Origin of the sequence: Caloranaerobacter longqiensis (assembly GCF_050286925.1) — a bacterium.
Taxonomy (GTDB): domain Bacteria; phylum Bacillota; class Clostridia; order Tissierellales; family Thermohalobacteraceae; genus Caloranaerobacter.
Map to the genome: position 1 here is coordinate 115,344 of NZ_JBFWFX010000003.1, position 57,671 is coordinate 173,014.

Consider the following 57,671-nt stretch of genomic DNA (forward strand, 5'->3'; position numbering starts at 1 on the left):
TCAGTTAAAATTAGATTCGATAAATAAAGAGAGATTTGGAGTTATAATAGGTTCTGGTGTTGGTGGATTAGCTACGCTTGAAGAGCAACATGAAAAATTATTAAAAAAAGGTCCTAAACGAATAAGTCCTTTTTTTATACCTATGATGATTAGTAATATGGCAGCTGGGCAAATAGCTATTTTATTAGGTGCAAAAGGGCCAAATGAAACAGTTGTTTCTGCATGTGCTTCTTCGACAAATGCTATAGGTGATAGTTTCAAGATAATTCAGCGAGGAGATGCAGATATAATTATTACAGGTGGTGCCGAAGCTGCAATTACACCATTGGCTTTAGCTGGTTTTTCTTCTATGAAAGCATTATCAACTAATAATGATAATCCTAAACTAGCTAGTAGACCATTTGATAAGAATAGAGATGGTTTTGTAATGGGAGAAGGTTCAGCAATTCTTATTTTAGAAGAATTAAATCATGCTTTAAATAGAGGAGCTAAAATATATGGAGAAATTGTAGGATATGGTATGACATGTGATGCTTATCATATAACTGCACCAGCAGAAAATGGAGAAGGAGCAGCTAGAGCTATGAAATTAGCTTTAGATGACGCAGGTATAAAACCAAATGTGATAGATTATATAAATGCTCATGGAACATCTACGCCATATAATGATAAGTTTGAGACTGCTGCTATTAAAGAAGTTTTTAAAGATCATGCTTACAAACTAAAAGTAAGTTCTACTAAATCAATGACTGGGCACTTATTAGGTGCTGCTGGTGGGCTTGAAGGAGCAGTGTGTGCTTTAACAGTATATCATGATTTTATACCACCTACAATTAATTATAATACAAAAGATGAAGAATGTGATTTAGATTATGTGCCTAATAAAGGAATAGAACAAAAAGTAATCTATGCAATGTCAAATTCTCTAGGCTTTGGTGGTCATAACGCTTCTATTATAATAAAAAAATATGTTTAGTAAAAAAGACTAGGTTTTTGCCTAGTCTTTTTTACTGAATTATCACTTTACAATTTTTAAAATAGCAAATAACTGATTAGATTTAAAAACCATTTGCATGTAAATAATAGTATGTAGTAAACTATTAATGAGATAAAGGCAAATTGTTTTAAATCAGTTTGGAGGTAGATTATGTCTTTAGATAATGAACGAATGAAATTATTAGATGAATTACAGAATAAAATTGGATATAGATTTCATAATATAAATCTTCTTAATAGAGCGTTAACACATAGTTCATATGCTAATGAGCATAGAAGATTGAAAATTAAATATAATGAAAGATTAGAGTTTCTCGGCGATTCGGTATTAAGTTTAGTTGTAAGCGATTATATATTTGAAAAGTATCCTAAATTTCCTGAAGGAGAACTGACAAAATTAAGAGCTGTCATTGTATGTGAAACGTCTTTATCAACAGTAGCGAAGAAATTGAATTTGGGCAAGTATCTTTTGTTAGGAAAAGGAGAAGAAGCTACTGGTGGAAGAGAAAGAATATCTATTTTAGCAGATACACTAGAAGCTTTGATAGGTTCGATATATTTAGATGGTGGGCTTGGAGAAGCTAGAAAATTTATATTAAATGTATTGAAAAATATAATTGAAGATGCTGTAGAAGGAAAGATTTTGATTGACTATAAGACTCAATTACAAGAAATAATTCAAAAAAGTAGTAAATCAGGTGTTTGTTATAATGTAATGAATGAATATGGTCCAGATCATAATAAAATTTTTCAAGTTAAAGTTTCTTTAAACAATCAAGTATTAGGTGAGGGGGTTGGCCGTAGTAAAAAAGATGCTGAACAATGTGCGGCTAAAAATGCTCTAATAAGGTTAGGTGTTTTAAATGGGGACTAGAAAAAAAATAATACCCATTTTTGTACCGCATAAAGGATGTCCACATGATTGTGTTTTTTGTAATCAGAAGAAAATAGCAGGGCAAATCAAAGATATAACGGCTATTGAAATAGAAGAAACGATTGATAAATTTTTAAAGACTATTCCTCTTAGTACAAAAGAAATAGAAGTGGCCTTCTTTGGTGGAAGTTTTACTGGGATTGATATTGAGCAACAAGAAGAGTTTTTAAATATAGTGTATAATTATAAAAAGAGGGGATTAATAGACAAAATTAGATTGTCGACAAGACCTGATTATATAAATGATTCTATCCTTACATTATTGAAAAAGTATGATGTAGATATTATTGAGTTAGGAGTTCAATCATTAGATGAAGAAGTTTTAATAAAGAGTAATAGAGGACATACTGTTAATGATGTAATTGATGCAGTTAATTTAATAAAAAGTTGGAATTTTGAATTGGGATTGCAATTTATGATAGGTTTACCAGGTGATACTAAAGAAAAAGCAATTAATACTGCTTTAAATATTATTAATCTTAAACCAGATTTTGTTAGATTGTATCCAACATTAGTAATTAAGGATACTTATTTAGAATATATGTACTCTTTAGGTAAATACAAACCATTGACTTTAGAGGAAGCCGTTGATATTTGTACAGACATATTAATTTTATTTAATTACTACAAAATACCAGTTATTAGAATAGGATTGCAACCGACAGAAAACATTTCTTTAGGAGGAGATGTTTTAGCAGGTCCATATCACCCTTCAATTAGGCAGTTAGTTGAATCAAATATATATAAAATAATTTTAGAAGAATTTATAAATGAAAATGAAATTAAAAATGTTTCAATATTAATTGAAATTAATAGTAAATTAGTATCAAACTTAGTTGGACAAAAATCAAGTAATGTTAAATATTTTAAAGATAGATATAATATAATTATTAAACTAAAAAAATCAGAGTTACCTTTAGAAATATTAAAGATATATGTTAACGAAATATGTTATGAAGTAGCTGTTAGAAGATATATGGAAAAATATCTTAAAAGGAAGGGTTTTATTCTACTTGAGTAGAATATATCTGTGTATTAGTGAAAACAGATATAATTATATGGGTTTCCGAATTTCTTGGAAACCTTTTATTTCTTATGCAGTTTAACTTTAGCAAACTAAATAAAAGAGGTGTTAAACTTGTTTTTAAAGAGGATAGAAATACAAGGTTTTAAGTCATTTGCAGATAAAACTGAGATTGAACTTAATGGAGGGATTACCTGTGTAGTTGGGCCTAATGGTAGTGGTAAGAGTAATATATCTGATGCTATTAGATGGGTTTTAGGAGAACAGAGTGCTAAAACATTAAGAGGTAGTAAAATGGAAGATGTCATTTTTTCAGGAACTTCTAAGAGGAGACCACTCGGTTTTGCTGAAGTTACTTTAGTATTCGATAATAAGGATGGGAGTTTACCTATAGACTATTCAGAAGTATGTATAACTAGAAGATTATTTCGTTCAGGAGAAAGTGAATATTATATAAATAAAAATTCATGTAGATTAAAAGATATTAAGGAACTTTTTATGGATACTGGTATAGGAAAAGATGGATATTCGATAATTGGACAAGGCAGGATTGATGAAATACTAAGTTCTAAGTCAGAAGATAGAAGAAATATTTTTGAAGAGGCAGCAGGGATAGTTAAATTCAAAACAAGAAAAGAAGAAGCAGAGAAAAAGCTTAAAAGAACTAAAGAGAATATTACACGAATTAATGATATATTAAATGAGATTGAAGGTCAGTTATCTCCATTAAAAATACAAGCGGAAAAGGCTAAAAAATATCTTGAACTTGCAGAAACATTAAAAGATTTAGAAGTTAATTTATATTTAAGAGAAATAGATAGGTTGAAAGGGCAGATAGATCATATAGAAAAACAGAAAAATGTAATTCAAGAACAATTAAAATATAATGAGGAAAGACGGGAAATATTAGAAAGCAAGTATAACAAAGTAAAAAATGAAATTGAAAAAATGGAGAAAAATATAGAAATCATACAAAATAATAGGTATGATGTTCAAAATAAAATTGAGAAAATTGATGGTGAGATAAGATTATGCGATGAAAAAACAGAAATTTTGAAAAAAGAACAAAACAAGATAAGTAATAATATAGAGAAATTAGTAAAACGGCAAAACGAGATTGAAACAGAAAAACTTAAACTTGTCAATAGCAAAGAAAAGTTAAGTGAGAAGATTAGCAGCTTAAGATCTGAACTAAATGAACGTTTGAATAAATTGGACAAACTAGATGATGAAATAAAGAGTAAAGAAAGAGGAATAGAAAATAAAAAGGATGCTGTTATCCAATTATTAAATAATATTACTGAAATTAAAAGTAAGATAAATAGTATTAAGACTTTTATTATAAATATTGATAAGAGAATTAAACAGATTGATAAAGAAATTGATGAATTAGTTTATAAAAAAAGTGATGCTGAAGCTAAAATTGAAAATATTGATTCGGAAATACAACTGCTTAATTACAAATTAAATAAAATAACTGATTTGAAACATTCATTAATGAATGATAAGGAAAAGCTAGAAGAAAAATTTAGAAATATTAATATGCAATTGGAACAAATAAAGGGTGAAATCCAAGCTAAAGTATCTAAATATAACCTTTTAAAAGAAATGAAAGAAAGTTATGATGGATTTTATAAAAGTGTGAAGAATGTACTTAAAGCAATTAAAAAAGATAGGCAATTAGGAGAAGGAGTAAGAGGGGTAGTTGCTGAATTATTAAGGGTTGATAAGAAATATGAAGTAGCAATTGAAATAGCGCTTGGTTCAGCATTACAAAATATTGTTACTGATTCAGAAAACGAAGCTAAGAGGATTATAAAATATTTAAAAGAAAATAAGTTAGGTAGAGTCACTTTTTTACCAATGACATCTATCAGAGGTAAGGGATTAAAGTCTGATGAAGAAGAGATAATAAAAACAAATGGAGTTATAGGTATCGCTTCAAAGCTAATAGAAATTGATGAAGAGTATAGAGAAATCTTTGAATATCTACTTGGAAGAGTAGTTATTGTAGAAACAATTGATGATGGCATCAGAATTTCTAAAAAATTAAAGTATTCAATGAAGGTAGTTTCATTAGATGGAGAAGTTATAAACCCAGGAGGTTCAATTACTGGGGGAAGCTTAAGTTCTAAGAATGTAAGATTATTAAGCAGAGAAAGAGAGCTTAATGATTTAGGTAAACAAATAATAGAGCTTAAAGAAGTATATAAGAGTTTAGAGATAAAATCTAAAAATATAAATGATGAATTATTTAAGTTAAATTCTGAGTTAGAAAAGAGTGAAAAGGATATCAACAGGTTAAATTTAGATATTTCAAATTTCGAGAATAGCAAACTTCAGAAGGAGAGAGAAAGACAAAATTTAATTGATTTAATAGAAAAATATAATAATGAGAAAAAACAATTATTAAGCGAAATGATGGAGTTGAATAAAGAAATTGAGAATTTGAGTTTAGATTTGAAAAACAGTGAAAGTAGATATAACTTAAGTAAAACAGAAATTGATAATTTAGTAAATAATTTTGAAAAAAATAAATTAGAACGAGATGATTTATCAAAATATTTAACTGATATTAAAGTAAATTTGGCTTCTTGCGAACAAGAAATGAAAGGGATTGACGAGTCATTTTTGAAACTTGATGAGGAGTATAAAAGAATTGCTAATGATATAGAAAATTTTGAAAGTGAATCAGAAAAAATTAGAGAAAATATTAAGAAGTTACAAGATCAAAGGACAATGCTTATTGTTAAAAAGAATGAGCTATCTCAAGAACTTTTAGAATATGATATTAGACTCAAAGAGATAAAAAGTGATAAAAATAATTTTATGCAGTCATTTTATAATGAACAAGAAAAGATAAAAGAAATGAATAAGAAGATAAATGAGTTACAGTCAAGTAAAAATACTCTAGATATTAAACTTGCACGATATAATATGCAACTTGAAAATTATACTAATAAGTTATGGGATGATTATGAACTTTCATATCAAATGGCTTTAAATTATAAAAAGGAATTAGAAAATGTAACTAAAGTTCAAAATGAAATTAGAGATTTAAAAAGAAAAATAAAATCTTTAGGAGAAATAAATGTTAGCTCTATTGAAGAATTTGAAAGAGTAAATGATAGATTTAAATTTCTTACTGAACAAAAAAATGATTTAATAAAAGCAGAACAGTCTTTAAATAAAGTTATCAAAGATATGGAAAGAAAAATGATAGAGCAATTTAGTATTAATTTTGAAAAGATTAGGAAGAATTTTAGTGAGGTTTTTGAAAAGCTATTTGGCGGAGGAAAAGCTGATATATATTTAGAAGATAAAGAAAATGTCTTGACAAGTGGAATAGAAATTATAGCACAACCTCCAGGTAAGAAATTGCAAAGTTTATCACTGCTATCTGGAGGAGAAAAAGCTTTAACAGCTATTGCTTTACTTTTTGCTATATTAAAGACTAAACCAACACCTTTCTGTATTTTAGATGAGATTGAAGCTGCTTTAGATGAAGCAAATGTGTTTAGATTTGCTGATTATTTAAAAGACTTTTCAGAAAACACTCAATTTATTGTCATAACTCATAGAAAGGGTACTATGGAAGCAGCAGATTCTTTATATGGTGTTACAATGGAAGAGGAAGGTGTTACTAAACTAGTATCAGTTAAATTATCGGAAAAAATTAACGAAAAAGCTAGCTAAGGAGGTTTTAAAATGTTAAAGAAATTTTTTAAAAAGATTAAAAAAGAAAATAGTTTAGAACAAAAAGAAAACAACTTGCAAGAAAAGGAAATAATAACAGAGAACAAGATTGAAGATGTAAATAATGAAGAGAAACCAAAATTGGGTTTATTTAGTAGATTAAAACAAGGTCTAGAAAAGACAAGAAAAGGTATTACTGAAAAAGTTGACTTTATATTAAAATCTTATCAAAAAATTGATGAAGAGTTATTTGAAGAATTAGAAGAAGTATTGATAACTGCAGATATGGGAGTAAATACAACGATGAGGATAATTGAGGATTTAAAAGATAAAGTAAAGGAGAGAAAAATAAAGGAAGTTTTTGAAATTAAAGAGTTACTTAAAGAAGAATTAAAAGAAATTCTAACTGATATTGAAAGTAATAATAAAATTAATATAGAGCCGTCACCAGCAATTATATTAGTTGTTGGGGTAAATGGAGTTGGTAAAACTACAACTATAGGGAAATTAGCTTATAGATTAAAAAATGAAGGTAAAAAAGTCTTAATTGCAGCAGGTGATACTTTTAGAGCAGCTGCTATTGATCAATTACAAGAATGGGCTAATAGAGCAGGAGTTGAGATAATAGCTCATAAAGAGGGTTCTGACCCTGCAGCGGTTATTTTCGATGGTATACAAGCAGCAAAAGCTCGTAAAGCTGATGTGTTGATTTGTGATACAGCAGGTAGACTTCATAACAAGAAGAATCTAATGAATGAGCTTAATAAGATTTTCAGAATAGTAGAAAGGGAGTTTTCTGAAGCTACTAGGGAGGTTTTATTAGTAGTTGACGCTACAACAGGACAGAATGCAATTATGCAAGCTAAAGTGTTTAAAGAAGCTTGTGATATAACTGGAATAGTATTAACTAAACTAGATGGAACTGCTAAGGGTGGTGTAGTTTTAGCTGTTCAATCAGAGCTAAATGTACCAGTAAAATTAGTTGGTGTAGGTGAAAAGATAGAAGATTTACAAGATTTTGATCCTCAGAATTTTGTTGAGGCGATTTTTACAGAATAAACTTGACAAATAAGCATATGTATTATAAAATACAATCTGTCAAGTTTATGGCTTTACATTTTATTGATATGGTGATTTATATGTTTGAAAAGGCAGTAAAAATGGGGTTGTTATTTGACTTTTATGGAAAACTGCTTAGTGATAGACAATATACAATAATTGAGATGTATTATATACATGATTTGTCATTGAGTGAAATTGGAGAGCAACTAAACATTAGTAGACAAGGTGTTCATGATATATTAAAAAGGGCAGAGAAAAGATTATTAGATTATGAAGAGAAATTAGGATTAGTTAAGAAATTTTTAGAGGATAAGGATAAAATAAAAATTATTCTTAAACGATTGAACTTGATAAAGGATGATTTAAAACTAGGACGTTTAGAAGATATTAATTCTCATGTGATAGATATTGAGAATATCGCTTTAGATATTTTAGATAATGATCAGGAGGTCAAATAATGATTTTTGAAAGTTTAGCTGAGAAGCTTCAGAAAACTCTGGGTAAGTTAAAAGGTAAAGGAAAACTTTCAGAAAAAGATGTTAATGATGCAATGCGAGAAGTAAAACTTGCATTGCTTGAGGCAGATGTTAACTTTAGAGTTGTTAAAAAATTTATTAATAATGTAAAAGAAAGAGCTGTTGGGCATGAAGTAATGGAGAGTCTTACTCCAGGGCAACAGGTAATAAAAATAGTAAATGACGAGTTAACTAAGTTGATGGGAGAAACCCAGAGTAAAATAGAGTTTGCATCTAATCCACCTACGATTATAATGTTATGTGGTCTTCAAGGTGCGGGTAAAACGACTACATCAGGTAAATTAGCTGGTTTACTCAAGAAAAATGGAAAATCACCTTTATTAGTGGCTTGTGATATTTACAGACCAGCTGCTATTAAACAGTTACAAGTAGTTGGAAGTAGTATTGGAGTACCAGTTTTTTCAATGGGAGATAAGCAAAATCCAGTTAATATAGCTAAGGCTGCGATTGAATATGGCAAAAAAAATGGAAATGATGTTATTATTATAGATACAGCTGGTAGGCTTCATATTGACGAAGATTTAATGAACGAACTAGAAAATATAAAAGATGAAGTAAAGCCGCATGAGATTTTACTTGTTGTAGATGCAATGACAGGACAGGATGCAGTAACAGTAGCTAAGACTTTTGATGATAGATTAGGTATTAATGGTGTTATTTTGACCAAACTTGATGGAGATGCAAGAGGTGGTGCGGCTTTATCGATTAGAGCTGTTACTCAAAAACCTATAAAGTTTGTTTGCATGGGTGAGAAGTTAGAGCAGATAGAGCCTTTCCATCCTGATAGAATGGCTTCAAGAATTTTAGGGATGGGGGATGTTCTGAGTCTTATCGAAAAAGCTCAAGCTAGTCTAGATGCTAAAAAGGCAATTGAATTAGAAAAGAAATTAAGAAGTCAACAGTTTACACTCGAGGATTTTCTTGAGCAATTACAGCAGATGAAAAATTTAGGACCTTTAGATCAGATATTAGAAATGATACCAGGCATAGGTTCTAAACAATTAAAAAATTTAAAAGTCGATGAAAAAGAGTTAGTTAAGATTGAGGCTATAATACAATCAATGACAAAGGAAGAAAGACAAAATCCATCTATTATAGATGGAAGCAGGAGAAAAAGGATTGCTAAAGGTAGTGGTACATCGATTCAAGATGTAAATAGACTTTTAAAGCAATTTAAAGAAACTAAAAAAATGCTTAAGAAGATGGGTGAAATGGAAAAAGCTATGAAAAAGGGTAAGTTTAAAATTCCATTTTTTAGATAGATAAAATTTCAGAAGGAGGTGAAAGCATGGCAGTAAAAATCAGACTAACAAGAATGGGATCTAAAAAGAAGCCTTTCTACAGAATAGTAGTAGCTGATTCACGTGCTCCTAGAGATGGAAAATACATTGAGCAGGTTGGATACTATAACCCTGTTTCAAATCCAAAAGAGATTAAAATAGATGCTGAAAAAGCAATTAAATGGTTAAGAAATGGAGCTAAACCTACAGATACAGTTAATGATTTATTTAAGAAGAATGGTATTTATGAGAAATTAGAAGAGATTAAGAATGCTTAATTCGATCTTGGGGGGTGTAGAAAAATGGGTGAGTTAGTTGAAGTAATAGCTAAAGCTCTTGTAGACAGACCAGAAGAAGTACAAGTGAATGAAGTAGAAGGTACACAGTCAGTGATTATCGAGTTGAAAGTAGCCCCAGAAGATATGGGAAAAGTTATTGGGAAACAGGGTAGAATAGCAAAAGCTATAAGAACTGTCGTAAAGGCAGCAGCTACTAAGGAAAATAAAAGGGTTGTAGTTGAAATTATACAGTAAAGGGATTAGTTCGTCTAATCCCTTTATTTCAATTTTAGAATGAAAATATTTTTAAATGGATAGACTAAATTAAAACATTCAAAGGGGTATTGCCTATGATGATAGATTTTATTAAAGTAGGTAAGATAATAAATACTCATGGTATTAAAGGAGAATTAAAAATATTTCCATTAACAGATGACATGACTAGATTTGAGGAACTAGAATATGTTTATATAGAAAAACGAAAAATTGAAATAGAGGATGTTTGGTATAAGAAAAACTTTGTTATGTTGAAATTTAAAGGCTTTGATAATATCAATGATGTTTTGTGCTTTAAAGGTAAGTATGTATATATAGATAAAGAAAATGCTATAGAATTACCAGAGGATACGTATTTTATATTTCAGATTATTGGTTTAAATGTTTATCTCAAAGACGGCAAATTTCTAGGTAAAATTAAAGATATTATACAGACAGGTAGTAATGATGTTTATGTGGTTAGAGATAACAGTAGAGAGTATCTTATACCAGCTATAAAAGAAGTTATTAAAGAGATAAATCTTGATGATAAAAAGATGATCATAGACCCACTAGAAGGAATGATAGAATGAAAATAGATATTTTAACATTGTTTCCAACTATGTTAGAGGAAGTTTTTAGTTATAGCATAATAGGTAGGGCAATAAAAAACAAATTAATAGAACTAAATTACATTAACATAAGAGATTTTTCTGAAGATAAACATAAACGTGTTGATGATTATCCTTTTGGTGGTGGCCCTGGAATGGTTATGAAACCTGAGCCGATTTATAAAGCTATTGAGAGTGTGAGAAAGACTAATTCGAGGGTTATTTATCTTACACCAAAAGGAAAAGTATATAATCAAAATTTAGCAAAAGAGCTTTCAAAAGAACAACACTTAATATTGCTTTGTGGTCATTATGAAGGAATTGATAATAGGATAGTAGAAAATTATATAGATGATGAAATTTCAATTGGAGATTATGTACTAACTGGTGGAGAAATACCAGCTATGGTCGTAGTTGATTCAGTAGTAAGATTAATTCCAGGAGTTTTAAGTAGTGAAGAATCATTTGAAGAGGAATCACATTATAATGGACTCTTAGAATATCCTCAATACACAAGACCAAGAGTATTTAGAGGACATGAGGTACCTGATGTTCTTTTGTCTGGGGACCATAAAAAGATAGAAGAATGGCGACTATATCAGTCATTAAAGCTTACTTATTTAAGAAGACCAGATTTAATTGACAAGGTAAAATTGACTGAAAAACAAAAAGAAATATTAAATAAAATAAAGGAAGAAATAAATATATAGAAATAAGTTGTATTTTATATATATTTATGCTATAATTACATGTGGCAAAACGGGCGGTCCTCTGCTTAAAATAGCATGAACGTCTAGGAAGAAGGGAGGGGAAAACATGGACGTAATTAAACTAATAGAACAGGAACAAATAAGAGATGATATCCCTCAATTTAACGTTGGGGACACAGTTCAAGTACACTATAAAGTAAAAGAAGGAAACAGAGAAAGAATTCAAGTTTTTGAAGGTATTGTACTTAAAAGACAAGGTGGAGGTTCAAGAGAAACTTTTACTGTAAGAAGAGTATCTTATGGTGTAGGTGTACAAAGAACATTCCCTGTTCATTCTCCAAGAATTGAGAAAATTGTTGTAACTAGAAAAGGTAAAGTAAGAAGAGCTAAACTAAATTATTTAATAGGTAAGGCTGGTAAAGCTGCAAGAGTTAAAGAAAAAAGAGAGTATTAATTCGGGACTGATTTTCAGTCCCTATATTTATTTCAATAGATTATGAATACTAGATAAAAATTGAGTGATAATAGTTAACAAGTAGTTTTAAAGAGGGCGATGATGTATGAATATAAATTGGTATCCAGGTCATATGAAAAAGACAAGAGAATTATTAAAAGCGAACTTAAAGCTTGTTGATATAGTTTTTGAATTACTAGATGCTAGAATACCTATTAGTAGTAAAAATCCTGATATTGAAAAGATTATTGGGAATAAACCTAGGGTTGTGATATTAAACAAATGTGATTTAGCAGATGATATAGCAAATGAAAAATGGATTGATTATTATAGAAAAAAAAATATAACAGCTATTTTGATAAATGCAGCAAGAAATGTTGGGACTGAAAAAATTATTGAAGAAGCAAATAAAATATTAAAAGAAAAATTGCAAAAACTAAGAGCTAAAGGTATAAAACAAAAACCTGTAAGAGCTATGATTGTAGGTATACCTAATGTTGGGAAATCTACTCTAATAAATTCGTTATCTGGTAGAAAAAGTGCTAAGACAGGTAATCGTCCAGGAGTAACTAGAGGTAAACAATGGATAAAATTAAAAGGTAATCTAGAACTACTAGATACTCCTGGTATATTATGGCCAAAGTTTGAAGATCAAAACGTGGGACTTAATTTAGCTTTTACAGGAGCAATTAAAGATGAGATTATGGATATTGAAACTTTAGCATTGAGACTAATAGAAAGACTTATTGGTGTAGCACCAGATAAGTTAATAAACAGATATGAAATTAAATTAGAAGGAAAAATGCCATTACAAGTAATGGAAGAAATAGCATTGAAAAGAGGTTGTATTTTAAAAGGTAGAGATATAGATTATTCAAGAGTTGCTCATTTAATTTTAGATGAGTTTAGGAAAGGAACTATTGGCAAAATAACATTGGAATATCCGGAAAAATAGCCTTCCATAGAGGAAGGTTTATTTTTTAGAATCTTTATAAGTATAGTGAAGGATTTAGATAGGATGGATAGAATTTAAATATTATGGAGGGGTAATATGTTGACTATTGAAAGAGAACTATGGGAAAAAGGTTATGAGTATATTGCTTGTGTTGATGAAGTCGGAAGAGGATGTCTTGCTGGTGATGTAGTAGCTTGTGCAATAATTATGCCTAAAGATTTAGTTATTGAGGGTGTAAATGACTCTAAAAAGCTTTCTGCTAAAAAAAGGGAAAAACTATATGATATTATACTTGACAAAGCAATAGCAGTTGGAATTGGAGAAGTAGATTCTAAAACAATTGATAAAATAAATATAAAAAAGAGTGCTCAGTTGGCAATGAAAAAAGCGGTGATGTCATTAAGAGATAAAAATAACAATATTATAAAGCCAGATTTTATTCTGATAGATGCAGAAAAAATAGATGTTGACATACCTCAGATGAGTATAATAAAAGGAGATGCAAGATGTCATGGAATAGCAGCTGCTTCGATAGTTGCAAAAGTTTATAGAGATAGGAAATGTATAGAATGGGCCGAAAAATATGAAGGCTATGGATTTGAGCAACATAAAGGGTATGCAACTAAAAAACATAGGGAAGCAATAAGAATACTAGGGCCTTCACCAATACATAGGTTAAGTTTTCTTAAAAATATTTTAGAAAAAGAAAAGCAACTTGATTTATTTGGTGATATCTATGAGAATAGATAAACAGATGCAAATTTTTATAAATACGAAACTTAATAGTAAATTATATAAAGACAGTATTATCAGAGGTAGAATAATAGATATATCAGAAGACATTGTATCTATTGATTTGGGTAATGGTGATATTATTAAAGCGAGTACTTTGATCTCTTTAGAACAGTATAAAAATAAAATTCTAAATTTTTTTGTTAAAGACTTAACAGATAGTAATATAGTATTAACTCCATTAGAAAGGGAAGATATTTTTATAAATGATAAGGAAACATTTATTAAGGCATTACTAGAAAGCAATAATTTAAGTATGAACAAGGAAAATATAGAAATTATTGAGAATCTAATTAAATTTAAAATGCCGTTAAATAAAGAAACGATAGAAAAAGTTATAAAAATACTAAATAAAATAAGGAATTTGATAAATACTGAAGAAAATGAAAAGATTAAGTATTTAGGCACTAATAAGCACATGATGTCAGATAATATACTTAGATTCTTAAAGGAAAGTATTAAAACTGAAAAAGTATCATATGAGAATGATATTTCTAAAAGCGATATAATAACTGACAAAATTCGCGATGAATTAATAAATATCCTAAAAGGAAGTAAAATTACACCAGATATTGTTAAAAAAGTAGTTTTTCTTTTAAAATCAGAAATTGAAATTAGTTTAAATAATTTAAAGTTTTTGAATGAGTTAATTAATAATGGTAGTTTTATTGAAAGAGATTTAGAAGAGTTTTTAGTTACTTTACATGAAAAAAATATTATTAGTGATAAAGAATTTAAAAATTTAAAAATTAGTTTAAATAATCTGGTTATTAAATTTAATGAAAAAGATAAAAAATTACTAAAAACTTATTATAGAAATTTGAGACAATTGTTTAAAAAGTTAGAATTAATATTACATGAAAGAGATAAAGTATCAGATGAAGTTCTTGATAAATTTCAAATTCTGAAAGACAAGATTATTTTCTTAAATAAACTTAATGAAAATGCTACTTTTATATATTATCCATTCTATTTTACAGATAAAAGTGAATTGATAAATAAATTTTATATTTTAGATAAAAGAAAATTTAAAGGCAAAAGAGAAAATTTGAATATAATGATTTCTTTACAAACTAATAGATTTGATAAAATAAAAATATTAGCCAATATAGTTAGAGATAGTATTACAATTAGTTTTTATATGAATAAGAGTAGTTATATAAAGATTTTTGAAAAAAATGAATATAAGTTGAAAGATGCTCTAATTGAATGTGGTTATAACAAAGTATTTATAAATTATATAAATGGAGAAGATGTTGACCCTCTTGATGTTCTATCTGATAAAGATGTTAAGAATTATTTATTAGATATAAGGGTGTGATATATTTGAAAAATAAAAATAAAAAAATTGCAGTCGCACTTAAATATGATAAGAATGATATTGCACCTAGAGTTATTGCTAAAGGCAAGGGAGAAATTGCTGAAAAAATTATCCAAAAAGCAGAAAAAGAGGGTATTAAGACAATTGAAAATGAAAATTTAGTTGAAGATTTAATCAGTTTAGAAATAGGGCAAGCTATACCAGAGAAGTTATATATGGCTGTAGCAGAAATACTAGCTTTTGTATATGAATTAGATAAGAAAAAAGGTGAGAAGTTTGAAAAATAAAATTACTGGAATTATAGGAGAAAAATTAGCTGTTAATTATTTAATTAAAAATAATTATAAGATAATAGATAGAAATTTTAAATGCAAGTTAGGAGAAATCGATATAATTGCTGCTATAGATGATATGATAGTATTCATAGAGGTTAAAACTAGAAAGAGTTCTAGTTATGGTTATCCATATGAAGCAGTTACAGTAAATAAACAACAGAAAATAATAAAAACTGCTTATTCATACATAAAACTGAAAAAAATAATGAATAAACAATATAGATTTGATATTATAGAAATATTTTTAGATAAAAATATTAGGATAAATCATATACAAAATGCTTTTTGGATATAAATGCACAATTTGTTGTGCATTTTTTCTTTATAGTATTATTTGCTACTTATTGTTGTTATTTATGTATTACCCAGGTAATAATTATTGAATTAAAATTTTCAATAATATATCATAATTAATCTTATCATAAATGATAAAAACCAACTTTACCAACATTTTTATAAAAAACACATTTGTCAAGAGTATAAAGAAAAAAAGAAGGAAATTCAATTCATTTATTGAAGTATATAAACGTAAGAAAATAAAGGGGAGATTGGAAATAATGTTATCAAAAGTTAAAACTTGTGTATTACAGGGGTTGAACGGCTATATTGTTGAAGTAGAAACTGATATTTCCAGAGGAATGCCAGTTTTTAACATCGTAGGTCTTCCAGATACTTCTATAAGAGAGTCAAAAGAAAGGGTAAGAACTGCGATAAAAAATTCTGGATTTGAATTTCCTTTAAATAGAATTACTATTAATCTTGCACCTGCTAGTCTTAAAAAAGAAGGTTCACAGCTTGATTTATCAATCGCTGTGGGAATATTATTAGCAACTGGAGTTATAAAAGATAAAGATTTAAGCAAAGTGTCTTTTATAGGAGAATTATCTTTAGATGGTAATATAAATAAGATAGATGGTGCTCTTCCATTAGTTATATCGCTTAGAGATAAAGGTATTGAAAAGATTATAGTGCCTTATGAAAATAAAGATGAGTGTAGTATAGTAGAAAATATAGATATAATTCCAGTAAAAAATTTATATGAGCTTGTAATGTATTTAAATGGTGAGATAAACATAAAACCTTGGAAAATTGATATATCAAGTTTATTTAAAAATAGTAATGAATTATATGATGATTTTAGTGATATTAAGGGACAAGAATCATTAAAAAGGGCAATGGAAGTTGCTGCAGCTGGAGGACATAACGTTTTGATTATAGGGCCACCCGGTTCTGGTAAGACAATGATTGCTAGAAGATTACCTTCTATATTACCTGAATTAACATTTGATGAATCATTGGAAATTACTAAAATATATAGTGTAGCAGGTTTATTAAAAGATAATTCTTTAATTACAAAACGGCCTTTTAGAGCACCTCATCATACAATATCTAGTGCATCTTTGGTAGGAGGAGGTAGAATACCAAAACCTGGAGAAGTATCATTAGCACATTATGGAGTACTTTTTTTAGATGAGTTACCTGAATTTCAAAAAAGCGTTTTAGAAGTTCTTCGCCAACCAATGGAAGATGGCCATGTAACAATCTCAAGAGTTAATGCTTCTCTTACATATCCAGCTAAATTTATGTTTATAGCAAGTATGAACCCTTGTCCGTGTGGGCATTATGGCGATCCGACACACGAGTGTACTTGTAGTGAGAGAGAAATAAATAGATACTTAGGTAAAATTAGCGGGCCATTATTAGATAGAATTGATATACACATAGAGGTTACACCTATAAATTATAAAGAATTGGGTAGAAATATTGTGTCGGAAACTTCAGAAAGTATCAGAAAAAGGGTAAATGAGGCGAGAAAAATTCAAATTAATAGGTATTCTAAAGAAAAAATATTTTGTAATGCACAATTGACATCAAAAGATATAAATAAATACTGTAAATTAGATAATGAATGTGTTAAATTGATGGAAGAAGCATTTGATAATTTAGGTTTAAGTGCTAGAGCTTATAATAAGATTTTAAAACTAGCTAGGACTATTGCCGATTTAGATAAAAAAGAATCAATAGAAGTACAACATTTAGCTGAAGCTATTCAATACAGGAGTTTAGATAGAAAGTTTTGGCGTTAATCGATAATAGAATATGAAAGTAGGTAATACTATGAATAGTAGAGATATTTTAATTTGGTTAAATAGTCTTAATATAAATAGTAATACAATTGAAAAATTAGAAGAGTATTTTGGCGATTTTTATTCATTATGGGAAGCGTCAGCAGATGTTATTAATAAAATAAGTTTCTTAAGTGAGTATTCGAAATCTATTTTAGTTAAATATAAGGATATATATTATTATGAAGATTATATATCTAGAGTTCAAAAAATCGGGGCAAAAATAACGACAATTTTTGATATCGATTATCCTAAACATTTGAGGAATATTTATAATCCACCAAAAGTAATTTACATTAAAGGTAGTTTAGAGACCAAAGATGAAATTTCTATAGCTATAGTAGGTTCTAGAAAAGCTACTGCATATGGTAAATGGGTTGCAGAAAAGTTTGCAAAAGAACTAGCCAGCTTAGGAATCACTATAGTAAGTGGCTTAGCTCGTGGAATAGATACTAAAGCTCATGAAGGAGCACTTGCAACTAAAGGGAGAACTGTTGCTGTTTTAGGCAACGGAATAGATGTGATATATCCTAAAGTTAATAAGATGTTATTTGAAAAAATACAAAATAATGGAGCAATTATTACCGAATATCCTTTAGGAGTTCAGCCATTACCATATAATTTCCCAATGAGAAACAGAATAATCAGTGGACTTTCTTTAGGTGTTTTAGTTGTTGAAGCTAGTGAGAAAAGTGGTTCCTTGATTACAGCACAAATAGCTTTAGAACAAGGAAGAGAAGTTTTTGCGATACCAGGGAATATTAATAGTATCTATAGTAAAGGTACAAACTTGCTCATAAAAGATGGGGCAAAGATTGTTATGGATGTTGATGACATTATTGAAGAAATTACTTTGCTTAAAGATAGAATTAGAGCAAAAAGAGTTGAAGAAATTTCTTGTTTAAATTTGGGAAAAGATGAAATTAAAATAGTTGAATGTATAAAAGAATATCCTAAATACTGTGATGAAATATCTTACCAAACAGGATTGGATATAAAAAAAGTGAATAGTATATTAACAATTTTAGAATTAAAGGGAATTGTAAAACAATTACCAGGGAAGACTTTTCAATTAACTAATCTTTAAAAGTAGACTTAATATATAGTTTTTGATATAATAACAAACATTACGAAAGTTGGAGGTGTATGACTTGGCAAAATTCCTTGTTATAGTAGAGTCACCTGCAAAGGCTAAAACTATAGGTAAATTCTTAGGCAGTAATTATAAAGTAAAAGCATCTGTAGGGCATGTTAGAGATTTACCCAAAAGTAAATTGGGTATTAAAATAGAAGAAAACTTTGAACCTGAATATATAACAATAAGAGGGAAGGGGCCTATAATAAATGAGATAAAAAAAGAAGCAAAAAAAGCTGACAAGATTTATTTAGCGACAGACCCTGATAGAGAAGGAGAAGCAATTTCATGGCATTTATCGCACATATTAGGTCTTTCAAAAGATGATAAAGTTAGAATAGAATTTAATGAAATTACTAAAAACGCTATTAAAACTGCAATTAAGAAACCTAGACAAATCAATCAGAATTTAGTAGATGCTCAACAGGCTAGAAGAATATTAGATAGGCTTGTCGGATATAAAATTAGCCCTCTTTTATGGAGAAAAGTAAAAAGAGGTTTAAGTGCTGGTAGGGTACAGTCTGTTGCAACAAAACTTATTTGTGATAGAGAGAAAGAGATTGAAAATTTTAAACCTACTGAATATTGGACTATAGATGTTTTTCTTGAAAAAAATAGTCAAGTGTTCAAAGCTAATTTTTATGGTGTTAAAGAAGAAGGGAAAGAAAAGAAGTTAGAATTAAAAAGTAAAAATGATGTTGAAACTATTATTAAAGGAATTAAAACAAGTACTTTTATTATTGATGAAATTAAAAGAGGAAATAGAAAACGTAATCCTAGCCCTCCTTTTACTACAAGTACTTTGCAACAAGAGGCATCTAAACGTTTAGGTTTTTCAACTAAGAAGACAATGATGGTAGCTCAACAATTATATGAAGGTATTGATATTAAAGGAGAAGGAACCGTTGGTCTTATTACTTATATAAGAACTGATTCAGTCAGAATATCCGATGAAGCATTAAAGAAAGCTAAAGATTTTATAACAGAAGTTTATGGAGAAAAATATACAACAGGGATTAGAAAATTTAAATCAAAAAGAAAAAACGATATTCAAGATGCCCATGAGGCGATTAGACCTACTTTAGTAGATAGAACGCCAGAGAAAATAAAAGAATCTTTAAGTACTGATCAGTATAAATTGTATAAACTTATTTGGGAAAGGTTTATTGCAAGTCAAATGAGTCCTGCATTATATGAAACTTTATCAGTTAAGATTCGTGCAGGAAATTATATTTTTAAAGCTTCTGGTTCTAAAATTGTATTTGATGGTTATTTAAAAATACTTAAAGATGACAAACAGGAAAAAGAAATAGAAATTCCGAATCTTAATGAAGGTGAAACTGTAAATATTAAAGATATACAGTCTGAACAACACTTTACACAGCCACCAGCGAGATATACTGAATCTACTTTGGTTAAAACTTTAGAAGAGTTAGGAATAGGTAGACCTAGTACATATGCACCTACAATTAGTACTATTTTGAGTAGAGGTTATGTAGTTTTGGAAAATAAATATTTTAAGCCAACAGATTTGGGTATTTTAGTAACAGAGTTACTTTTGGAATATTTTACAGATATTATAAATGAAGAGTTTACTGCAGATATGGAAAATAAATTGGATAAAATCGAAGAAGGTTTGCTAAATTGGAAAGATGTAATAAACGAGTTTTATCAAGAATTTAAAGTAAGTCTTGAAAAAGCAGAAAAAGAGATAAATAAGATAGAAATTCAAAATGAAGTTACTGATATAAAATGTGAAAAATGTGGAAGATTTATGGTGGTTAAACATGGTAGGTTCGGAAAATTTTTGGCTTGTCCAGGATATCCAGAATGCAAAAATACGAAACCGATTGTGAAGGAGTTAGGTGTAAAATGTCCTGAATGTGGGGGAGAGTTGATAGAAAGACATACTAAAAGAGGTAGGAAATTTTATGGATGTAGCAATTATCCCGAATGTTCATTTGTTTCTTGGGATATGCCAACTGGAGACAAATGTCCCGAGTGTGGGGGAATATTAGTAAAGAAAAAAAATAAAAAAGGTACTTATATAAAATGTTCTAATAAGGAATGCAAGTATAAAAAAGAAACTAAAGAGGAGTAAAGGGTGATATTATGCGAAAAGAAGTAATAGTTATTGGCGGAGGATTAGCAGGATGTGAAGCAAGCTGGCAGTTAGCTAATAGAGGAATTAAAGTTAAACTATTTGAAATGAGACCTATTAAGAATACAGAAGCACATCATACAGATAAATTAGCTGAATTAGTGTGTAGTAATTCATTAAAGTCAGATAGTTTAGAGAATGCTGTAGGATTACTTAAAGCTGAAATGCGAATGTTAAATTCATTAATTATTAAAGCTGCTGATAATAATAAAGTACCTGCAGGAGGTGCTCTTGCAGTTGATAGAGAAAAATTTTCAGAAGAGATAACTAATAAGATTTGTAATCATCCTAATATAGAACTTATAAGAAAGGAAATAACTGAAATACCAACTGATAGTTTTGTAATTATAGCTACGGGACCATTAACATCTGAAGGTTTAACACATAATATTTCTAAATTAACTAAAGCTGAATACTTATATTTTTACGATGCAGCGGCTCCAATTGTAACTTATGAATCAATTAATATGAAAAAAGCATTTAAAGGCTCGAGATACAATAAAGGAGAAGCTGATTATATAAATTGTCCTATGAATAAAGAAGAATATGAACGTTTTTATGAAGAACTTATTAAAGCAGAAGTTCATCCATTGAAAAATTTTGAAAAACAGATTGTTTTCGAAGCTTGTATGCCAATAGAAACAATGGCAAAAAGAGGTAAGGAAACCTTGTTGTATGGCCCATTAAAACCTGTTGGTTTAGAAAATCCGATTACAAAAGAAAAATATCATGCGGTTGTTCAGTTAAGGCAAGATAATAAAGAAGGAACTTTATACAATATAGTTGGTTTTCAAACTAATTTAAAATGGGGCGAACAAAAGAGAGTATTTAGTTTAATTCCTGCTTTAGAAAATGCAGAATTTGTCAGATATGGTGTGATGCATCGCAATACTTATATTGATTCACCAAAGGTTTTAAAACCAACTTATCAATTAAAAGAACATAAGAATATAATGTTTGCAGGTCAAATAACAGGTGTTGAAGGATATGTTGAGTCAGCTGCTTCTGGATTAGTGGCAGGTATAAATATGTCTAGGATATTATTAGATAAAGAGCCAGTAATATTTCCAATAGAGACAGCACTTGGTTCTTTAAGTAATTATATTTCCGATGGAAGTATAAGTGATTTTCAACCTATGCATATAAATTTTGGAATAATGCCCGAATTAGAGCATAAAGTAAAAAATAAAAAAGAGAGAAATAGGTTAAAATCTGAACGAAGTTTAAAAGTTTTACAAAAATTTATCAAAGAGAATAAAATATTAGTTGATTGATGTGTTAAAATATGATAGTATTGATTGTTGCGGATAGGGGTGAGATTGTGTTTAGAGGAACTACAATTATTGCCGTGAAGAAAGGTAATAAGGTTGCAATAGCTGGAGATGGTCAAGTTACTTTTGGAGATAAAACTATTATGAAGCATACAGCTAAAAAAGTGAGAAAATTATATAATAATACCGTAGTAGTTGGATTTGCAGGTTCTGTAGCTGATGCAATGACTTTATCTGAAAAGTTAGAAGAGAAGTTGGAACAATTCAGTGGAAATCTTAAAAGAGCAGCTGTAGAGTTAGCTATGGATTGGAGAAATGATAAGATTTTAAAAAAACTTGAAGCTATGTTAATAGCAGGGAATAAAGATATTCTATTGGTAATATCGGGTAATGGTGAAGTTATTGAACCTGAAGATGGTATAGTTGCTATAGGTTCAGGTGGTAGTTATGCATTTGCAGCTGGTAAAGCTTTGCTAAAACATTCGAATCTTTCAATTGAAGAAATAGTAAAAGAGTCGCTCTTGATAGCTTCGTCGATATGTGTGTATACTAATAGTAATATTTCTGTAGAAGTAATTTAAAGGAGTGTTTTTTATGAATGAATTAACTCCAAAACAAATAGTTAAGGAATTAGATAAATATATTATAGGTCAGCAGAAAGCTAAAAAATCTGTTGCAATTGCTTTAAGAAACAGGTATAGAAGAGGTTTGTTAGACGATGAGTTTAAAGAGGAAGTTAAACCTAAAAATATATTGATGATAGGACCAACTGGTGTAGGAAAAACTGAAATCGCACGAAGATTAGCTAAACTAGTAAATGCACCTTTTGTAAAAGTAGAAGCAACAAAATTTACTGAAGTAGGTTATGTAGGTAGAGATGTAGAGTCAATGGTAAGAGATTTAGTACAGACTTCTATTCGAATGGTGAAATCAGAGAAAATTAAAATGGTATACAATAAAGCGTATAATATTGCTTTAGATAGAATTGCTGAGATTTTAGTTCCGTTACCTAAAAAAACAGAGGATTTTATAAATCCTCTAAATGTTTTCTTTGGTACTAGTAAAAATGAAAAATATGATAGCGATAATTCTATTGAAAATGAGAAAATTTTAGAACAGAGGAAAGAGATTAGAAAGAAACTTATTGGTAATGAGTTAGATAATAAGATTATTGAAATAGAAATCGAAGAAAGTAAAAATTCTACTATAGAAATGTTTAGTGGAGTTGGAATAGAAGAATTAAATATTAATATAAATGATTTACTAGGTGGAATAATTCCGAAAATGACTAAAAAAAGAAAAGTTCCTATTAAAGAAGCAAAGAAAATTTTAACTTCTCAAGAAGCTCAAAAACTTATAGATATGGATGAAGTCATTAATGAAGGAATTAAAAGAGCTGAAGAAAATGGGATAATCTTCATTGATGAAATAGACAAAATTGCTGGAAGAAATTATGGTTCTGGTCCTGATATATCAAGAGAAGGAGTGCAAAGAGATATTCTACCAATTATTGAGGGTAGTACTGTTATGACCAAATACGGTCCTGTTAAAACTGACCATATTCTTTTTATAGCAGCTGGAGCTTTTCATATTTCAAAAGTTACAGATTTAATACCAGAAATACAAGGTAGATTTCCTATTCGAGTAGAATTAGAGAATCTTACTCAGGATAATTTTAAAGAAATATTAACAAAACCACAAAATGCGCTTCTTAAACAATATCAATTATTGTTAGAAACAGAAGGTATAAAAGTAACATACACTGAAGAAGCTATTAATGAAATAGCAAGAATTGCATATCTTATTAATGAACAATCAGAAAATATAGGTGCCAGAAGATTGCACACTATATTAGAAAAATTACATGAAGATATATCTTTTGAAGCACCAGATATTGAAGAAAAAGAGATAGTAATTGATGTAAATTACGTTAGAGAAAAATTGGGTGATATTATACAAGAAAAAGATATGTCAAAATACATAATTTAATGAAGGAGGATTAATATGGGTGAAAGTTTACTACAGAAGACAAGAAGACTTAATAAAATTTTGCAGAATTCAGGTAGTAGGCCAGTTTCTTTTTCGGAATTAAGTGCAACTTTAAGTGAAATTTTGGAAGCTAATGTTTATATAGCTAGTAAAAAAGGAAGAGTGTTAGGTTTTGCTTTATCTTCAGGTTTTGAGTGTAATATAATACAAAGTGAAGTAGTGGAAGAGAGAAGATTCCCTAAAGAATATAATGATGAATTATTGAAGATTAATGAAACTAGAGCAAATACCAAAGAAATTGAAGAGTGTGTGTTTGATCAAGTGTCTAAATGCGACTATCCGAATAAATTGAGTACAGTCGTACCAATAATAAGTGGGGGTGTTAGATTAGGAACTTTAGTTCTTGCTAGATTTGGCAGAGAATTTACTGAAGAGGATTTAGTTTTAGCTGAATATAGTGCAACAATAGTTGGAATGGAAATTTTAAGAGCTAAAAATGAAGAAATAGAAGAAGAAGCTCGTAAAAAAGCAATAGTTCAAATGGCGATAGGTACTTTATCATATTCTGAATTAGAAGCAGTAGAGCATATTTTTAATGAATTAGACGGAGACGAAGGTTTACTTGTTGCTAGTAAAATAGCAGATAGAGTAGGTATTACAAGATCTGTAATTGTAAATGCACTTAGAAAATTTGAAAGTGCTGGAGTAATCGAATCTAGGTCTCTTGGAATGAAAGGAACATATATAAAGATTTTAAACGATAAATTAATAGATGAATTAAAAAAAGTTAGAAGTTAGAAAAAAAGAAAGGTATGACAGTTATGTTGTACCTTTCTTTTTTTATAATCCATAGGAAATTATAAACTGCATTAATTTGTGGATTCACAATATAATTTCCGTAATGAATATAGGTAAAATCCTCCTTATAATTCATTTAAATTGAAGATTTTATTTTTTGTTAGGACTTATTGACTATTTGAAGAAAATTGTAAAAAAATATAAAATAGAAGAAGGATATATGTCAATTAAAGAAGAAAATTAATGCTAATACAGCATAAAAATAGCATGAAAAATAAAAGTATGAAGGATTTTGTAAATTTTTATCGAATAACTTATAGATATTTAAATTTAAGAGGTGAGTTTATGTTGGATAGAATGTTTTCAACAGTTAATTTTTTAAAGCTTGCACTTGATGGGACTTGGTTAAGACATGAAGCTATTTCTAATAATATAGCTAATGCTAATACACCTGGGTACAAAAAAATTACAGTAGAGTTTGAAGATATATTAAAAGAAAATTTAGAAAACAAATCAATAAAACTAAAAGTTACAAATGAATTGCATATTAAATCACAACATAGTAATTTAGGTCCAAGAGTAATTAAACAAATGAATACTTCTACCAGATTAGATGGAAATAATGTGAATATTGATATCGAAATGGCCAACTTAGCAAAAAACACGATTATGTATAATGCTTTAATTCGACAAACAGTATCAGAATTTAGTAGAATTAAGTCGGTTATTAATGAAGGGAGGAGATAATAATGGGAGTTTTTAATGCTATAAATATTAGTGCTTCGGGAATGAGTGCAGAAAGAATAAGAATGGATATTATCTCTAAGAATATAGCTAATGCAAATACAACTAGGACAAGCAGTGGACTTCCCTATAGAAGAAAAGTAGTAGTATTTAAAGAAAAAAATAATAAACCTTTTTCATATTATTTGTCTGATTATTCACGTAAGATTTTAAATGGACAAGGCGTAAAGGTTAGTGCAATAATAGAAGATAAAAGTCCGTTTAAAAAAGTATATGAACCAGGGCATCCTGATGCAGATAAAGATGGATATGTTTTAATGCCGAATGTAGAAGTGGTTAAAGAAATGGTAGATATGATATCTGCTTCTAGAGCTTATGAAGCAAATATAGCAGCAATTAATTCTTCTAAAACTATGGCGATGAGAGCCTTAGAAATAGGTAGATAAGGGAGGACAAGTATATGGAGATAAACAATATAAGTAAGATAGGAAATTCAAGTTATGTAAGTAAGAATATTAGTGTGAATAATAATGGAAAAGATTCTTTTGGAAAATTTTTAAAAGAAGCATTAGATAAAGTAAATAGTTTACAAATAGAAGCTGAACGTTATAATAAATTATTGGCAATAGGGCAGATAGATAATATTCATGAAGTAATGATAGCTAGTGAAAAAGCGAATATAGCTTTACAGCTTACATTGAGTATTAGGAATAAGGTTATAGATGCATATAAGGAGATAATGAGGATGCAAATTTAATTTAGTCGTAGCAGGAAATGAGGTGATTGAGTGTCTGAAACTATAAATAAAATTAGAAATCAGCTTAACGATTTTTGGAGTGGACTAGATAAATCGAAGAAAATTAAGTTAACAGTTAGTGCATTTTTAGTTATTATTAGCGTTAGTTTGGTTACATATTATTTTACACGTACAGAATATGAAGTTCTTTATAAAAACTTGAGTTTAAAAGATGCGGGACTTATAACAGATAAGTTAAATGAAATGGGCATAAAATGGAAAAATGCAGATGAAGGCACAACTATTTTAGTGCCAAAAGGGTATAAAAATAAGGTGAAAATTCAGTTAGCAACCGAGGGGCTGCCTAAAGACGGTTATAGTTTTCTAGATGCATTAAATGATAATAGTTGGACTATGACAGATTACGAAAAAAGGCAGAGATTAGAATATGCTTTAGAAAATGAACTTGCAAGTACTATAGCAGAAATTGATGGAATAGAAGGTGCTAAGGTATATTTAGATATACCAGATGAGAGTAGTTTTGTATTAAAGCAAAGTGAGGAAGCTACAGCTTCAGTTTTCGTTAAATTATCTAGGGGGCAGCATTTATCACAAGAGCAAGTACTTGCTATAAGAAACTTAGTAGCTGGAGCTGTTAAAGAAATAAAGTTAGAAAATGTTTCAATTATTGATGATACAGGTGAATTGCTTACTGCAGATGAAAATATCGGAAGATATAATTATAGCAAGCAATTAGATATTCAATGGAGTATACAAAAAAGAATTGATAATAGTATAAAAAGGTTTTTAGAAACTATGTTTGGCTACGGAAATGTTGATGTAAGATCAAGTGTAAAGATGAATTTCGATAGTGAAGTTACAAAAGTCATACAATTTCAACCACCGGTAGATGGCAGTGATGAAGGTTTAATACGTAGTATGGAGCAATTAGAGGAGAATATGGTTAACGGACTAGATGGAGGAGTGCCAGGAGTCGATTCGAATTCTGATAATATAGTTGATTATGTACAGTCTGATAAAGACAATTCAAAGTTTTATAAAGCAAGTAAAACAATTAATTATGAGTTAAATGAAATAAACAAGCAAATTGAAAAAGCACCTGGCAGTATTGAATCTATAACTGTTGCAATTTTGATTAATGAAGATGCGATTGCAGATGGAGAGCTTTCAGCTGAAGAAAAGAAGGAAATTATTAAATTAATATATGCAGCTACAGGATTAGATACAAAACAAGTACAAGTAAATACAGCAAAATTTAATAAGTCATTACCAGATAATATTGATTATGTTACTAATGACGCTAGTAATAAAAATAATAATCTGATTTTGATATTATCAATAGCTTTCATTGCATTAGCCGGGTTATTTGGAACTATTTACTATAGGCGTAAAAATGAAAAATATGATATCAATGAGGTGTTAGAACAGAAATCAACACAATTTGAACGGATAGAAGAGATAGATTTAGCAAGTAATGAAAAGTCAGAAATTAAGAGTCAAATTGAGAAGTTTATTGACAAAAAACCAGAAGCTGTTGCACAATTATTAAGAACTTGGTTAAATGAGGATTAAGGGGGAGGAGAACCATGTCCAGATTACAGCAACTGACTGGAAGAGAGAAAGCTGCAATATTATTGATAACTTTAGGGCCACAAAAATCAGCTGAAATATTTAAACATCTAAATGACGAAGAGATTGAAGAGCTTACTTTGGAAATTGCAAATATTAGAATGGTTTCTCCTGAAGAAAAGGAAAAAGTGTTAGAAGATTTTTATCAATTATGTTTAGCTCAAGAGTATATATCTGAAGGCGGAATAAATTATGCTAAGGATGTTCTAGAAAGAGCTTTAGGTTCTCAAAAAGCAATTGATATAATTAATAGATTAACTGCTTCATTACAAGTAAGACCTTTTGAGTTTATTAGAAAGGCAGATCCTAATCAATTGCTAAATTATATACAAAACGAACATCCACAGACTATAGCTTTAATATTGTCATATCTTAAACCTAGTCAAGCAGGGCAAATTCTATCGAGTTTGCCTCAAGATAAGCAAGCTGAAGTAGCAAAAAGAATTGCAATAATGGATAGAACGTCACCTGATATAATTAAGGAAATAGAAAGAGTGTTAGAGAATAAATTCTCAAATCTAGTTACCCAAGACTATACAAGTGTGGGTGGAATTGAAACAATAGTATCTATACTTAACACTGTTGACCGTGGAACTGAAAAACATATTATGGAAGAATTAGAAGCACAAGATGCTGAATTAAGTGAAGAAATAAGAAGAAGAATGTTTGTATTTGAAGATATTGTAACTTTAGATAGTAGGTCTATACAAAGAGTTATTAGGGAAATTGATAACAATCAATGGGCAATTGCTCTTAAATCTGCTAGTGAAGAAGTTAAACAAGTTATTTTTGCTAATATGTCTAAGCGTTTAGCAGAAATGATAAAAGAAGATATGGAATTTATGGGTCCTGTTCGATTGAAAGATATAGAAGAAGCTCAACAGAATATTGTTAATGTTATAAGAAGACTTGAAGAAGAAGGCGAAATAGTTACTCCAAGAGGAGGGGACGAGATAGTTGTCTAATGTTATTAAGTCATATCAAGTGATTGTAGAAACACCTATTACAGATGGTAATGTAAAGACTGATAGTAAAAATAATGTTGAAAAGATCATAGAAGATGCTTGGAAAAAACATGATGAAATCATAAATAGAGCTAAAGCTGAAGCAGAAACGATTCTTAATGAAGCAAGAGAAAATGCAGATGTTATAATGGAAAAAACGTATAAAAAATCTCATTTGATAATTGAAGAATCAAAACAAAAGGGTTATGAAGAGGGTTATAAAAAAGGTTATGAAGAGGGTTGTATAGAAGCTGAAAAAATTATTAAAGAAGCTAATAATATAAAAAGAGAATATCTGCAAAAAAGGGCCGTATATTTGAAACAATTAGAAAAAGATATTATAGAGTTAGTGATTAACATAAGTGAAAAAATAATTAACCAGAAACTGGATGATGATAAAGAAGTTATTATATCGATTATTTTAAAAGGTTTAGAGAGTTTATTAATAAGTGATAAAGTTGTTATTAGGGTTTCTAAAGATGACTATGATATTGTTGAACTTGCTAAAGAAAGATTATTAGCAGAAGCAAGTTTGATCGAAGATATTGAAGTGAAAATTGATAATAAATTAGAAAAAGGTGGCTGTGTTATAGAGACTGAAAGAGGTTGTGTAGATGTCAGTATAAAAACTCAAATTGAAGCAATGAAAAAAACTTTAAAAGATATTTTAAATAGTGAGTGATATGTATGGAAGTAATAGATATAAAAAAATATGTAGATGCAGTTAATAATGTTAAATTAATTAAGTACTATGGGAAAGTAACTAAAGTTATTGGTCTTACAATTGAATCAAATGGTCCACAAGCCAGTATAGGAGAACTATGTTATATATATCCTTTTAGCAGTAAAGTTGCTATACCAGCTGAAGTAGTTGGATTTAAGGAAGACAAGGTTTTATTAATGCCTTTAGGAGATATGGAGGGAATAGGACCAGGTAGTATTGTTGTATCAACAGGAAGTTCTTTAAAAGTTAATGTTAGTGAAGAGCTTATTGGACGAGTTTTAGATGGATTAGGCGAACCGATCGATGGCAAAGGGCCGATAAGTAATAGTAAAACTTATTCAGTTATGAATAACCCACCAAATCCTTTACAAAGAAAGAAAATAAGAGAAATTTTACCATTGGGTATAAAAGCAATAGATGGTTTATTGACTTGTGGGAAGGGGCAAAGAATAGGCATTTTTGCAGGGAGTGGTGTTGGAAAAAGTACGACATTAGGAATGATTGCAAGAAATGTAAAAGCGGATGTTAATGTAATTGCACTTATAGGTGAAAGAGGTAGAGAAGTAAGAGAATTTATAGAAAATGATTTGAAAGAAGAAGGGTTAAAAAAGTCCGTTGTTGTGGTTGCGACATCTGATAAGCCTGCTCTTGTCAGGATGAAAGGAGCTTTTTTAGCAACAGCGATTGCTGAATATTTTAGGGATAAAGGTAAAAATGTGATGCTTTTAATGGATTCGTTAACTAGATTTGCAATGGCACAGAGAGAGGTTGGGTTAGCTGTTGGAGAACCACCGGTTACAAAAGGATATACACCATCGGTTTTTGCATTACTACCGAAACTTTTAGAAAGAGCAGGAACATCGGATAAAGGGACAATTACAGCCTTATATACGGTTTTAGTCGATGGAGACGATTTAAATGAACCAATAACTGATACCGTAAGAGGAATATTGGACGGACACATAGTTTTGTCAAGAAAATTAGCAAATCAAAACCACTATCCTGCAATTGATGTGTTAGCAAGTATTAGTAGAGTAATGCCTAACATATGCGACCAAGAACATATAGATCTTGCTAATAAAATAAAGGATATAATATCAACTTATAAGGAAGCAGAAGATTTAATAAATATTGGTGCCTATAAACAAGGTACTAATGAGAAAATTGATATTGCTATTAATGTTATAGAAAAGATTAATAGTTTTCTAAAACAAGATATAATGGAAAAATATACATTAGAAGAAACAATAAAAATAATGAAGGATATCATATCAGAACTTTAGGATGTGATTTGAATGCAAAGTAGTTTTAAATTTAAGTTTCAGAAGATTTTAGAGTACAAGGAGACTATGGAAAACTTAAGATTAGCTGATTATAATAAGGCAAAAGAGATTTTAAAGTCAGAAGAAAAAAAACTTAAAGAATTAATAAATTATAAAAAGAATGAATTAGCTATGAGAAATATAAACGTAAAAAATACGACCATATTTGATTTGAAAAATTACAGTATGATACTAGGCTATATTAATAAGGAAATAGCAAAGCAAGAAACTAGAGTAGATAATGCCAGAGATATAGTGGATAGTAAGAAAAAAGTTCTTTTAGAAGCTTTAAAGGAAAAAAAAATAATGGAAAAAATCAAGGAAAAGCATTACAATGAGTTTATTTATGAAATTAAAAAAGAAGAGGATAATTTGACAGATGAAATTGTAAACTTCAGAAGCAGTAAGAATTAACGGGGGTTTGTTATGACGAAAGAAAAAAAGAGAGGTAATAAAATTGTTTCAATAGTTGTTATTATATTTTTAACATTAACTATACCAATTGGGGTTTTAGCAACGATTTATTATAAAGTTGATTCTTTTAGAACATTAGTTAATAATCAGTTGAAAGATGCTCCAGGTTTTGTAGGGGAGTATTTTAGTAGATATCCGACTGAAGAAGAAATTGAAGCTAAAAAAATGTTTCTTATCGAGTATCTTAATAAGATTGATATAAATAGTGCAGCAGATAAATTGTATATTATAAAAAAAGATGACAACAAGCTTTATAATGAGATTATAAGATTGATGAATAGTAAATACCCAAGTAAAACAGTAGATATGATTAAATTGATTAGAGAGATGGAATTGAGAAAAGATTTGCTTTTTTCATTGTATGATGAAATACAAAAAGAAGAGCAAGATAATATTAAAAAAGAAGCAGAAAGACTTCAAAAAATGGACAGTTATTTAGCTTTAAAAGAAATTAAAGAGAAAATTAATAGTAGTACAAATGAACAAGATAAAGTTGCATATATAATTAATAATATGGATGATAAGAAAGTAGTAGAGATTCTATATTATTTAAGTGATGATGAAAAAAAATTAATATTATCTAAGTTGTCATCAATTGATAAAGATAAAATGTATATATTAAAATCTTATTTACTAGAAAGAGAGATGAAATATGAAGAGTTTAGGAACCTAGCGAAAATTTATGCAGGAAAGAATTCATATGAGGCTTATAAAATCCTGGGAAATACAGAAAAGTACTCAATTGGGGATTTAGCTAAAATATATATGAATTTACCTTTAAAGAAAGCAGCAGATATTCTTAAATATTCAGAAGATAAAGATTTTATTGAAGAGTTATTTTATAATATTAGACATGAAGAACTACTAACTGGTTCAAAAGAAAATATTACAGTTAAATTAAGTCAAATTATTGATTACATAAAAGAGTATGAAGAAAAATTAAATGATTTAGTTTTAATTTACGAAAAAATGGATGCTAAGGATGTAGCTAATATTATTGAAAAATTAATTGTAAACGACAAAAAATTAACAGCACTTGAAATAGATTCTATCAGCTACTATACTGTTTCTGATTCAAAATTGGCTATAGATATATTAAGAAGATTGAAAAAAACGACTGTGTCAGAAGTACTAAAAAATTTAAATGATAGAAAAGCAGCTGAAATTACTAGGAAGTTAGCTCTACAATGATGAAAGGAGGTGAGTTAGTGAATAGTATTGCTGAAATAACTTTTATTAATAATAATTTTAAAGCAGATACAAAGTGTAATTTCAAAGAGAAATCAAAAGACAATAGTTTTGAAAATGTACTAAGTGATAAGTTGAATAATAAGGAGGATAAAGAAGTTCAAGACAGACAAATTATTTCGGTTAAAAGTTACAATAAAGATAAAGAAGACAGAAAAGGTAAGGTTAATTTAAAAAGAAAAGATACCGATAGTGAAGAAATACAAAAAGATGAAGATATTTATAATGAGGAAAACGAAAATGTTGAATTTGCTGATAGAAAAATTAATATAAATTTTATGTTAGAAAATATTGAAGAGATAATAGCTGATATTAACAAAATTTTATTAAATAAAAATAACGAAAAAACTAAATTAAATAGTGATTTTAAAAGTCTTTTGATTCAGTTTGAGAATATTAAGAAACATGATGTTTTAAATCTAAAATTGGAAAAGAATATTATAGGACTAACAAATCAAATAATAACTTTATTACAAACATATAAAGAAAATGAAGAAATTAAAATGGACCAGGAAATTAGTGAATTATTCAGTAAATTAAATTATTTAGTAGAAGATTTATTAAATAAAAGTGAACAAAGTGAAAACCTTAAGTTTTTTGAAGGATTTACAAGTAGAAAAGATAATATGAAAAAGCTTAATACATACAGAGAAAGTAATGAAAATAAAGAAAATAGAGAAATAAGATTAGCTGGTAATATGAAAAATGAACATTATAAGTCACTTATAAAAGAAGATTTAATAGAAGATAAAATAATAGAAAATGATTTTGTAGGTAATAAAAATGAAAGAATTTTAACAGTAAACAACTATATGAACAATTTAATTGATAAGTTCAATGATGTTAAAGAAAGTATTTTAAATAACTATGAGAACAATTTAGCTGATGAAAGAACTTTATTACAGAATATAGATAAAAATATGTTGATGAAACAGATTATTGAAAAATTGAGTTTAAATAATAAAAAAATAAATCCAGAAATAAGAATTAAGCTAAAACCAGAAGTTTTAGGCGACTTATTTTTAAAGATTACAACAAAAGAAAATTTAGTTTTAGCTCGAATCATTGTAGAAAATTATCAAGTAAAACAAGCAATAGAAGCAAATTTAGATATTTTAAAAGACAATCTTAAAGAACAGGGATTAGAAATTCATGAATTTAGTATAGATGTAGGACAAAGTGCAAATTTTGAAAATTATAATTCTCAATCTGGTTATAACAGAAATTATTTTATGAATCAAAAGGGAAGTAAGTTAATAAATCGTGATGTTGAAAAAGAATTCTTATATAATAATGAATTATTAAATAGTCTCATAGATAGTAGTATTGATTTAAAAGCATAGAGGTGATAATTTAATGAGTATTAATGAGGTTAACAATCAGAAATTTTATAGCTTTACAAATGATAATTCAAAGTCTCATAAAAAAACTGATACAAATAATAGTACTTTAGGTAAAGATTCTTTTTTAAAGTTATTAGTAACACAGTTGAGAAATCAAGATCCATTAAATCCTATTGATGATAAAGAGTTTATTTCACAGATGGCTCAATTTAGTACATTAGAGAAAATACAAACATTAGATGAAAACTTGCAAAAGTCGCAAAAAAATATATTGGAGGAGATTAAAAATTTTAACAGTTATCAAAAGGAGATTAAAAAAGAGATCAAAAGTTTAATTAATAGTTTTCAAAAAGAGAATGCCGAAAAACTACTAGAAATTAAGACAGTCTTGAATTCCATTGAGAGGAATATAAATGAAATGTATTTTAGTAATACAAATTTGGAGTGATATAGATGAATGTTTCTTATGAAAATATAATAGTAAAAAATAGAATTAATTCTAGTGAATATATAAGAAAAAAAATAAATGTGGAACAAAATTGCAGTTTTGATGATATATTAAGAAAAATTGAAAAAAAAAGTAGCCAATTGAAATTTTCAAAACATGCAGTTAAGAGAATGGAATTAAGGAATATAAAGCTTAATAAAGATGATTTGAAGAGTATAGAAAATGCTGTTAATAAGGCAGAAGACAAAGGTGTTAAAGAAGCTTTAGTCCTTTTTAAAGATAAAGCTTTTATAATAAGTATTAAAAATAGGACTGTTATTACAACTGTAACTCAAGAGCAACTAAAAGAGAGTGTGTTTACAAATATTGATGGAGCTGTAATTATATAGCTGGACCTTTTTAGGGAGCTATTTATGCCTGACTGACAGAGGGCATAACAAAAAATGAAGGGGGTTTTTAATTATGATGAGATCAATGTATTCAGGTGTATCTGGATTAAGAGTACACCAATTAAAAATGGATGTAATTGGTAATAATATAGCTAATGTAAATACAGTAGGTTATAAAAAGGGACAAGTTACTTTTCAAGAAGTTTTTAGCCAAGTTGTAAAAGGTGCTGGAGCTCCTCAAAATGGCAGAGGGGGTACAAATCCACAGCAAATAGGTTTAGGATTAAAGCTCGGGTCAATTAATACAATTTTTACAAAAGGACCATCACAAAGAACGGATAATCCAACGGATTTAATGATTGATGGGGAAGGGTTTTTTATGGTTACTGATGACCCTAAATATGAAAATATTTATTATACAAGAGCAGGTAATTTTGTTCTAGATAAAGAAGGCTATTTGGTAACACCTGATGGTTTTAAAGTATTAGGGATAAATGATAAAGGAGAGTATGCTCCTATTAAAATTAATCGTTCAGAGATAGCACCACCAAGCGCATCTACTACAATTGAATTTATAGGAAATTTAGATTCTAGATTTAAAGAAGGAGAAGAGTTTTTAACTGATACAATAGTAAAGGACAGTTTGGGAAATTCGTATAAGGTCAATTTTAAATTTACGAAGACAGCAAATGCTAACGAATGGAATTTAGATGTAGTTAATGTAATAGATTTAGCTACGGGCAATGTTATTGATCCGGCACCAACAAGTTCAACACAAACGTTAACTTTTGATAACGGTGGATTTTTAACCAACGCGACTAAGATTTTTGAAATAAGTTTTTCTAAATCAGATACATATTATTTTGGTTCAGATAGTACAACTAGTAAATTAGTAGTAGATTTTTCTAAAATCACACAATTTGCAAATGAAAATGATGTAAAGGGATTTGATGTTCCAGATCAAAATGGACAGAGCGGTAAAAGTGCTGGCTTTTTAACTGGTTTTGCTGTTGATGCTTCAGGAGTAATTACTGGAAGCTTTACAAATGGTGAGAAGAAGTCATTAGGACAATTAGTACTAGCTAAATTTGATAATCCTATGGGATTACAAAAGGTAGGTAATAACTTTTTTGAAAGCACACCAAACTCAGGTGAACCTCAGATTGGGAAACCTAGTTCAAGCGGTTTTGGTTCAATAAATCCAGGAGTTCTTGAGATGTCAAATGTAGATTTATCAATGGAGTTCACAGAAATGATTACAACACAAAGAGGATTTCAAGCGAATTCAAGAGTTATAACAACAACTGATGAAATGTTACAAGAATTAGTTAATATGAAAAGATAACTATTAGGGTAGATTTCTACCTTAATAGTACTTGTAGATGGAGATGATTGTATGGTAATATTGAAAAGGATAAATGGAAAGGAATTTGCGTTGAATAGTGATTTAATCGAATTTATTGAAGCAACACCTGATACAATAGTAACATTAACTAATGGTAAAAAATTTGTTGTAAAAGAAACAGTAGAAGAAGTAATAGATAAAGTTATAAATTATAAAAGGAAAATTTACAAAGGTTTATCAAACATAGGAAATGAGGTGTAACTGTTGGATTTAGCAACTGCCATTGGTTTTATAGCAGGTATTGGATTCGTTGTATGGGGAATTTCACAATCAGGTAATATAGGAAATTTTATTGATTTTCCTTCCTTAGTTATAGTTCTCGGAGGAACTATAGCTGCTACTTTTGTTAGTTATCCTCTGTCTAAAGTATTAAAAACATTAAAAGTTGTAAAAAATGCATTTATGACTAAAAATGTTTCACCAATAGAAATAATAAATGAAATAATTAAACTGGCTAATATAGCTAGAAGAGAAGGGCTTCTTGCATTAGAAGAAGCTGCAGAAAATGTAGATGATGTGTTTTTAAAAAAGGGGATTGTTCTAATAGTCGATGGTACTGATCCAGAACTTGTTCGAAATATATTAGAAACAGAACTAGCTTTTACTGAAGAAAGACATGGTGAAGGACAAGGTATTTTTGAAGCAATGGGTAGCTATGCTCCTGCATTTGGTATGATAGGTACTTTAATAGGGCTTATTAATATGCTTAAAGATTTAAATGATCCTGCTAGTATTGGACCGAATATGTCTGTAGCTTTAGTTACAACTTTTTATGGTTCTTTATTTGCTAATTTAATATTTATTCCGATTGCTAATAAACTTAAAGGCAGAAGTCGTGAGGAAATACTTATAAAAGAGCTGATTGTTGAGGGGCTTTTATCAATCCAAGCTGGTGAAAATCCTAGAATTATAGAAGAAAAATTAAAAACCTTCTTACCACCTGAAATGAGAAAAACTATGGAAAAAGAAACTGAAGGTGGGGAAGCATAATGAAAAGAAGGAAAAAAGAAGAAAAAAAAGGCGCACCTGAATGGATGACTACATATGGAGATATGGTTACTTTGCTTCTTTGTTTCTTTGTATTATTGTTTTCTTTTTCTGAAATAAATGTGCAGAAATTTGAAGCTATTATGAAGTCATTTCAAGGTTCACTAGGTGTTTTGAAAGGTGGAAAGACTATACAGGATGTACCTTTTATAAATGATGGGAATTTATATCAAGATAAATCTACAAATGAAAAAAAAGAGATTGAGGATTTTCGAAAATTAAAAGTTTTAATTGAAGAATATGCAAGAGAAAAGGGTCTAGAAACTAAGGTAATAGCTAGAATCGAAGAAAGAGGTTTAATAATTAGAGTTTTAGATAATGTATTTTTTGATTCTGGGAAAGCAGAAATAAAACCGAAAGCGAAAGAAATTTTAAGATATATAGGGGATATACTTAATAGGAATGAATTTAAATCCAAGCATATAAAAATAGAAGGACATACAGATACAGATCCGATAAGAACATCAAAATTTCCATCAAATTGGGAATTATCTGCTATTAGAGCTACTAATGTTTTAAGATTTTTAATAGAAGAAAAGGGAATAGAAGGAAATAGAATATCTTCGGCTGGATATGCTTATTATAGACCTGTAGCTCCTAATGATACGCCTGAAAATAAAGCTAAAAATAGAAGAGTTGATATTGTAATTTTAAAATCATCTTATGCAAAATGGGAACCAGATTAATAAAAGGGGTTGTAAATATGAATAGTAAAAAGATTTTAGTTATTGCTGTTGTAATATTAGCAGTTTCATTAGTTTTAGTAGCTGTTTTCTCATTTTTATATATTAAAAGTAAGGCAGATGTTAATAAACCAAAAGAGAAGTTTTATTTTGATGTAGGTGAGATGTATAGTAATGTAAAGGATAGTAGTAGTATTGTTAAAGTCGATATTACTATAGAAGTAACAGATAAGGAATTATTAAAAGTATTAGAGAAAAAGAAGTTTTTAATAAATAATCAGATTAATGAGATTATTAGAAGTAAAACAGAAAAAGAATTAGAGGGTAGTGATGGACAAGTTCTGCTTCAGAGAGAAATTACAGCAAAATTAGCAGAATTATTTAATACTAAAGATATAACAAATATATATTTTAAAGAATTAATTGTACAGTAGGGAGGTATAACTATTGTCTGAAGTTCTTTCACAGAGTGAAATAGATGCCCTACTCAAGGCTTTAACTTCTGGAGAAGTAGATGTTAAAGAAATAAAAGAAGAAGCAAAAGAAAAGAAAGTAAAAAAATATGATTTTAGAAATCCGCAAAAAATAGCTAAAGACCAGATGAGGACATTGGGCATTATTCATGACAAGTTAGCTAGATTACTACAGACGTTTTTATCAGGTTATTTAAGAGCACCTATAAATGTAGAAGTATTAACTATTGATCAATATGTTTTTAGTGAGTTTAGTAATGCAATTTCAAACCCTGCTTTTCTTTCAATTATAAATTTTAACCCATTATCGGGACAAATTATTTTGGACATTTCACCTAATATTGCTTATGCTGTTATAGATAGATTATTAGGTGGTAATGGTAGTAATATTGAATTAAATCGTAGTTTTACTGAAATAGAGCTAGTATTATTAAAGCAAGTTTTTTATCGAATTCAAGATATAATAACGCAAGCTTGGGATAATATATTAGAGTTGAAACCATCTTTAGAGAAAATAGAAACTAATTCACAATTTATACAAATAATTTCTCCTAGTGAAACAATAGTATTAATTACATTAAATATAAAAATAGGAGAAACTGAAGGAATGGCTAATATATGTATTCCTTACTTAACAATAGAACCTATATTAAACAAATTAAGCACTAAACTTTGGTATTCGACAAACAATAAAGATATTGATTCAACCGAAATAGAGATTGTTAAAAAGAGAATAAAAAAGGTAAAGGTACCTTTAATAGTGGAAATCGGTAGTACTATGATTACAGTTAAAGATTTATTAGATTTACGAGTAGGTGATGTTATAAAGCTTAATAAAACAAGAGATAGTGAATTAGAAGTTAAAGTGGGTTCGAAAACGAAGTTTTATGGGGTACCTGGAGTTAAAAATAATAAAATGGCTGTTAAGATTACCAGAGTCAAAAAGGATGGTGAAGATATAGATGACGAATAATATGCTTTCACAAGAAGAAATAGATGCTTTACTAAAAGGAGAGCTAGCAGATAATAATGAATCAGTTACAGTAAATGAAGAACTAACTGAAATAGAAAAGGATGCACTAGGAGAAATAGGAAATATCAGTATGGGAACAGCAGCAACAACTTTATATACTTTGCTTGGTAAAAAGGTTACTATTACAACACCTAAAGTAGAGGTAACTAATACAGAGGAGCTTTCGAAAAAATACGCGGTACCATTTGTAGCTGTAGATGTGAAATATAAGTTAGGACTTGAAGGTTCAAATTTATTAATATTAAAAACAGATGACGTAAAAGTTATTACCGATCTTATGATGGGTGGTGATGGTACAAATATAGATAGAGAGTTAAATGAGATGGATTTAAGTGCCATAAGTGAAGCAATGAATCAAATGGTTGGTTCGTCAAGTACTTCACTGTCAGAGATGTTTTCTACAGTTATTGATATTGAGCCTCCTAGAGCTTTTTTAATAAAGCTAAATGATGACAATATAGATTTAGATATTTTTAAAAATAAAACTATTGTTAAAATATCTTTTAGAATGATCATTGGAGATTTAGTTGATAGTGAAATAATGCAACTTCTACCAATTGATTTTGCGAAAAATATGGTAAGTAGGCTTTTAGGACAAGAATCTAATTCTAATTTTGATAATTCGGATAAAAATACAGATTTAATTAGTCAAGAAGAAGATGAAAAGTCAGATAATGAGTCCATGAATAGCATAGAAAATTTAAGTTATAATGCGAATAACAAAGAAATTAAGGAACAAGAACATATTAATGTAAGAAAAGTAGAATTCCAGTCCTTTGATGAGAATAAAAAAATAGAATATAATGAAAGCATTGATTTAATACAGGAGATACCTGTAGAAGTTACTGTTGAATTAGGTAGAACAACTAAAAAGATTAGTGAGATTTTAGAATTTGGTCCTGGAACAGTTATAGAATTGGACAAGCTAGTTGGAGAACCTTTAGAGATATTTGCAAACGGCAAATTTATTGCTAAAGGTGAAGTTGTAGTAATTGATGATAATTTTGGTGTTAGAATAACAGATATTGTAAACCCATCAAAAAGAACAAATAAATAAAATTTAAAAAGAAATAATAAGGAGGAATTAATATGGGTAAAGGAATACTTATTGTTGATGATGCTGCTTTTATGAGAATGATGATTAAGGACATTTTGAATAAGAATGGATATGAGGTTATAGGTGAAGCTGATAATGGGGCTAAAGCTATTGAAAAATATAAAGAGCTTAAACCAGATTTAGTAATAATGGATATTACAATGCCAGAAGTAGATGGAATTCAGGCTGTAAAGGAAATTAAAAAGTTTGATGAAAATGCAAAAATAATAATGTGTTCAGCTATGGGACAACAAGCTATGGTTATTGAATCAATTCAAGCTGGAGCTAGAGATTTTATAGTGAAACCATTTCAAGCAGATAGAGTTATAGAAGCTGTAAAAAAAGTATTAGGTTAACAATGAGAAATATTTTTTTAGAATTATTTTCTATTTCTAGTTTTTTACTTGTTAATGAGTATGCTTTTGGCTCCAGTTACATTGATAATAACAGGGGTTATTCTTTCATTAATTTAATTAGTTTTACATTTGGTTTCATTCTGATTATTTTAGCTATATTATTTCTAGGTAGAATATTGAACTTTAAATTAAATGCTGTAGGTAAAAAACATAGAATTAAAATTATTGATATTCTAAATATAAACGGCATCAAGATTTTGGTATTAGAAATGTATGGACAATATTATATATTAGCTTATAATAACAATAGTATAATTTTGATTGATAAATTAGAAAATATTGAATCATTAAAATCTGACAGTAATATAATTAATAAGTCTAGTTTTGATAAATATTTAGAAAAATTTCTTATGAAAATTAATTTTACAAAAAATGCAAAACATTAATAAGATTATTATGAACTATAAGTGAGTAGGATGAATAAATATGACTAAGATAGTAAAAGTTCTTATAATTACAACTGTATTAATTGTACTTTGTAATTCTGTTGTGTATGGGGCCCCTGAAATTTCTTTATTTGGAAAGACAATATCTTTGAAAGATACAGATGATCCGAATGATTATGTTATAAGTATACAAATATTAATTTTGCTAACTATATTAACTTTGGCCCCTTCTATTTTAATAATGGTTACAAGTTTTACTAGAATAATTATTGTACTTTCTTTTATGCGTAATGCTTTAGCAACACAACAGACGCCACCAAATCAAGTTTTAATTGGGCTAGCATTATTCTTAACATTTTTTATCATGGGTCCAACTATAGATCAGATTAATGAACAAGCTATTCAGCCTTTTTTAAGTGGAGAGATTAGCCAAGAAGAAGCTTTTAATAATGCATTAGAACCAATTCGTGAATTCATGTTTAAGCAAACTAGAGGGAAAGATTTAGTTTTATTTATTAAAGCATCAGGTATTGAAGAAAGAAATGACTTAAAATTAGAAGATATACCGACAAGAGTATTAATACCTGCTTTTATGATTAGCGAATTAAAGACAGCTTTTCAGATGGGATTTATATTATTTATACCATTTTTAATAATAGATATGGTGGTTGCAAGTACATTAATGTCAATGGGTATGATGATGTTACCACCAGTTATGATATCTTTGCCATTTAAAATATTACTTTTTATTATGGTAGATGGATGGAATCTTGTTGTAAAACAGTTATTATTAAGTTTCAATTAATAGGAGTGATATAAATGAGCCAAGGGGATATTATAAGTTTAGCTCAAGATGCGATGAAGATGGTTTTAATGCTTTCTTCTCCAATGCTGATTTTTGGCTTGTTAATAGGATTAGCTGTTAGTATATTTCAAGCAACAACACAGATACAAGAAGCTACATTAGCTTTTGTTCCTAAAATAATAGCTGTAATGATTTCGTTTTTAATATTTTCACCTTGGCTATTAAATCTTATTTTAGATTTTACTAATAAACTTTTTGAAAATATGAATACGTTTATAAAATAATTTAATGGTGAATTTTATGGTAGATGTTATACAATTGATTATAAATAAATACATTGCTTTTTTGTTAGTATTTGTTAGATTAAGTGGAATTTTTATCATTACCCCGATATTTAGCAGAAGAAATGTACCAACAATATTCAAAATAGTTTTTACTTTTTTTCTTACACTGATAATGATTAATATAGTTGAATTCAATCAAACACAAATAGACATTTATCTTTTTATAATTTATATATTAAGAGAATTATTTTTAGGTATATTTATCGGATTTATCATGTACTTATTTTTCTCTTCACTATATTTAGCTGGTAAGTTAGTAGATATGCAATTAGGTTTTAGTATGGTAAATGTACTAGATCCTAACAGTAATATACAAGTTCCCATAACAGGGAATTTCTATTATATTTTAGCTTTATTGACTTTTTTAGTTATAGATGGTCATCATATATTGATAAAGACTTTATTGGATTCATTTACAATAATTCCTTTAGGAAGTTATGTCATCAAAACAACCATTTATAAAGAAATACTTATAATTACTAGTAATATATTTGTTATAGCTTTTAAACTTAGTAGCCCTATATTGGCTACTATATTTATAACTAATATTATACTAGGGATATTGGCACGAACTATGCCACAAATGAATGTTTTTGTAGTTGGAATGCCTTTAAGAATTGCAATAGGGGTTATTACTTTGATATTAACGATACCTTTCATTATTGCTTTTATATGTAATTTATATGAACAAATTTTTCGAGTATTTTCTTTCTTAAAGTAGAATAAGGAATGATTACAAATGTTAAATAGCATAAAATTGCAATTATTTGCAAGTGGAGAGAAAACGGAAAAGCCTACTCCGAAACGGAGAAAAGAAGCAAGAGAAAAAGGGCAAGTGCTACAGAGTAGAGAATTAACGTCTGCCCTGTTACTACTATTTATATTTTTAACTTTGAAAATTTTTAGCAACTATATGTTCAACAGTTTAAAAGAACATATAAGTTATATTTATAGTGAATATTTAATTTCTGACGATTTTTATTCAAAGAGAGAAATTATTTTACTATTAAGATATATTATTTTAAAAACAACTGAAATTGTTGCCCCAGTTTTAGGAGTTGCTTTTATCTTTGCATTAATTATTAATTATTTTCAAGTAGGGTTTTTATTTACAACAAAAACTTTACAAATTAAATTTAGCAGAATAAATCCTATAGAAGGTTTCAAACGCATATTTTCAAAAAGGGCATTTGTAGAATTAGTAAAATCTTTTTTAAAAATAACGTTAATAAGTTATATCATGTATTCTTATATTATGGGGCAAATTAAAAATATTATGCGATTATTAGAAAAAAATATATCCAATATTGTATTTTATATAGCTAAAATGTCATTTGAAATTGCTATTAGAATAGGATTGGTTTTGTTTGTATTATCCGTATTGGATTATGCATATCAATGGTGGGAATATGAAAAAAGCCTAAGAATGTCAAAACAAGAAATTAAGGAAGAATATAAACAAACAGAAGGTGATCCTGTTATTAAATCAAAAATAAAAGAAAAACAGCGTCAAATATCTATGCGCAGAATGATGCAGGATGTACCTAAAGCGGATGTTATTATTACTAATCCAACACATTATGCAGTTGCTTTGAAATATGACAAAGAAAAATATGACGCTCCATATGTAATTGCTAAAGGCAAAGATATAATTGCTGAAAATATTAAAAAGGTGGCACGAGAATCTTCTGTACCAATTATTGAAAACAAATGGCTAGCAAGACATTTATATAATAATATTGAGATAGGACAGGTAATTCCAGAAGAACTCTATCAAGCAGTAGCCGAAATACTAGCATATGTTTATAGCCTTAAAAAGGTCTAATAAGTTAGGAGGACAATTATGAAATTTGGAGATATTGTAGTAGCGATATTTATTATTGCAATAATTTTGATGATTATTATACCTGTTCCTAAAGGTGCTTTAGATATACTTTTAACTCTAAATATATCTTTTGCATTATTAATCCTTTTAATTGCAATGTATACTGAAGAAGTTTTACAATTTTCAGTTTTCCCATCTTTATTATTAATAACTACGCTTTATAGACTTTCTTTGAATATATCAACAACAAGATACATTTTAACAGATGGAGATGCAGGAAGTGTTATAGAGACTTTTGGGAATTTTGTAATCAAGGGAAATCCCATAGTAGGTTTTATCATATTTTTAATAATTGTAATAATACAATTTATAGTAATTACTAAAGGTGCTGAAAGAGTAGCAGAAGTTGCAGCTAGATTTACTCTTGATGCTATGCCAGGAAAGCAGATGGCTATAGATGCAGATTTAAATTCAGGGCTTATTACAGAAGAGGAAGCTAAAAAAAGAAGAAGTGAGATACAGAAAGAAGCCGATTTTTATGGAGCGATGGACGGTGCTAGTAAATTTGTTAAAGGAGATGCGATAGCTAGTATTATTATTACTATAATAAATATTTGTGCAGGTTTTGTTATAGGAATTTTAACCAAAAAATTAACATTTATGGAAGCGCTTCATAAATACACATTATTAACGGTAGGAGATGGTTTGGTTAGCCAAATACCAGCTCTTATAATATCAACTGCTACTGGTATAGTTGTAACTAGAGCTGCTTCAGAATCGAATCTTGGACAAGATGTTATTAAACAGCTTTTTAATAGCCATCCTAAAATTATGTATATTATCGGTAGTGTACTGTCTTTATTAGGAATTGTTACTCCATTACCATTTTTGCCATACATATTTTTAGCAGGTATATTCTTTTATTTAGGTTATAATATGCAAATTAATATTCAAAAGAACGTTGAAGAAGAAAAAGAAATTGCAGAAGAAGTAGAAGTTGAAGAAGTTAAAAAGACAGAAAATGTAATGTCATTATTAAAAGTAGATGACATAGAATTGGAATTTGGTTATGCAATTATACCTTTAGCTGATGTAAATCAAGGTGGGGATTTGCTTGATAGAATTGTATTAATTAGAAGGCAAATTGCATTGGAGCTTGGTATAATAGTTCCTATGGTTAGATTAAGAGATAATATACAACTGAACCCAAATGAATATGTAATTAAAATAAAAGGTGTAGAAGTTTCAAAAGGAGAATTATTATTTGATCATTATTTGGCTATGAATCCAGGAACAGCTAAGGGAGAATTATCTGGGATAGATACTATTGAACCTACATTTGGTTTACCAGCTAAATGGATAACCGAAGAGGAGAGAGAAAAAGCAGAAATATTAGGTTATACTGTAGTAGATCCACCATCTATCATAGCAACTCATTTGACTGAAATAATTAGAAAATATGCACACGAGTTACTTGATAGACAAGCAGTTAAAGTTTTAATAGATAATATAAAAGAAGAATATCCTGCTTTAATAGAAGAGCTTATCCCCAATGTTCTTTCTATAGGTGAGATACAGAAGGTTCTTGCAAATTTATTAAAAGAGCAAATTTCAATTAGAAATATGGTTTCTATTTTAGAAGCTCTTGCGGATTATGGTGTTGTTACTAGAGACCCAGATTTATTAACTGAATATGTAAGACAGAGATTATCAAGATATATAACAAAAAAATATGTGCAAAACAATAAAATAAAAGTAATTACGTTAGACGGTGAACTAGAACAATTAATTATGGACTCTATTAATAAGTCAGAAACAGGTTCATATTTGGCATTAGAGCCAACAAAAGTTCAGAAAATTCTTCAAAGCTTATCGAAAAATATAGAAAAAGCAACTTCAATAGGAGAACAACCAATAGTTTTAACAGCTCCTATAGTTAGAATATATTTTAAGAGATTGACTGAACAATTAATAAAAGATTTAGTAGTACTGTCTTATAATGAAATAGAACCTACAGTTGAAGTTCAGTCATTAGGGATGGTGACATTATAATGAAGGTAAAGAGATACATTGGAAAAACAAATAAAGAAGTTATGGATAAAGTTAAAAGAGAACTTGGTACAGAGGCAGTTATACTTCATACAAGGAAAATAAAACAAACTGGTTTTTTTGGTTTTTTTAAAAAACCATTGATAGAAGTAGTAGCTGCAGTAGATGAAAGTTATGAGGTGAAAAATGTAATAGACAATCGGGCAAATAAAAGTATAGATTATCACAGTAAGTCATTTAATGATGAAATAAATAATGCTCAAAAGGAACTTAATGAAGAAATTAAAGAATTAAGGAAATTAATAGAAGATATGATTATAAGTGCTACTAAAAAAGAGAAGAGTAATTTATCAGAAAAATTAATTATGTATAAACATATTCTTATTGAAAGAGGAGTAGAAGAACACATAGCTGATGAAATATTAAATAAAATAAATGAAAGATTTAATGTTGAAGATAAGGATGATAAATCTATTAGAGATATAATTAGATATCATTTAATTGAGTATCTAGGCAATCCAGAACCTATAGACTTGTCAAAACCAAACAAAATCATATTTTTTATTGGACCAACTGGCGTAGGGAAAACTACTACTTTAGCTAAAATTGCTTCCAAAATATGTTTATATGAAAATTTAGAAGTTGGAATTATTAATGCAGATACATACAGAATAGGGGCTGCAGAACAGATAAAAACTTATGGAGATATATTAAGTATTCCAGTAAATAATATTTATGATATAGAGGATATTTATAAAGTTATGTCGAAATTAAAAGATAAAGAGATTATTTTAATAGATACTGCCGGGAGAAATCATAAAGATAACGAAAAAATTGAAGAAGTAAGGAAATTAATTAATTCTGTTAATAATAAGGAAGTTTATTTAGTATTAAGTGCAACATCTAGTATGAATACTATTAAATCTATTATTGACAAATATAAAAATATTCCAGAGTATAAAATTATTTTTACTAAGTTAGATGAAGTCGATAATTTAGGTATTATTTTAAATACTAGATATTATTCAAATAAACCATTGTCTTATTTTACTACTGGTCAAAATGTTCCAGATGATATTGAGATTGCTGATGTAAATAAATTAAGTAAATATTTGATTGGAGAGTTACAGTATGAGAGATCAAGCGTATAGATTGAGACAAATGGTGAGTAAATACAAAAGCAATAAAGCAAAAATAGAAAATAAAATTAATAATAAAACTAGAGTTATGGCTATAACTAGTGGCAAAGGTGGAGTTGGTAAAACTAATTTTACAATTAATTTAGCGATTTCATTAAACAAACTTGGATATAAAACAGTCATTTTTGATGCAGATATAGGTTTGGCTAATGTTGATATAGCTTTAGGGATTATGCCTAAACATACTATCGCTGATGTTATAAAAAGGAAAAAAGATATTCTAGAAATTATAACGGAAGGTCCTTGTGGACTAAAAATTATTGCTGGAGGGTCAGCATTAGAAGAGTTAATTGATATTAAAGAAAGAGAATTGTATGAATTGACTAGTCAACTTGAAAAATTGTCTGGAATTGCAGATTTTATATTAATTGATACTGGAGCAGGTATATCAAGAACTGTATTGAGTTTTATTGAAGCTGCTAATGAAATTATTTTAGTTACTACTCCTGAACCCACTTCTCTAACAGATGCATATGCATTAATTAAAACGTTGATTATTTCTAATTGTAGTTATAACAAAATTAATTTAGTAGTAAATAAAGCCGATAATTATTATGAGGCTAAAGAAGTATATGAAAAGTTGAATAGAGTTACTAAAAGATTTTTAAATTTTGAGTTAATAAATTTAGGGTATATACAAAATAGCAAATTATTAGTAGAATCTGTAAAACTTCAAAAGCCGATAACTTTATTACATCCAAATTCTTCTTTTGTCAAAAGAATAAATACTATTGCTTTAAAAATTGTTGGCAATTAAAACAACAACAATGGTAATGATTTTAAAAAATTTATTGAAAAATTTAAGAATTATTTTTTAAATTATAATAAGTAAATAGTTTTACTAATATTTGAAGAAACCCTATATACATAAAAAGATTTATTTCAAAAGGAGGACCATATTTAATGCAAAAAAAAAAGATATTAGGCGAGTACCCAGTCATAGGTGACAAGATAGAAATTAGAGAAATTAATACAAAAACAAATAATAAATATGCAAGTCAGATACTTGATATTATTGATGATAATATTTATATAATAAGTGGTCCTATACAAAAAAGTGCATTAATACCTTTACATGTTGGGAGTTTAATTGAAATTTCATATTTTCGTGAAGATAAAGGAAGATTTATATTTAAAGCAAAAATTATTGAACGTGAATATAAAGATATATATAAGTTAAAAATTGAGAAAATAAGTTGTATTACAAAATTACAAGAAAGGAATTACTACAGATTATCAGTAAAATTAGATGTACAAAAAGTATATAATTTAAAGCTTGATGATGAGGAAAAAGAAACGATTGAGAACTGTATAGCTAAGGATATTAGTGGTAGTGGTATAAGAGTATTTTGCAACTTTAAACATTCTGTTGGAGATTTAATAAAATTGCACATTTCAATAAAAGATTTTAGTATAACAGCTTTGGGAACAGTTGTAAGAGTTCAAGAGATAGAAAATGATAAATTTAAATTTTCTTTAGGAATCAAATTTATTGAAATTAAAGATGAAGATAGAGAACGATTGATTAAATATATTTTTGAACAACAAAGAAAATTAAGAAAAAAAGGGATGATCTAATATGATAAAGGTATTAGTTGTAGATGATTCAGCATTTATGCGTAAAATAATAAGTGATATTTTGTCTAGTGATGAAATGATAGAAGTAATTGGAACTGCTAAAAATGGTAAAGATGCTTTAGATAAAATATCCTATTTAGATCCTGATGTTATTACATTAGACATTGAAATGCCTGTGATGGATGGCATTACAGCATTAAAAGAGATTATGAAGAAATTCAAAAAACCAGTTGTAATGCTTAGCAGTTTGACTAGCCAAGGGGCTGAAGCAACTTTAAGAGCTTTAGAATATGGAGCTGTTGATTTTATTACAAAACCAACTAATATTTTCAAAGTTGGGAGTCAAGATAAAAAAGAAGAAATTATAAATAAAGTTAAAGTAGCTGCAAAAGCTGTCTTACTAAATACTGTAATGGATAAGCATACGGTTTTAAGAAAGAGTTCTATAACTATAACTAGTAAAAAAGAAAAATTAGATTATATAGTTGCTTTGGGAACTTCTACTGGTGGTCCAAGAGCACTTCAGTCAATAATACCTAATTTACCAAGTGAAATAAATGCTGCTTTAGTTGTCGTGCAGCATATGCCAAAGGGTTTTACTAAATCTCTAGCTAATAGATTAAACTCTATGTCACATCTTGTAGTAAAGGAAGGTGAAGATGGAGAGTTAGTGAAAAGAGGATATTGTTATATTGCTCCAGGTGGTTATCACATGACATTAGATGAAGTAGGTATTAATAAAGTATACATAAGATTAAACAAAGAAGAGCCTGTTTCTGGGCATAGACCATCTGTAGATGTTTTAATGGAATCAGTTGCAAAAATTAGATATCTAAAAAAAATAGGTGTGATATTAACAGGAATGGGTTCTGACGGAAGTCAGGGTATAAAACTTATTAAAGAAAATAATGGTTTTACTATTGCACAAGATGAAAAAAGTTGTGTTGTATTTGGAATGCCAAAAGCTGCAATAAATATCGGGGGTATAAACAAAGTATTACCTTTGAATTCAATTTCAGATGAAATTTTAAATATATTGGGGGTGTTATAATTGGATATTAGTCAATATCTTGACATATTTATAGATGAGTCTAAAGAACATTTACATAATTTAAATGAGAGTTTACTAAGTTTAGAAAAAAATCCTGATGATAAAGAATTGATTAATGAAATATTTAGAGTAGCACATACTTTAAAAGGCATGTCTGGTACAATGGGATTTACTAAAATAGCAAGTTTGACGCATGAAATGGAAAATTTGCTAGATGCAATAAGAAATGACAAATTAGCTATTAATACTGATGTTATCGATTTATTATTTAAATGTTTTGATGCTCTCGAAGAGCATATTAATGTCATAGCTGTAGAAGGTGAAGAGGGAGAGCAAGATAATAAAGATTTGATTATCAAGTTAAATTCTATTTTAAATAACGATAAAGATTATCAATCCGAAACTAGTATAGAAACAGTAAAAACTGATAAAGTTGATAGTGTAAATAACCTTAATCAATATGTTATTAATATTATAAAAAAGGCGCAGGAAAAGGGATTAAATGCATATACGATTGATGTGACATTAAAAAAAGATTGTATGTTAAAAGCGGCAAGAGCATTCGTTATATTTAATACATTAGAAAAATATGGAGAAATAATTCATTCAAAACCTTCAGCTGAAGATATAGAAGATGAAAAATTTGATTTAAGTTTTTCGATAACAATTTTAAGTAAAAGTGATAAAAATATTATTTTAGATGAATTGAATAGAATAACTGATGTTGAAACTATTGAAATAAAAAAAATTGAAACTGTAGATAGTATAAATAACAACAAGGCTTTAGAAGAAACTAGTAAAGGAACTAATAATGTACAAAATAAAACTCAAGTTAAAACTGAGAAAAAAAGTAAAAAGAAAAATAATAAAATAGGAAAGACTGTTAGAGTTGATATCGATAGACTTGACAATTTGATGAATCTTGTAAGTGAATTAATTATTATTAAAACGAGAATGGAGGAAGTTGGTGGTCGTTCTGAAAATCATAACATGAACGAAGCAATTGAATATTTAGAAAGAATTACTACTAGTATACATGATGCAGTTATGAAAGTAAGAATGGTACCTATAGATAGAGTTTTTAATAGATTTCCTAGAATGGTGCGAGATTTGTCCAAAGATTTAGGCAAGAATATTAAACTAATTATGTCTGGTGAGGAAACTGAAGTAGATAGAACAGTAATTGATGAGATAGGAGATCCTTTAATACATTTAATACGAAATTCAATAGATCATGGAATAGAAAGTCCAGAAGAAAGACTAGAAATTGGTAAAAAAGAGTCTGGAGCTTTATATTTAAGAGCGTATCCAGATGGTAATAATGTAGTTATAGAAGTTGAGGATGATGGTAGAGGTATTGACTTGGAAAAAGTTAAACGTAAAGCAATAGATAAAAAAATAATAACGGAAGAAATAGCACATAACATGTCCAAGGAAGAAATAATTTCTTTACTCTTTAAAGCTGGTTTTAGTACAGCTGAAAAAATATCAGATATTTCAGGCAGAGGTGTTGGATTAGATGTAGTTAAAAATAAAATTGAAGCTATAGGTGGTAATATTGAAGTTGAAACTGAAAAAGGAAAAGGTACTAAATTCACAATAAGAATACCGCTAACGTTAGCAATAATTCAAGCATTATTAATAAAACTGCAAGATGAAATTTATGCATTACCATTAAGTTCTATAAAAGAAATTACAACTATTGAAAGTAAAGCTATTAGAAAAATACAGAATCATGAAGTAGTTTTATTTAGAGATAAAACACTGCCAATAGTTAGATTAAATGAAGTTTTGGGAATCCAAAAATCGGATGAAACAGATGAGAGTGAGGAATTGATTACAGTTGTTGCTAAAAAGGGAGATAAAGAAGCAGGTCTGATTGTAGACAAGCTTATAGGACAACAGGAAATAGTAATAAAATCGTTAGGAAAATATTTGTCAGGAACTAGATATATAGCAGGAGCAACAATTTTAGGAGATGGTAGTATATCGCTTATACTTGATATAAATTCCTTATTTTAGGTAAGTAGGAGGTGATATTTTGAATTCGAAAGAGAATTTAAATACAAATCAGTATGTTTTATTTAAATTAGAAGATGAAAGCTATGGAATTGAAATTGAATATGTTAAAACAATTGAGAAGATTACAAATATAACGAGAGTACCAAATACTAAGCCTTATGTCAAAGGGGTTATAAATTTACGTGGAGAGGTTATTCCTGTTATTGATTTAAGAGAAAGATTTGGATTACCAATAAAAGATTATAATAATGATACAAGAGTTATAATTGTTTCAATACAAGATTTTGTAATTGGGTTAATAGTAGATTCTTCATCAGAAGTTATCTATTTGAATGATAATGAAGTGGACAATCCTCCTGCAATAGGAGAGGCAAATACAGCTGAATTTATTAAAGGTATAGGGAAAAAAGATGGAAAATTGATTATGCTTTTAAATCTGAAAAAAGTTTTATAGACAGCATAATAAATATTTAGAGGTGTTAATAATGGATATAAATAATTTAAATATTATGTTGTTGGATGTATTAAAAGAAATAGGTAATATAGGTTCTGGGAATGCAGCAACTGCACTAGCAAGTATGATAAATAAGAAAATAAATATGGATGTACCTCAAGTAAAAATCTTAGATTTTAATGAGGTAGCAAATATACTCGGTGGAGCAGAAAAACCTGTTGTTGGTATTTATTTTGAAATGAGTGGAGATATAAAAGGAAGCATCATGTTCATTTTGAATATAGATTCTGCACGTTGCTTATTAAATTTACTTTTTAAAAGCAGTAATGAAAGAGATGAATTTACTGATATGGATATGTCGGCTTTATCTGAAGTTGGTAATATACTTGCTGCTTCTTATATAAATTCTTTAAGTACACTTTCTAATATGGTTTTGAAGATTTCGGTTCCATCGATAGCGTTTGATATGGCGGGAGCGATTTTAAGTGTGCCTGCTATACAGTTTGGATATATTAGTGATAAGGTTTTGTTTATCGAAACTCAGTTTAAAGAAGGAAATAATCAGGTAACTGGAAATTTGTTTTTAATACCAGAATTAGATTCTTTTGAAACAATGTTAAAAAAATTAGGGGTAGTTGGAATATGAAAGTAATAAAAGTTGGAATGGCAGATTTAGCAGTTTGTAAATCACCTTGTATAATCATGACTTTAGGATTAGGTTCATGTGTAGGGATTGCTCTATATGATAGAATAAATAAAATTGGTGGGTTAGCTCATATAATGTTACCGTCTAGCCTAGAGATAAAAAATAATTCAAACAAGGCAAAATTTGCAGATACTGCAATTGAAATGCTGGTTGAAAAAATGATTAAAATTGGAGCAAATAAGAATGTTCTAGTAGCTAAATTAGCTGGTGGTTCGCAGATGTTTAAGTTCAGTACTCAAAATGAGCTACTGAGAATAGGTGATAGAAATGTGATAGCATCAAAAAAGAAATTAAAAGAATACGGTATTCCGATAGTAGCTGAAGATACAGGAGGGAATTATGGTAGAACTATTGAATTAAACTGTGAAGATGGTTCTTTAATGGTAAAAACAATTGGTAGAGGATGTAAATATATTTAAAGGCAATTATGGCTATAGTCTACATAATAGAATTATAGCATCCATCTTACAGGAGGATTTTAATATGACCATTGAAGAAATATGGGATAGGTATAAAGCCACCAATAATATTGAATATAAACAAAAATTGGTTGAAGAATACGTATATTTAGTTAAAATTGTAGCTGGAAGGCTATATAATTATTATAGTGGCAATATAGAATTTGATGATTTGTTGAGCTATGGAGTATTTGGCCTAATAGATGCTATAGAAAAGTTTGATATCAATAGAGGGTTAAAATTCGAGACATATGCTCAGATTAGAATTAGAGGTGCGATAATAGATAATTTAAGAAAACTAGATTGGATTCCTAGATCTTTGAGAAAAAAAGCTAAAGAATTGGAGGAAATTGTTAGAGAATTAGAGAATAATTTAGGAAGAACAGTTACACATAAAGATATTGCTAAAAAGCTAAATATTGATGAAAAAGAAGTAGAAAAATTATTTAGAGAAGTTTCGATTTATAATATTGTTTCGTTAGAAGATATCATTGCTTCTGGTAATGAAATAATATTTAAAAATGGCCATGATACTCCAGAAGGGCAATTTGAAAAAAAAGAAATAAAATCCATAATTAGCGAAATAATTGATAATTTGCCAGAAAAAGAAAAAATGGTTATATCGTTGTATTACTATGATGAACTAACTTATAAGGAGATAAGTGAGATTTTAGGAGTTTCCGAATCAAGGATATCACAATTACATAGTAAAGCTCTTATTTCTATCAAAAGCAAGTTAAAACATATAGGAATATTTTAATTGTTCAGGTGGTGAGTAAATGAGTATAAAAATTAATAAATTAGAAGAAAATCTATCAAAGAAAAGCAATATTAATAATTTTGAGTTTAAGTATTTAGAAGATGGAGTTTATATTCAGATAAATAATAATACAGGGAATGAAATCAGTTTATCTGATGTGTTGGAAGAGATCAATAGAAAGCAGATAAAAGAATATGATTTAGAGGCTATTGTTAATGCAATAAGTGGAGCTAAAAGTAATTTTGTGCGATTCGCACCAAAACAGGATGAAATATTGATTGATGAAGAAGTTTTAATTGATATATCGGAAGATAAGATGTATGGTTATGTAACTTTGCTGCCACCTGATGGAGGTAAAAATATAGAGTTTGATGAATTTGTTAATAAAGTAAAGGAAAAAATAAAATACGGACTTGATTATGAAAAGTTAAAAGAGATTTTTGAAAATAAAGTTTATAACGAAAAAATTTGTATTGCACAAGGGAAAAAGCCAGTAGAAGGAAAAGATGGTTATATCAAATGGTATTTTAACATTAAAAATGAACATAAACCGAAAATTTTAAAAGATGGTAGTGTAGATTATAGAAATTTAAACATAATAAATAATGTTAAAAAAGGTCAGTTATTAGCAGAAAAAATTCCTGCTACAAATGGTGAAGACGGTATTACAGTAACCGGTGAAATTATACCTTCTATTAAAGGCAAAGAAGCATTTCTAAAAGTAGGTAAAAATGTAGTTTTATCTGAAAATGGGAATGCGGCATATGCATTGAAAGATGGGCAAGTTATGTATCGGAATGGGAAAATTGTTGTTTATGAAGTATATGAAATTGCTGGTAATGTAGACAATTCAACGGGTAATATTAGTTTTAACGGTACAGTAAGGATAAAAGGAAATGTTATTACGGGTTTTTATGTAAAGGCAATGAGTGATATTGAAATAAATGGAGTAGTCGAAGGAGCTATTGTTGAAAGTAATGGCAATATTATAGTTAAAAGAGGTATACAAGGTTATCATAAAGGAAAACTGATATCTAGAGGTAATATTTATACAAAATTTATTGAAAATAGTGATATTTATGCTAATTTAAATGTACATGCAGAAGCAATAATGCATAGTAAAGTAATTTCTGGTAATAATATTGAAGTAAATGGTAGAAAAGGTTTAATTGTTGGGGGAGTTTGTAAAGCTAAAAATGAAATTAAAGCAAAAACGATAGGTTCTCCAATGGGTACTGTAACAGTATTAGAAGTGGGAATAGATACAGAATTAAAACTAAAGCATACAGAATTAAAAAATAAAATAAATGAAACAAAATCAAATCTAGAAAAAGTTGACAATACGATAAAATTATTTACTAGATTGGCAAAAAACAATAATTTACCTGATAAAAAAAGAGAATTACTTGTAAAGATTATAGATAGTAGACAATTTTTAACTAATCAATTAGAGACTTTAAAAAAACAATTAATTAGTATAGAAGAAAAAATGAAAGCACAAACTAATGGTAAAATTAAAGTAGAAAAAGAGATTTTTCCGGGGGTTAAAATTACTATTGGCAATAGTGTTATGTTTATAAGAGAGAAACTTGGACCATGTACTTTTATGAATGTTGACGGAGAAATAAAGATTACTTCGTTTGAATAATATTAGGAGGATATTTATGAAAATTAATACTGCTGATTTAAGGTTAGCAATTTCAAAAACGCAGATGCTTTCTAAGGTTCAGCAGTCAGAAAATAATAAGGCATTTACTAATTTATATAACGAAGTGCTTGAAAATAAGAAGAATATAGAAAAAGAACAAAAAACTATTAATAAATCTAAAGAACCTTACAAATCAAAAATGGATAATGATAGAAATAAAAAAAATCAAGATTTTAATAATGAAAGAGAAAAAAGAGAAGGTGGAGATAATAAAAGAAATGACATAAAAATGAATTATTTAGGTAGTAGATTTGATGTTAGAATTTGATGAGGGGTTGTAATATGACTTCGATATTATTGATATGTTTAGGTATTGCGCTAATTATATTGTCTTTGATTGTTTGGATAAAAAATGGAGAAAAAAACAAATATCTTAATGAAGTAGAATATAGAAAGTCTGAATCATTAGATTATATTAAATATTTTGAACAAAAAATCAATGAATTTGAACAGATAATGTTTGATTTAGAAGAAAAAATAAGGGAAATTTATGATTATATGAAGATTCAAGATATAGATGAAGGGAAAGAAACTGGTAAAGCTCTAACAAATAACAACCAAATAATTGGAAATAATGAATTTAAAGATCCAGAAGGTATCAATTTAGTAAATGAAGTTCAAAAATTAAAATATGATGGGTTTAGAAATGTTGAGATTGCGAAAAAGTTAAATAGAAGTATAAGGGAAGTTGATATGATACTGAAATTGAAAAAACTAAATAAATAGTTATATATCTTTAAGAAAAATATTGTCAAAATAAAAAAGGTATGATATACTACTTAGAGTGAAATTACACACACTTGATGATTCCTTGAAATGTGCCCAATGGGTCTTCTTGGAATATGATTCAAGTGGAGGAATAAAACAACGGAGGTGCTTTAATATGGCAGTAATTACTATGAAACAACTTCTAGAAGCAGGTGTTCATTTTGGACATCAAACTAGAAGATGGAATCCTAAAATGGCTGAATATATTTTTACTGAAAGAAATGGAATTTACATTATTGACCTTCAAAAAACAGTTGAGAAAATAGAAGAAGCATATAAGTTTGTTAAAGAAGTTGTTGAAAATGGAGGTCAAGTACTTTTTGTTGGTACTAAAAAGCAAGCACAGGAGTCTATTCAACAAGAAGCAACTAGATGCGGTATGCATTATGTAAACCAAAGATGGTTAGGCGGTATGCTTACTAACTATAGAACAATTAAAAAGAGAGTAGACAGATTACATGAGTTAAAAAGAATGGAAGAAGAAGGTACTTTTGATGTACTACCTAAAAAGGAGTTAATTAAACTAAGACATGAAGCTGAAAGATTGGAAAAGTTTTTAGGTGGAATAAAAAATATGAAGGGCCTTCCAGATGTATTATTTGTA

At 28.4% G+C, this 57,671-nt stretch carries 63 protein-coding genes (2 of these 63 cut by a window edge); all 63 read left to right on the forward strand.

What is annotated here, in order from left to right; genetic code table 11:
• On the forward strand, positions 1-976 hold the 3' portion of the coding sequence (fabF, locus tag AB4Y15_RS03970; RefSeq protein WP_427338586.1) for a beta-ketoacyl-ACP synthase II. 263 nt of this gene lie to the left of the window's left edge; 976 of the gene's 1,239 nt are visible here — the last part of the coding sequence; its start codon lies off the left edge, out of view; the stop codon is at positions 974-976.
• 171 nt (positions 977-1,147) lie between these two features.
• Positions 1,148-1,870, forward strand: a complete 723-nt coding sequence (gene rnc, locus AB4Y15_RS03975) for a ribonuclease III (protein ID WP_427338587.1) — start codon at positions 1,148-1,150, stop codon at positions 1,868-1,870.
• Positions 1,860-2,951 carry an elongator complex protein 3 gene (locus AB4Y15_RS03980; RefSeq protein WP_427338588.1) on the forward strand — a complete coding sequence of 364 codons (1,092 nt, stop codon included), beginning with the start codon at positions 1,860-1,862 and terminating at the stop codon, positions 2,949-2,951. The genes rnc and AB4Y15_RS03980 overlap by 11 nt, the downstream gene beginning before the upstream one ends.
• 117 nt (positions 2,952-3,068) lie before the next feature.
• Complete coding sequence (smc, locus tag AB4Y15_RS03985; protein ID WP_427338589.1) at positions 3,069-6,650, forward strand: chromosome segregation protein SMC; 3,582 nt, start codon at positions 3,069-3,071, stop codon at positions 6,648-6,650.
• A 12-nt stretch (positions 6,651-6,662) separates the two neighbouring features.
• Positions 6,663-7,709, forward strand: coding sequence for a signal recognition particle-docking protein FtsY (gene ftsY, locus AB4Y15_RS03990; protein WP_427338590.1), 1,047 nt, complete (start codon positions 6,663-6,665; stop codon positions 7,707-7,709).
• A 47-nt stretch (positions 7,710-7,756) separates the two neighbouring features.
• Positions 7,757-8,170: a YlxM family DNA-binding protein gene (gene ylxM / locus AB4Y15_RS03995; protein ID WP_427338591.1), complete on the forward strand. Its 414-nt coding sequence runs from the start codon at positions 7,757-7,759 to the stop codon at positions 8,168-8,170.
• Positions 8,170-9,510 carry a signal recognition particle protein gene (ffh, locus tag AB4Y15_RS04000; protein WP_427338592.1) on the forward strand — a complete coding sequence of 447 codons (1,341 nt, stop codon included), beginning with the start codon at positions 8,170-8,172 and terminating at the stop codon, positions 9,508-9,510. The genes ylxM and ffh overlap by 1 nt, the downstream gene beginning before the upstream one ends.
• A 26-nt stretch (positions 9,511-9,536) precedes the next feature.
• Positions 9,537-9,806, forward strand: coding sequence for a 30S ribosomal protein S16 (rpsP, locus tag AB4Y15_RS04005; RefSeq protein ID WP_069649679.1), 270 nt, complete (start codon positions 9,537-9,539; stop codon positions 9,804-9,806).
• A gap of 24 nt (positions 9,807-9,830) precedes the next feature.
• Complete coding sequence (locus tag AB4Y15_RS04010) at positions 9,831-10,061, forward strand: KH domain-containing protein (protein ID WP_035162837.1); 231 nt, start codon at positions 9,831-9,833, stop codon at positions 10,059-10,061.
• 95 nt (positions 10,062-10,156) lie between these two features.
• A complete protein-coding gene (gene rimM, locus AB4Y15_RS04015) occupies positions 10,157-10,654 on the forward strand; it encodes a ribosome maturation factor RimM (protein ID WP_427338594.1) in 498 nt (165 codons plus the stop codon).
• Positions 10,651-11,382, forward strand: coding sequence for a tRNA (guanosine(37)-N1)-methyltransferase TrmD (trmD, locus tag AB4Y15_RS04020; RefSeq protein WP_427338596.1), 732 nt, complete (start codon positions 10,651-10,653; stop codon positions 11,380-11,382). The genes rimM and trmD overlap by 4 nt, the downstream gene beginning before the upstream one ends.
• Before the next feature lie 106 nt (positions 11,383-11,488).
• The gene (rplS, locus tag AB4Y15_RS04025; protein WP_427338598.1) at positions 11,489-11,836 is read left to right on the forward strand and encodes a 50S ribosomal protein L19; all 348 of its coding nucleotides are present in this window, start codon (positions 11,489-11,491) and stop codon (positions 11,834-11,836) included.
• Between the two features lie 106 nt (positions 11,837-11,942).
• Positions 11,943-12,791: a ribosome biogenesis GTPase YlqF gene (ylqF, locus tag AB4Y15_RS04030; RefSeq protein ID WP_427338600.1), complete on the forward strand. Its 849-nt coding sequence runs from the start codon at positions 11,943-11,945 to the stop codon at positions 12,789-12,791.
• Positions 12,792-12,887: 96 nt separating this feature from the next.
• Positions 12,888-13,541, forward strand: coding sequence for a ribonuclease HII (gene rnhB / locus AB4Y15_RS04035; RefSeq protein WP_427338602.1), 654 nt, complete (start codon positions 12,888-12,890; stop codon positions 13,539-13,541).
• Positions 13,528-14,904, forward strand: a complete 1,377-nt coding sequence (locus AB4Y15_RS04040; protein ID WP_427338604.1) for a hypothetical protein — start codon at positions 13,528-13,530, stop codon at positions 14,902-14,904. Before rnhB ends, AB4Y15_RS04040 begins: the two co-directional genes overlap by 14 nt.
• Before the next feature lie 5 nt (positions 14,905-14,909).
• Entirely contained in the window at positions 14,910-15,191 is a 282-nt protein-coding gene (locus AB4Y15_RS04045; RefSeq protein WP_427338606.1) for an EscU/YscU/HrcU family type III secretion system export apparatus switch protein, read from the forward strand.
• Positions 15,172-15,534 carry a YraN family protein gene (locus AB4Y15_RS04050; RefSeq protein WP_427338607.1) on the forward strand — a complete coding sequence of 121 codons (363 nt, stop codon included), beginning with the start codon at positions 15,172-15,174 and terminating at the stop codon, positions 15,532-15,534. Before AB4Y15_RS04045 ends, AB4Y15_RS04050 begins: the two co-directional genes overlap by 20 nt.
• 262 nt (positions 15,535-15,796) lie before the next feature.
• Positions 15,797-17,326 carry a YifB family Mg chelatase-like AAA ATPase gene (locus AB4Y15_RS04055; protein WP_427338609.1) on the forward strand — a complete coding sequence of 510 codons (1,530 nt, stop codon included), beginning with the start codon at positions 15,797-15,799 and terminating at the stop codon, positions 17,324-17,326.
• A 31-nt stretch (positions 17,327-17,357) separates the two neighbouring features.
• Positions 17,358-18,452 carry a DNA-processing protein DprA gene (dprA, locus tag AB4Y15_RS04060; RefSeq protein WP_427338611.1) on the forward strand — a complete coding sequence of 365 codons (1,095 nt, stop codon included), beginning with the start codon at positions 17,358-17,360 and terminating at the stop codon, positions 18,450-18,452.
• Positions 18,453-18,516: 64 nt separating this feature from the next.
• Positions 18,517-20,601 carry a type I DNA topoisomerase gene (gene topA / locus AB4Y15_RS04065; protein WP_427338613.1) on the forward strand — a complete coding sequence of 695 codons (2,085 nt, stop codon included), beginning with the start codon at positions 18,517-18,519 and terminating at the stop codon, positions 20,599-20,601.
• A gap of 11 nt (positions 20,602-20,612) precedes the next feature.
• The gene (gene trmFO / locus AB4Y15_RS04070; protein ID WP_427338615.1) at positions 20,613-21,935 is read left to right on the forward strand and encodes a methylenetetrahydrofolate--tRNA-(uracil(54)-C(5))-methyltransferase (FADH(2)-oxidizing) TrmFO; all 1,323 of its coding nucleotides are present in this window, start codon (positions 20,613-20,615) and stop codon (positions 21,933-21,935) included.
• Positions 21,936-21,946: 11 nt separating this feature from the next.
• Positions 21,947-22,513, forward strand: coding sequence for an ATP-dependent protease subunit HslV (gene hslV / locus AB4Y15_RS04075; protein ID WP_427338617.1), 567 nt, complete (start codon positions 21,947-21,949; stop codon positions 22,511-22,513).
• Between the two features lie 13 nt (positions 22,514-22,526).
• Positions 22,527-23,921, forward strand: coding sequence for an ATP-dependent protease ATPase subunit HslU (hslU, locus tag AB4Y15_RS04080; protein WP_427338619.1), 1,395 nt, complete (start codon positions 22,527-22,529; stop codon positions 23,919-23,921).
• A gap of 15 nt (positions 23,922-23,936) precedes the next feature.
• Positions 23,937-24,719 (forward strand): GTP-sensing pleiotropic transcriptional regulator CodY, encoded by a 783-nt coding sequence (codY, locus tag AB4Y15_RS04085; RefSeq protein ID WP_427338621.1) that lies wholly within the window; start codon positions 23,937-23,939, stop codon positions 24,717-24,719.
• A 345-nt stretch (positions 24,720-25,064) separates the two neighbouring features.
• Positions 25,065-25,466, forward strand: coding sequence for a flagellar basal body rod protein FlgB (gene flgB / locus AB4Y15_RS04090; RefSeq protein WP_427338623.1), 402 nt, complete (start codon positions 25,065-25,067; stop codon positions 25,464-25,466).
• 2 nt (positions 25,467-25,468) lie between these two features.
• Positions 25,469-25,909: a flagellar basal body rod protein FlgC gene (gene flgC / locus AB4Y15_RS04095; protein ID WP_427338624.1), complete on the forward strand. Its 441-nt coding sequence runs from the start codon at positions 25,469-25,471 to the stop codon at positions 25,907-25,909.
• A 14-nt stretch (positions 25,910-25,923) separates the two neighbouring features.
• Positions 25,924-26,220 (forward strand): flagellar hook-basal body complex protein FliE, encoded by a 297-nt coding sequence (fliE, locus tag AB4Y15_RS04100; protein WP_427338626.1) that lies wholly within the window; start codon positions 25,924-25,926, stop codon positions 26,218-26,220.
• A 30-nt stretch (positions 26,221-26,250) separates the two neighbouring features.
• Positions 26,251-27,792, forward strand: a complete 1,542-nt coding sequence (gene fliF, locus AB4Y15_RS04105; RefSeq protein ID WP_427338628.1) for a flagellar basal-body MS-ring/collar protein FliF — start codon at positions 26,251-26,253, stop codon at positions 27,790-27,792.
• Positions 27,793-27,806: 14 nt separating this feature from the next.
• Positions 27,807-28,814, forward strand: a complete 1,008-nt coding sequence (fliG, locus tag AB4Y15_RS04110) for a flagellar motor switch protein FliG (protein WP_427338629.1) — start codon at positions 27,807-27,809, stop codon at positions 28,812-28,814.
• Positions 28,807-29,535 carry a FliH/SctL family protein gene (locus AB4Y15_RS04115; RefSeq protein WP_427338631.1) on the forward strand — a complete coding sequence of 243 codons (729 nt, stop codon included), beginning with the start codon at positions 28,807-28,809 and terminating at the stop codon, positions 29,533-29,535. The genes fliG and AB4Y15_RS04115 overlap by 8 nt, the downstream gene beginning before the upstream one ends.
• Before the next feature lie 5 nt (positions 29,536-29,540).
• The gene (gene fliI / locus AB4Y15_RS04120; RefSeq protein ID WP_427338633.1) at positions 29,541-30,860 is read left to right on the forward strand and encodes a flagellar protein export ATPase FliI; all 1,320 of its coding nucleotides are present in this window, start codon (positions 29,541-29,543) and stop codon (positions 30,858-30,860) included.
• 12 nt (positions 30,861-30,872) lie between these two features.
• Positions 30,873-31,313, forward strand: a complete 441-nt coding sequence (gene fliJ, locus AB4Y15_RS04125) for a flagellar export protein FliJ (protein ID WP_427338635.1) — start codon at positions 30,873-30,875, stop codon at positions 31,311-31,313.
• 12 nt (positions 31,314-31,325) lie between these two features.
• Positions 31,326-32,564: a MotE family protein gene (locus AB4Y15_RS04130; protein WP_427338636.1), complete on the forward strand. Its 1,239-nt coding sequence runs from the start codon at positions 31,326-31,328 to the stop codon at positions 32,562-32,564.
• Positions 32,565-32,581: 17 nt separating this feature from the next.
• Positions 32,582-33,964, forward strand: coding sequence for a flagellar hook-length control protein FliK (locus AB4Y15_RS04135; protein ID WP_427338638.1), 1,383 nt, complete (start codon positions 32,582-32,584; stop codon positions 33,962-33,964).
• A 13-nt stretch (positions 33,965-33,977) separates the two neighbouring features.
• Positions 33,978-34,412 carry a flagellar hook assembly protein FlgD gene (locus AB4Y15_RS04140; protein WP_427338640.1) on the forward strand — a complete coding sequence of 145 codons (435 nt, stop codon included), beginning with the start codon at positions 33,978-33,980 and terminating at the stop codon, positions 34,410-34,412.
• A 5-nt stretch (positions 34,413-34,417) separates the two neighbouring features.
• Complete coding sequence (locus AB4Y15_RS04145; protein ID WP_427338642.1) at positions 34,418-34,801, forward strand: TIGR02530 family flagellar biosynthesis protein; 384 nt, start codon at positions 34,418-34,420, stop codon at positions 34,799-34,801.
• 73 nt (positions 34,802-34,874) lie between these two features.
• The gene (locus tag AB4Y15_RS04150) at positions 34,875-36,146 is read left to right on the forward strand and encodes a flagellar hook protein FlgE (RefSeq protein ID WP_427338644.1); all 1,272 of its coding nucleotides are present in this window, start codon (positions 34,875-34,877) and stop codon (positions 36,144-36,146) included.
• Positions 36,147-36,197: 51 nt separating this feature from the next.
• Entirely contained in the window at positions 36,198-36,407 is a 210-nt protein-coding gene (locus tag AB4Y15_RS04155) for a flagellar FlbD family protein (protein WP_427338645.1), read from the forward strand.
• A gap of 3 nt (positions 36,408-36,410) precedes the next feature.
• Positions 36,411-37,196 carry a flagellar motor protein gene (locus AB4Y15_RS04160; RefSeq protein ID WP_427338647.1) on the forward strand — a complete coding sequence of 262 codons (786 nt, stop codon included), beginning with the start codon at positions 36,411-36,413 and terminating at the stop codon, positions 37,194-37,196.
• Positions 37,196-37,939, forward strand: a complete 744-nt coding sequence (locus AB4Y15_RS04165; RefSeq protein WP_427338649.1) for an OmpA/MotB family protein — start codon at positions 37,196-37,198, stop codon at positions 37,937-37,939. The genes AB4Y15_RS04160 and AB4Y15_RS04165 overlap by 1 nt, the downstream gene beginning before the upstream one ends.
• A 17-nt stretch (positions 37,940-37,956) precedes the next feature.
• A complete protein-coding gene (locus AB4Y15_RS04170; protein WP_427338651.1) occupies positions 37,957-38,370 on the forward strand; it encodes a flagellar basal body-associated FliL family protein in 414 nt (137 codons plus the stop codon).
• A 13-nt stretch (positions 38,371-38,383) separates the two neighbouring features.
• Positions 38,384-39,382: a flagellar motor switch protein FliM gene (gene fliM / locus AB4Y15_RS04175; RefSeq protein WP_427338653.1), complete on the forward strand. Its 999-nt coding sequence runs from the start codon at positions 38,384-38,386 to the stop codon at positions 39,380-39,382.
• The gene (gene fliY, locus AB4Y15_RS04180; protein WP_427338655.1) at positions 39,372-40,499 is read left to right on the forward strand and encodes a flagellar motor switch phosphatase FliY; all 1,128 of its coding nucleotides are present in this window, start codon (positions 39,372-39,374) and stop codon (positions 40,497-40,499) included. Before fliM ends, fliY begins: the two co-directional genes overlap by 11 nt.
• Before the next feature lie 32 nt (positions 40,500-40,531).
• Positions 40,532-40,894, forward strand: a complete 363-nt coding sequence (locus AB4Y15_RS04185) for a response regulator (RefSeq protein WP_427338656.1) — start codon at positions 40,532-40,534, stop codon at positions 40,892-40,894.
• Between the two features lie 2 nt (positions 40,895-40,896).
• Positions 40,897-41,340: a hypothetical protein gene (locus tag AB4Y15_RS04190; protein WP_427338657.1), complete on the forward strand. Its 444-nt coding sequence runs from the start codon at positions 40,897-40,899 to the stop codon at positions 41,338-41,340.
• A gap of 40 nt (positions 41,341-41,380) precedes the next feature.
• Positions 41,381-42,145, forward strand: a complete 765-nt coding sequence (gene fliP, locus AB4Y15_RS04195; protein WP_427338658.1) for a flagellar type III secretion system pore protein FliP — start codon at positions 41,381-41,383, stop codon at positions 42,143-42,145.
• A 14-nt stretch (positions 42,146-42,159) separates the two neighbouring features.
• The gene (fliQ, locus tag AB4Y15_RS04200; protein ID WP_427338659.1) at positions 42,160-42,429 is read left to right on the forward strand and encodes a flagellar biosynthesis protein FliQ; all 270 of its coding nucleotides are present in this window, start codon (positions 42,160-42,162) and stop codon (positions 42,427-42,429) included.
• A gap of 16 nt (positions 42,430-42,445) precedes the next feature.
• Positions 42,446-43,210 (forward strand): flagellar biosynthetic protein FliR, encoded by a 765-nt coding sequence (fliR, locus tag AB4Y15_RS04205; protein WP_427338661.1) that lies wholly within the window; start codon positions 42,446-42,448, stop codon positions 43,208-43,210.
• Between the two features lie 18 nt (positions 43,211-43,228).
• Positions 43,229-44,314, forward strand: coding sequence for a flagellar biosynthesis protein FlhB (gene flhB, locus AB4Y15_RS04210; protein WP_427338663.1), 1,086 nt, complete (start codon positions 43,229-43,231; stop codon positions 44,312-44,314).
• An 18-nt stretch (positions 44,315-44,332) separates the two neighbouring features.
• A complete protein-coding gene (flhA, locus tag AB4Y15_RS04215) occupies positions 44,333-46,366 on the forward strand; it encodes a flagellar biosynthesis protein FlhA (RefSeq protein WP_427338664.1) in 2,034 nt (677 codons plus the stop codon).
• The gene (gene flhF / locus AB4Y15_RS04220; protein WP_427338666.1) at positions 46,366-47,514 is read left to right on the forward strand and encodes a flagellar biosynthesis GTPase FlhF; all 1,149 of its coding nucleotides are present in this window, start codon (positions 46,366-46,368) and stop codon (positions 47,512-47,514) included. The genes flhA and flhF overlap by 1 nt, the downstream gene beginning before the upstream one ends.
• The gene (locus tag AB4Y15_RS04225) at positions 47,495-48,319 is read left to right on the forward strand and encodes a MinD/ParA family protein (RefSeq protein WP_427338667.1); all 825 of its coding nucleotides are present in this window, start codon (positions 47,495-47,497) and stop codon (positions 48,317-48,319) included. Before flhF ends, AB4Y15_RS04225 begins: the two co-directional genes overlap by 20 nt.
• 146 nt (positions 48,320-48,465) lie before the next feature.
• Positions 48,466-49,140 (forward strand): flagellar brake protein, encoded by a 675-nt coding sequence (locus tag AB4Y15_RS04230; RefSeq protein ID WP_427338668.1) that lies wholly within the window; start codon positions 48,466-48,468, stop codon positions 49,138-49,140.
• A 1-nt stretch (position 49,141) separates the two neighbouring features.
• The gene (locus tag AB4Y15_RS04235) at positions 49,142-50,191 is read left to right on the forward strand and encodes a protein-glutamate methylesterase/protein-glutamine glutaminase (protein WP_427338669.1); all 1,050 of its coding nucleotides are present in this window, start codon (positions 49,142-49,144) and stop codon (positions 50,189-50,191) included.
• Positions 50,192-52,213: a chemotaxis protein CheA gene (locus tag AB4Y15_RS04240; protein ID WP_427338670.1), complete on the forward strand. Its 2,022-nt coding sequence runs from the start codon at positions 50,192-50,194 to the stop codon at positions 52,211-52,213. It abuts the gene before it with no gap.
• A gap of 19 nt (positions 52,214-52,232) precedes the next feature.
• A complete protein-coding gene (locus AB4Y15_RS04245; RefSeq protein ID WP_427338671.1) occupies positions 52,233-52,667 on the forward strand; it encodes a chemotaxis protein CheW in 435 nt (144 codons plus the stop codon).
• A 31-nt stretch (positions 52,668-52,698) separates the two neighbouring features.
• A complete protein-coding gene (locus AB4Y15_RS04250; protein ID WP_427338672.1) occupies positions 52,699-53,313 on the forward strand; it encodes a chemotaxis protein CheC in 615 nt (204 codons plus the stop codon).
• A complete protein-coding gene (locus tag AB4Y15_RS04255) occupies positions 53,310-53,792 on the forward strand; it encodes a chemotaxis protein CheD (RefSeq protein ID WP_427338673.1) in 483 nt (160 codons plus the stop codon). The genes AB4Y15_RS04250 and AB4Y15_RS04255 overlap by 4 nt, the downstream gene beginning before the upstream one ends.
• A 64-nt stretch (positions 53,793-53,856) precedes the next feature.
• Positions 53,857-54,591: a FliA/WhiG family RNA polymerase sigma factor gene (locus tag AB4Y15_RS04260; protein WP_427338674.1), complete on the forward strand. Its 735-nt coding sequence runs from the start codon at positions 53,857-53,859 to the stop codon at positions 54,589-54,591.
• A 19-nt stretch (positions 54,592-54,610) separates the two neighbouring features.
• Positions 54,611-56,239, forward strand: coding sequence for a flagellar assembly protein A (locus AB4Y15_RS04265; RefSeq protein ID WP_427338676.1), 1,629 nt, complete (start codon positions 54,611-54,613; stop codon positions 56,237-56,239).
• Between the two features lie 16 nt (positions 56,240-56,255).
• Positions 56,256-56,567, forward strand: coding sequence for a hypothetical protein (locus AB4Y15_RS04270; RefSeq protein WP_427338677.1), 312 nt, complete (start codon positions 56,256-56,258; stop codon positions 56,565-56,567).
• Between the two features lie 14 nt (positions 56,568-56,581).
• Entirely contained in the window at positions 56,582-57,025 is a 444-nt protein-coding gene (locus AB4Y15_RS04275; protein ID WP_427338678.1) for a hypothetical protein, read from the forward strand.
• Between the two features lie 157 nt (positions 57,026-57,182).
• A protein-coding gene (gene rpsB, locus AB4Y15_RS04280) for a 30S ribosomal protein S2 (protein WP_427338679.1) crosses the window boundary here: on the forward strand, positions 57,183-57,671 show its 5' portion. Its footprint extends 210 nt past the window's final position; 489 of the gene's 699 nt are visible here — the first part of the coding sequence; it begins with the start codon at positions 57,183-57,185; the stop codon falls past the right edge of the window.

Bases quoted from the DNA above. Each gene is read 5' to 3' on its own strand.
- hslV (WP_427338617.1), top strand. From the start codon at position 21,947: ATGATAGTATTGATTGTTGCGGATAGGGGTGAGATTGTGTTTAGAGGA.
- trmFO (WP_427338615.1), top strand. From the start codon at position 20,613: ATGCGAAAAGAAGTAATAGTTATTGGCGGAGGATTAGCAGGATGTGAA.
- ylqF (WP_427338600.1), top strand. From the start codon at position 11,943: ATGAATATAAATTGGTATCCAGGTCATATGAAAAAGACAAGAGAATTA.
- fliP (WP_427338658.1), top strand. From the start codon at position 41,381: ATGACTAAGATAGTAAAAGTTCTTATAATTACAACTGTATTAATTGTA.
- rnhB (WP_427338602.1), top strand. From the start codon at position 12,888: ATGTTGACTATTGAAAGAGAACTATGGGAAAAAGGTTATGAGTATATT.
- AB4Y15_RS04040 (WP_427338604.1), top strand. From the start codon at position 13,528: ATGAGAATAGATAAACAGATGCAAATTTTTATAAATACGAAACTTAAT.
- flhB (WP_427338663.1), top strand. From the start codon at position 43,229: ATGTTAAATAGCATAAAATTGCAATTATTTGCAAGTGGAGAGAAAACG.
- AB4Y15_RS04145 (WP_427338642.1), top strand. From the start codon at position 34,418: ATGAATGTTTCTTATGAAAATATAATAGTAAAAAATAGAATTAATTCT.
- fliR (WP_427338661.1), top strand. From the start codon at position 42,446: ATGGTAGATGTTATACAATTGATTATAAATAAATACATTGCTTTTTTG.
- rplS (WP_427338598.1), top strand. From the start codon at position 11,489: ATGGACGTAATTAAACTAATAGAACAGGAACAAATAAGAGATGATATC.
- AB4Y15_RS03980 (WP_427338588.1), top strand. From the start codon at position 1,860: ATGGGGACTAGAAAAAAAATAATACCCATTTTTGTACCGCATAAAGGA.
- AB4Y15_RS04225 (WP_427338667.1), top strand. From the start codon at position 47,495: ATGAGAGATCAAGCGTATAGATTGAGACAAATGGTGAGTAAATACAAA.
- AB4Y15_RS04190 (WP_427338657.1), top strand. From the start codon at position 40,897: ATGAGAAATATTTTTTTAGAATTATTTTCTATTTCTAGTTTTTTACTT.
- AB4Y15_RS04265 (WP_427338676.1), top strand. From the start codon at position 54,611: ATGAGTATAAAAATTAATAAATTAGAAGAAAATCTATCAAAGAAAAGC.
- AB4Y15_RS04275 (WP_427338678.1), top strand. From the start codon at position 56,582: ATGACTTCGATATTATTGATATGTTTAGGTATTGCGCTAATTATATTG.
- AB4Y15_RS04010 (WP_035162837.1), top strand. From the start codon at position 9,831: ATGGGTGAGTTAGTTGAAGTAATAGCTAAAGCTCTTGTAGACAGACCA.
- AB4Y15_RS04055 (WP_427338609.1), top strand. From the start codon at position 15,797: ATGTTATCAAAAGTTAAAACTTGTGTATTACAGGGGTTGAACGGCTAT.
- dprA (WP_427338611.1), top strand. From the start codon at position 17,358: ATGAATAGTAGAGATATTTTAATTTGGTTAAATAGTCTTAATATAAAT.
- AB4Y15_RS04140 (WP_427338640.1), top strand. From the start codon at position 33,978: ATGAGTATTAATGAGGTTAACAATCAGAAATTTTATAGCTTTACAAAT.
- rimM (WP_427338594.1), top strand. From the start codon at position 10,157: ATGATGATAGATTTTATTAAAGTAGGTAAGATAATAAATACTCATGGT.
- AB4Y15_RS04270 (WP_427338677.1), top strand. From the start codon at position 56,256: ATGAAAATTAATACTGCTGATTTAAGGTTAGCAATTTCAAAAACGCAG.
- AB4Y15_RS04255 (WP_427338673.1), top strand. From the start codon at position 53,310: ATGAAAGTAATAAAAGTTGGAATGGCAGATTTAGCAGTTTGTAAATCA.
- fliG (WP_427338629.1), top strand. From the start codon at position 27,807: ATGTCCAGATTACAGCAACTGACTGGAAGAGAGAAAGCTGCAATATTA.
- AB4Y15_RS04230 (WP_427338668.1), top strand. From the start codon at position 48,466: ATGCAAAAAAAAAAGATATTAGGCGAGTACCCAGTCATAGGTGACAAG.
- codY (WP_427338621.1), top strand. From the start codon at position 23,937: ATGGGTGAAAGTTTACTACAGAAGACAAGAAGACTTAATAAAATTTTG.
- fliQ (WP_427338659.1), top strand. From the start codon at position 42,160: ATGAGCCAAGGGGATATTATAAGTTTAGCTCAAGATGCGATGAAGATG.
- ylxM (WP_427338591.1), top strand. From the start codon at position 7,757: ATGGCTTTACATTTTATTGATATGGTGATTTATATGTTTGAAAAGGCA.
- AB4Y15_RS04155 (WP_427338645.1), top strand. From the start codon at position 36,198: ATGGTAATATTGAAAAGGATAAATGGAAAGGAATTTGCGTTGAATAGT.
- flhF (WP_427338666.1), top strand. From the start codon at position 46,366: ATGAAGGTAAAGAGATACATTGGAAAAACAAATAAAGAAGTTATGGAT.
- AB4Y15_RS04260 (WP_427338674.1), top strand. From the start codon at position 53,857: ATGACCATTGAAGAAATATGGGATAGGTATAAAGCCACCAATAATATT.
- fliY (WP_427338655.1), top strand. From the start codon at position 39,372: ATGACGAATAATATGCTTTCACAAGAAGAAATAGATGCTTTACTAAAA.
- AB4Y15_RS04235 (WP_427338669.1), top strand. From the start codon at position 49,142: ATGATAAAGGTATTAGTTGTAGATGATTCAGCATTTATGCGTAAAATA.
- AB4Y15_RS04250 (WP_427338672.1), top strand. From the start codon at position 52,699: ATGGATATAAATAATTTAAATATTATGTTGTTGGATGTATTAAAAGAA.
- ftsY (WP_427338590.1), top strand. From the start codon at position 6,663: ATGTTAAAGAAATTTTTTAAAAAGATTAAAAAAGAAAATAGTTTAGAA.
- fliI (WP_427338633.1), top strand. From the start codon at position 29,541: ATGGAAGTAATAGATATAAAAAAATATGTAGATGCAGTTAATAATGTT.
- trmD (WP_427338596.1), top strand. From the start codon at position 10,651: ATGAAAATAGATATTTTAACATTGTTTCCAACTATGTTAGAGGAAGTT.
- AB4Y15_RS04185 (WP_427338656.1), top strand. From the start codon at position 40,532: ATGGGTAAAGGAATACTTATTGTTGATGATGCTGCTTTTATGAGAATG.
- flgB (WP_427338623.1), top strand. From the start codon at position 25,065: ATGTTGGATAGAATGTTTTCAACAGTTAATTTTTTAAAGCTTGCACTT.
- AB4Y15_RS04130 (WP_427338636.1), top strand. From the start codon at position 31,326: ATGACGAAAGAAAAAAAGAGAGGTAATAAAATTGTTTCAATAGTTGTT.
- rpsP (WP_069649679.1), top strand. From the start codon at position 9,537: ATGGCAGTAAAAATCAGACTAACAAGAATGGGATCTAAAAAGAAGCCT.
- flgC (WP_427338624.1), top strand. From the start codon at position 25,469: ATGGGAGTTTTTAATGCTATAAATATTAGTGCTTCGGGAATGAGTGCA.
- AB4Y15_RS04165 (WP_427338649.1), top strand. From the start codon at position 37,196: ATGAAAAGAAGGAAAAAAGAAGAAAAAAAAGGCGCACCTGAATGGATG.
- AB4Y15_RS04150 (WP_427338644.1), top strand. From the start codon at position 34,875: ATGATGAGATCAATGTATTCAGGTGTATCTGGATTAAGAGTACACCAA.
- rnc (WP_427338587.1), top strand. From the start codon at position 1,148: ATGTCTTTAGATAATGAACGAATGAAATTATTAGATGAATTACAGAAT.
- fliE (WP_427338626.1), top strand. From the start codon at position 25,924: ATGGAGATAAACAATATAAGTAAGATAGGAAATTCAAGTTATGTAAGT.
- ffh (WP_427338592.1), top strand. From the start codon at position 8,170: ATGATTTTTGAAAGTTTAGCTGAGAAGCTTCAGAAAACTCTGGGTAAG.
- hslU (WP_427338619.1), top strand. From the start codon at position 22,527: ATGAATGAATTAACTCCAAAACAAATAGTTAAGGAATTAGATAAATAT.
- AB4Y15_RS04170 (WP_427338651.1), top strand. From the start codon at position 37,957: ATGAATAGTAAAAAGATTTTAGTTATTGCTGTTGTAATATTAGCAGTT.
- flhA (WP_427338664.1), top strand. From the start codon at position 44,333: ATGAAATTTGGAGATATTGTAGTAGCGATATTTATTATTGCAATAATT.
- fliJ (WP_427338635.1), top strand. From the start codon at position 30,873: ATGCAAAGTAGTTTTAAATTTAAGTTTCAGAAGATTTTAGAGTACAAG.